The following is a 57,671-nucleotide window of genomic DNA, read 5'->3' as shown; positions in this document are numbered from 1 at the left end:
GATCTCCTCACGCATGCGGCCGGCTGCGGCGGCGTCAATGCAAGGAAGATCGTTCGTTAGGATCGCTTTGCGGTCGGCCTCGCGATAGACCATATCGTCCATCGGCAGGTCGGAGATGCCGCCGATCTGCGCGACGTGCGCCATTACTTTAATGCCGCGGGCCTCGAGTGCCTGCAGCGCAATGCCGCCGGCGATGCACAGGGGTGCCGTTAGGCGGCCGGAGAAGTGCCCGCCACCGGCGACATCGTGCATGTTGTGATACTTCACGCGCGCAGGGAAGTCCGCATGTCCGGGGCGGGGCTTGCGGCGCAGCTCGGAGTAATCCTTGGAGCGCGTGTTGGTGTTCTCGATAATCGCGGCGATGGGCGCGCCGGTGGTATGTCCATCGACCACACCGGCGATGATGTGCGCGGCGTCAGCCTCGCGGCGCTTGGTTGCGGTCTCGTCGCGACCGGGGGCGCGACGGTCAAGGAAGGCCTGCAGCTGCTCCTGGTCCACGGCGATGCCCGCCGGGATGCCATCGAGTGAGCAGCCGATGGCGGGGGAGTGCGACTGGCCGAAGATGCTTAAGTGCAAGACGTTGCCAAAGGTCGAGGACATGTTATTCCTCCTCGAGTGTGACCTTGCCGCCCAGCAGGCGGTAGTGGTCGAAGAAATCGGGATAGGACTTGTTGACGGCCTCGGCGCCGTGGATCACGACCTCGCCGGTGGCGCGGCTCGCGGCGATAGCGGCCATCATGGCGATGCGATGGTCGTTGTGCGAATCGACCTCGCCGCCGGTGAAGGCATCGACACCCTTGATGATGAGGTCATCGCCGGCAATGCGCACCTGCGTGCCCAGCGCGGTGAGCTCGCGGGTGGTGGTGACCAGACGGTCGGATTCCTTGATGCGCAGACGGGCGCAATCGCGGATGAACGTGCGGCCCTGCGCCAGCGATGCCACGGCAGAGATAACGGGCACTAGGTCGGGAATGTCGTGGGCGCTCATCTCGAAGCCGGCGAGCTTGTCGGACTGCACAGTGGCGGCGTTGGTGGAGCGCACGATGCGGGCGCCAAAGCGCGAAAGCGCGGCAAGCACGTTACGGTCGCCCTGTGCGGAGCTCAGCGACACGCCCTCGACAGTGATGGGGTCGGAGCCGATGGCGCCGGCGCACAGCCAAAAGGCGGCGTTGGACCAATCGCCCTCGACGGCCACGCTGCCGGGCGTGCGGTACGAGCCGCTGTTTACGCGGAAGTTTGTGACCTCTGGCTTGCCATTCTTGGCGGGGATGCGCTCGACGTTGACCTCGACGCCAAAGGCCTTCATGGCCTGGATCGTCAGGTTGATGTAGGGGCGGCTCTCGATGAGTCCGGTTACCTGCACGCAGGAGGGCTGGGACAGCAGCGGGGCCGCCAACAGCAGGCCCGAGATATACTGCGAGCTTACATTGCCCGGTAGCATAAAGGTGCCCGGGCGCATGCGGCCGCTCGTCTTGAGCGGAAAGCCGCCCAGACCCTGCAGGTCGCAGCCGGCAGCGATGATCTCGTCCGAGAGCGGGGAGAGGGGGCGTGCGCCCAGACGGCCCTGGCCCACAAAGGTGGCCTCTGCGCCCAGCGCGCAAGCGACGGGCAGCATAAAGCGGAGGGTGGAGCCGCTCTCGCCGCAGTCGAGCGTGCCGCCGGCAAGTGCCTTGAGCAGACCAAACTCAATACTCTTCATGGTGGGGTGGACCTGGAAGCCGTCCTCGACGGTTTCGATGCGGGCACCCAGCGCCGTAAGGCAGCGCACCGTGGCCTCGATATCGGCGCAGGTGGTATTGCAGGTGACGTGCGTCTCGCCGTTGGCGAGTGCGGCGCAGATGATCAGGCGGTGCGCCATCGACTTGGACGCGATGGCGGGAACAGTGCCCTTGAGCGGGGACGGGGTGATGCGGGCTAGCATGCGGAAGCGTCTCCCTTCTGGCCGAGGCCCTCGGCAATTAAATCGTGGAAGGTGGAAAGCGGCGTGCGGTCGATGCTGCAGCGGCCAATACCGTGCGGAATTACCAGGTCGATGGTGTCGCCCGTGCGCTTTTTATCATGGAGCGCCTCGGCAAAGACGGCGTCGGCCGAAAGCTCGCAGCGGGTCTTGAGACCGTGGCGCGCGCAGAGTTCCTCAATACGACCGGGCAGCTCGGCATCGCAAACGCCGTGCAGGGCCGCGGCTCGCGTGATGATGCCCATGCCGATCGACACGCAGTTGCCGTGTCCCAGCTCAAAGTGCTCGCAGGCCTCGACGGCGTGTCCGGCGCTGTGTCCAAAGTTGAGGAGCTTGCGCTGGTTGGTTTCGCGCTCGTCGGCGACGACCACGGCGCGCTTGATGTCGATATTGCGGGCGATGATGAGCGCTACGCGGGCCACATCGCGGTTGAGCAGCTCCAGCGTGAGCGGGGTCTTCTCCAGCTCGGCGAAAAGCTCCGGGTCGGCGATCACGGCGTGCTTGACGACCTCGCCGCAGCCGTCGGCGAACTGCTCGGGCGTGAGGGTGGCCAGGCACCCCACGTCGGCGATAACCACGCTCGGCTGCCAAAAGGCGCCGGCCAAGTTCTTGCCGGCAGCCAGGTCGATGGCGGTCTTGCCGCCCACCGACGAATCCACCATGGCGAGCAGGCTCGTCGGGATCTGCACAAACTTGCAGCCGCGCATGTAGGTGGCGGCCACAAAGCCCGCCACGTCGCCCACGACACCGCCGCCGAGTGCCACGATCACGTCGGAGCGCGAAAGCTCGTGCTCGGCCACAAACTCCAAAATGGCAACATAGGTTTCGGCGCGCTTATGGGCCTCGCCGGCTTCGAAGGTGCAGATGCTCACCTCGTAGCCTGACGCCTCCAGGCTCTGCTTAACGGGCATCTGATAGAGCGGGCCCACGTTGGTGTCCGTCACGATGACGGCGCGGGTGCCGCCGGCGGTGGTGCGGACGAGCGGACCTGCCTGCTCCAGCAAAAACGTGCCCACATGCACCTGGTAGGGGCGTGCGGTGTCGATATCGATAGTAATCGCCATAAGCTTCGGTCCTTTCGACCTGGCGTGATGGGTGGTCTAGTGGGAGGCCTCGTCGTCGAGCGCGCGCTTAATGCGGTCGCCCTCGGCAAGGAGATTCTCCAGATAGCGCTGGTCGCGGTCCTTAAGGGCGCGGCTGTAGGCGCCAAGCGATTCGATCAGATGGTCGATCTCAAAGGCGAGCGCGTCGGCGTCGTCGATCATGAGCTCGGACCACATTTGCGGGTTGAGGTGCGCCACGCGGGTGAGATCGCGGTAGCTGCCGGCCGAAAAGCCGTGGTGGACCTGAGCGGTCGGGCTCTTAACATAGGCGTTGGAGACGACGTGCGCGAGCTGGCTCGTAAAGGCGATGACGCGGTCGTGCTCGGCGGCGCTGGTCACGCTGAACTTGCCAAAGCCCAAGGGGCGTACCATCTCGCGCACCTGGCCCAAAAGCTCCAGTTTGAGCGCATCGTCCACCGCGGGCGGTACGAGCACGAGCGGGGCGCCCTGGAACAGGTCGGCGCGGGAGTGCGCATAGCCCGAGTACTGCGTGCCCGCCATGGGGTGCGCGCCCACAAAGTAAAAGCCGTGCTCGCGGGCTAGCTCAAAGGCGCGCTCGCACACGATGCCCTTGACGCCCACCGTGTCGATCACCACGGGGCCCATGATGGCCTCGGTGTCGGTGGCGTCGGCGAGCGCCTGGGCGTGCGCCTCGAGCCACTCGATGCATGCCTCGGGATAGCAGGCAAGGACGATGATGTCGCATTCGCCGAGCGTCTTGTCGTTAAGCTCTCCGGCGACAGTGCCCATGCTGGCGGCCGTCATGACATCGTCATCGGGGTCCCAGGCCAGCACGCGGACGCCCGCCTGCGCATAGCCGCGGGCAAAGCTGCCGCCGATGAGGCCCAGGCCGACGATGCCGGCGCACTTGGGGCCGCCCTGGTTAACGCGCGCGTTTCTCACTGTACCCATGGGCTACTCCATGGTCTCATGGCAGACAACCTCGCGAATGGCTCGGATGCGGCGCATAGTGTCGTCGAACTGATCGGGGGTGAGGGCCTGAGCGCCGTCGGACCATGCGCGGCTGGGCTCGTCGTGGACCTCGATCTCTAGGCCGTTGGCACCGCAGGCGGTCGCGGCGAGCGCCATGGGCTCAACGTAGCGGGTGTAGCCGGTGGCGTGGCTGGGGTCGGCGACGACGGGCAGGTGCGACAGGTGGTGCAGCACCGGCACGGCATTGAGGTCGAAGGTGTTGCGGGTGCGGGTCTCGAAGGTGCGGATGCCGCGCTCGCACAGGATGACGTTGTCGTTGCCCTCGCTCATGATGTACTCGGCGGCCATGAGCAGCTCATCGATCGTGCCGGACATGCCGCGCTTAAGCAAGATCGGAGTCTTGGTCTTGCCGACCTCTTTGAGCAGAGGGAAGTTCTGGGCGTTGCGGGCGCCGATCTGCATGACGTCGATCTTCTTGTCCAGGAAGACCTGCACGTCGCGCGGGTCCATGATCTCAGTGACGATCGGCATGTCGAGCTCGGCAGATGCCTCGCACAGCAGGTCCAGACCGGCGGGGCCCATGCCCTGGTAGGCGTACGGGGAAGTGCGGGGCTTGTAGGCACCGCCGCGCAGCATCGTGGCACCGGCGGCCTTCACGCGGCGGGCGATGCGGATGAGGTTCTCGCCCTCGACGGAGCACGGGCCGGCGATGACCTGGAACTGATCGCCGCCGATCTTGACGCCGTGGCCGCAGTCGATGACGGAGTCCTCGGGGTGGAACTTGCGGTTGGCGCGCTTGAACGGCTCGGAGACGCGCTGCACGCGCTCGACGACATCCATGGACTCGAGCAGGAACGGGTCAATCTTGGTCGTATCGCCCACCAGGCCGATGATCGTCTCGTTCTCGCCGCGCGAGACATCGGTCTTCAGGCCCTTTTTCTCAATCCAGCTGACGATATGGCTGACGGCCTCGTCGCTGGCGCTCTCTTTTAAAATTGCAATCATGGTGTGCCTCTCACCTCGATGGATAACCCTTGCAAAAACGGCCCGCATTGCGAGCCGTTTTATATGGTGCATGTGAGTTTATACTATTAAGCTCACTTTTGCGTTCTAAAGCGTGCCGTCGCGGCGCGTCTTCCACGTAATTGCAAAGCTTTTTCTATTATTTTGTTAGCCCGTGGCGCACTTGGGTATAATGCCAACCGTTCGCCCTATTAGCTCAGGGGATTAGAGCGTCTGCCTCCGGAGCAGAAGGCCGTTGGTTCGAATCCAACATGGGGCACCATCGAACGTAAGGCCGTCCGAACCTCGCATGGTCCGGGCGGTTTTTCTTATACCGACGCGACGTGATGGGATGTGGTATGGCAGCAACGGATATCGAGCGCGGACTCTCGACCGCCGAGGTCGAGGAGCGCATCGCCGCCGGTAAGATCAACCGCAACATGGAGCTCAAGACCAAGTCGGTCAAAGAGCTCATCATCGAGAACCTCTGCACGCTGTTCAATTTGATCAACGTGATCTTGGCGTTCCTGGTCATTTTGACCGGTTCGTTTAAGAATCTGACGTTCCTGTTCGTGGTGTTCCTCAATACTGCTATTGGCGTCATTCAATCCATGCGTTCCAAGAAGATGGTCGATAAGCTCACACTGCTGACCTCCAAGAAGGCCATCGCGGTGCGCGACGGCGCCGAGGTGGAGCTCGACCTGGACCAGATCGTGCTCGATGACATCATCCGCTTGGGGCGCGGCGACCAGATCCCCGCTGACGCCGTGGTGGTTTCGGGCGAGGCGCTCGTGAATGAGAGCCTGCTGACGGGCGAGAGCGATCTTATTAAGAAACAGCCCGGTTCCGAGCTCATGAGCGGCAGCTTTATCGACTCGGGCCTGCTGCGCGCCCGCGTGATCCATGTCGGCGCCGACAACTACGTAGCCAAAATTAATAACGAGGCCAAGTACGTCAAAAAGGTCAATTCCGAGATCATGAACGCGCTTAACGCCATCGTGCGGTTTGCGAGCATCATCATGATCCCGCTCGGTTTGGCGTTGTTTTCCTCGAGTGTGAGCGAGCTGTGGGATGCCGCGGGAACCCCGGGCGATAGCGCGCTTTCGTGGTGCTTCTCCGAGCTGCTGGCCGGCCGCGTGCCCTCGTCGGCGCTGCTGTCCACGGTGGGCGCCCTGCTGGGCATGATCCCGCAAGGCCTGGTGCTGCTGACCTCGTCGGTGCTCGCCATCGCCACGGTGCGCCTGGCCCGCCGCAAGGTGCTGGCGCAGCAGCTCTACTGCATCGAGACGCTCGCGCGCGTCGACGTGCTGTGCCTGGACAAGACGGGCACCATCACGTCGGGTCGCATGGAGGTCGAGGGCACGTATCCGCTGCCGGTCGAGGGTATGGGTGCGGGGGAGAGCGACGCCGCCGTCCCCGTCGATACCACGGTGCTCGATTTTGCGCTGGCTAACGTGGCGCGTGCGACTTCGGCCGATGCCAACGAGACCTGCCAGGCGCTGCTCAACTATTACGCCGATCGCCCGGTCGAGGTGTCTGAGCCGCTGTCGGTCATTCCGTTCTCGTCCTCCAAAAAGTGGAGTGGCGCTTCGTTTGCGCAGGGCTCCTATGTGATGGGCGCTGCGCAGTTTGTGCTTTCGGAGCGTGCGTTTTCGCAGGTCGAGAACCGTGTCGCCGAGCTTGCCGATACCTGCCGCGTGCTCGTGGTGGCGCGCGTGGACGGCTTTACGCCCGATGGCGATATGGTGGGCGAGGCCGAGCCCGTGGGCTTTGTGACCATACGCGACGAGATCCGTACCTCGGCGGCCGAGACCATCGGCTACTTTAACGAGCAGGGCGTGACCCTCAACGTGATCAGTGGCGACGACCCGCGTACGGTGTCGTCGATCGCGCGCGTGGTGGGCGTGCCGGGGGCGGACGCTTATGTGGACGCCACGACGCTCGATACGCCGGCCAAGCTCGATGCCGCAGTGGACCGCTACCATGTCTTTGGTCGTGTGACCCCGCAGCAGAAGCGCGAGCTCGTGCAGGCGCTCAAGCGCCGCGAGCACACCGTGGCCATGACGGGCGACGGCGTCAACGACGTGCTGGCGCTCAAGGAGGCCGACTGCTCCGTGGCCATGGCGGCCGGCTCCGATGCCGCGCGCAACGTGGCCGAGATCGTGCTCGTCGACAACGACTTTGCCTCGATGCCCGCCGTGGTGGCCGAGGGCCGTCGCTCCATCAACAACCTGCAGCGTTCGGCTTCGCTGTTCTTGACCAAGACGCTGTTCTCGATGGGCCTGGCGGCGCTGTGCATCGCACTGCCGCCGTACCCTTTCGAGCCGATTCAGATGACGCTCATCAACTTCTTCTGCATCGGCGCGCCGGGCTTTGTGTTGGGCCTGGAGCCCAACAATGCTCGCGTGAAGGGGTCGTTCCTGACGAACGTGCTCAAGCGGGCACTGCCGGCGTCGCTTGCGGTCATTTTGGCCGCGGCGCTCGATATCTTTGTGGCGCGCGTGTTCGGCTTTAACCAGCTCACGCTGTCTACGATGTGCCTACTTACGTCGTGCACGGCGAGTGTCAGCCTGATCTGGCGTATCTCGCAGCCCCTCACGCCCTTACGTGTGGCGCTCTTTGTGTTTGTAGTTGCCGGCATCCTGACGGGCGTTATCGGATTCCCGAAGCTGCTGTCTATTGCCAACCTGTTGATGGGCCAGATGGTTATCTTGGCTGTCATCGTGGTCATCACCTGCTCGGTGTTCTTTAAGCTCGCCACGATGATGGATTCGCTCAAGCCGCGTCGTCGTCATGCCGCAACTGGTTTTGGCCGCGGTGTGCGCGTCCGCTTGGGTCGCGGTGGCGGCAAGGTGAGCTCGACGGGTTCGACGGCCGAGCGTTTTGCCAAGCGCGTCGCCGCCGACATGGCGCAGCGCCGCGAAGCTCGCACCGTTCGTGAGGCCGAGGCCCGCGCACTCGAGGGCGTGGTCCAGGCCCAGCCCAAGAAAAAGAAGAGTACCGGAGTCAAGCGCTCCCGCGTGACCAAGTCCGCCCAAGGCATCAAAGTCTCGATGCCAAGCAAAAAGAAGAAATAACTACGCGCCCTGGCGATGTTGAATTGGTGCCTTGCTCCTGTGGGGCCGTGGCGATGTTATGCTCTAACATCGATTGTTTGAATTGCTTCGAAAAGAGGATGCCGTGATCTGCCCGCATTGCCTTAAGACTATCGAGGACGGCGCCTCGTTCTGCCCCTACTGCAACGCCTATGTGGGTCCGGGCGATGGTCCGGAGCACACCGAGTTCGTGTTCTGTGAGGGCTGCGGTGCCCGTCTTTCTCCGCATGATCGCACGTGCCCCAAATGCGGACGCCCCGCTCCGGGTATCCTCTCCGAGGACGCGGCCGCATCCGACCTGGCAGCGGGCCGCACGGCGGGCTTTCCGCGCCTAACGCAAGAGCAGATCGATACCGAGGTGCCGCATGCGCCGGCCTCTGCCGCTGCGGTGCTTTCGGACGCCGCCGACCCCAATGAGACCTGCGTGCTGCCAGCTTTCGATAAGGATTTCGGTATCCCCAAGGTCGATATTCCCATGCCCGTTTCCCTGCATGACGATGCTCAAAAACCCAAGCGCAAGGTGCACCCCGACGAGGACGCCTATCACAAGCACAAGCGTCATATTCCCAAGCCGCTTATCGTAATCGCGGTCCTTGCCGTCGTTTGCGGCGGTGCCTATTGGTTCGTGACGACCGATCCCATGGGTGTTATGCCCGGCTTCTACGACCAGTTTGGCCAAGCTGCACAGACCACCTTCCCCACGCGCCAAAAGGGCGAGGCCACTGAGGACGATACCAAGCAAGACGATTCTGCGGAGGTGGTCCAGGAAGAAACCGTGCTCACCGATGATCAGCTCTATACCAGGCTCGACGGTCTGTATCAGACCATCGTGTCCTACGCTGACGAGGACCAGATCGGCGAGGTCATCGATTCCTTTAACAACGGCTATCTCCGAACGCCGCTGTCCACCCGTCAGGAGCTGTCGCAGAGTGCCTACGCCCTGCGCGACCAGATCAAAAAGACGCAAGATGAGCTTAACAACCTTAAGTACCAGGACGATACGGTCTATGCGGATGACATCGCCCACTTAAAGCAGCTTGCCGAGTGGATGTATGAGCGCGTTGACGTGATCTGCCAGAGCTGGGATATCTCGCTGGCCATTCCCGATGGCGAGTCGATGAGTTCCCACCAAAGCGAGATCCTGGCGCCCATCGCGCAGGGTGGCAACAGCGCGCTGAACCAGTACGACGCCAATGTGGGTTCCTGGAAGCCGCAGCAGCGTTCCTAAAATTAGTTCGCCATAGTCGGCATAACCTACGTGCGCAATTGATGTAAGCCCGTGCTTATTGCTACAATTCGTACAAATATGCTTTAAACGCACGAGGAAGGAACCACATGTTTGGTTTTAAGAAAGAGCTCTACACGCCCGAGTATCAGCTTGTCGGTGACGAGTGCGCCGTAATCGAGACGTCGAAGGGTACCATCAAGGTCAAGTTTGACGGCGAGGGCGCTCCCATTCATGTCGCGAACTTCTGCGAGCTTTCCACGATGGGCTTCTATGATGGCCTTAAGTTCCATCGCTATGTGCCCGGTTTTGTTATCCAGGGCGGCGACCCCAATACCCGCGACATGTCCGGCGCCGACGTCGCTGCCGGTCTTGAGGGCCCCGACGGCATGCCCGGTACCGGTGGCCCCGGCTACTGCATCAAGGGCGAGTTTGCCACCAATCCGCGCAACAGCCATGTCGATGGCGCCCTTGCCATGGCGCGTTCCATGGATCCCGATTCCGCGGGTTCGCAGTTCTACTTCTGCCTGGGTGCCCAGCATAACCTCGATTCCGGTTACACCGTTTTTGGTACCACGGTCGAGGGTCTCGACGTGATTTCGCAGCTGCGTGCCGGCGACGAGATCGTCCATGTCGAGATCGTTCACGAGTAAAGGGGACTTCCTTGAATAGCCAGCTGATCCAACAGGGCCGCGCCGCTTACCGCGCGGGTGATTTTTCCGCTGCAGCCCAGATGCTTGGGGCGGCAAAGACTCCCGATGAGATTATGGGCGAGGCCGACCACCTTCGTGGCAACGCCTTGATGCACCTGGGCATGTATGCCGAGGCCGCCGAGGCCTATGCCGCCGCCCTCAACGACGGCACCTACGGCAAGCGCGGCGCGCTGCTCACCAACCGCGGCAAGGCGCTCGCCGCCGTGGGTGACTACACGACGGCCGCCCAGGCGTTCTCTGCCGCTACGCAGGATGCTTCCTATGCCACGCCGTTTAAGGCCTATCTGGGCCTGGGCAATGCGCTGTTCCAGTCGGGCGACTATGCCAACGCGGGAACCGCCTTCCGTCAGGCTGCCATCGACGGCGCCAATCCGGCTCCTGCCGCCGCACTCGGCGAGCTCGGTCGTTGCTTCATTAAGCTCGGCCGTCCCGCGGATGCCGTGGAGACCTACCGCACGGCTATCGACTTTGCCGGCCCCCGCGATGACACGCGTGCGCTCAACGCCGGCATGGGTCAGGCGCTTTCTGCCGCCGGCCGTCCCTCCGACGCACTCGACGCCTTTAACGCCGCTACTGCCGATGGCATCTATCAGCTCACCTCCGAGCAGGCCGACGAGCTTGCCCGCGTGCACGATTCGCTTGCCGCGTTGTCTGCCCAGACGGCTATGGCCACGGCTCCGGCGCCCGCGATGGACGCTCCCGCCGTCGATCCGCTCGATCCTACGGGCGCGACCGGTCAGTTTATGCCCGATCCCTCGGACACCGGCTTCTTTACGCTGTCCGAGTCCGAGATGGTCCAGCAGGACCGTCAGGATCGTAAACAGGCCAAGGTTCGTCGCCGCCATCGCCACACGGGTCTCAAAGTCTTCATCGTGCTGCTTCTGCTCATTTTGATCGCCGCGGGCGGTCTGGGCTTTGCCTACACGCGCGGCTTTGGCTTCCCGTCTCAGGAGTCTGTCGTTACCGATCTGTTCCAGGCTGCCGGCGACGGTGACACCGCAAAGGCCGAGTCTTGCCTGGCCTCGAACCTGTCCGAGGACGCCAAGTCGATGATCATCTCCTCAATTCCGCAGGGTGCCACCGTGTCCGTCGAGGGCATGGATCAGTCCATGACCGAGACGACCGCCAAGGTGAAGGCATCGCTGTCCAAGGGCGGCGAGCAGGAGTACACCGTCAAATTCGTGCGCTCCGACAACCATATCGGCTGGGCCGTTTCCTCGCTCGATATGGATTTCTCGGCTGCTGACAACCAGTAGTGACCTTATGGGATTTAGCTTTGCCCGGCGCTTCACCGCAAGTGAGGTGCCGGGCTTGCGCTAGTATGATGAGCTAGTAGTTTTCCAGCAATCATCCAACACATCAGGAGTTGCGTTGTTTTCTTTGATGGATATGTTCTTCGGTAGCTATGCGGGCGATCTTGCCATCGACCTCGGCACCGCCAATACGCTTGTCTCCGTGCGCGGCAAGGGCATCGTCATTCGCGAGCCCTCTGTAGTCGCCATCGACAAGAATGACGAGCGCATCCTGGCGGTCGGTATCGAGGCAAAGCGCATGCTCGGCCGTACGCCCGGCAACATCGTGGCCGTTCGTCCCCTGAAGGACGGCGTCATCGCCGACTTCGACGTTACCGAGGCCATGCTTCGCTACTTTATCGACAAGGCGTCCGAGAAGCGCTATCCGTGGACTCCGCGTCCGCGTGTTGTCGTCTGCGTTCCCTCCGGTGTCACGTCGGTCGAGAAGCGCGCTGTCTTTGAGGCCACGATCCAGGCCGGTGCCCGCCAGGCCTATCTGATCGAAGAGCCTATGGCTGCCGCCATCGGCGCCGACTTGCCCGTCGAGGAGCCCACCGGCTCCATGGTCATCGACATCGGTGGCGGTACCACCGAGGTCGCCGTTATCGCTATGGGCGGCATCGTCGTCTCGCAGTCCATCCGTATTGCCGGCGACGAGTTCGACCAGGCCATCCTCACGCACGTTCGCGATGCCTACAACCTGGCCATTGGCGAGCGTACGGCAGAGGACATCAAGATCAAGGTCGGCTCCGCCGTGCCGCTCAAGGATGAGCTCGACGTCGAGGTCAACGGCCGCGACGTGATCACCGGTCTGCCCAAGACCGTGCGCATCGAGAGCGAGGAGATTCGTCGCGCACTCAACAAGCCGCTCGACGAGATGGCCAAGGCCGTCAAGGACGCACTCGACGCTACGCCTCCCGATCTTGCCTCGGACCTTATGTACTATGGCATTTTGCTGACCGGTGGCGGCGCGCTGCTGCGCGGTCTCGATGTGCGCCTGCGCGATGAGACCGGCGTTTCGGTCAACGTCAGCCCCACGGCGCTCGATAACGTTGTTAACGGCTGTGCCCGCGTGCTCGAGGCCAATGCGTTTGATGGCGGCTTCGTCCAGACCAATGCTTAATTTCCAAAAGGTGGATTCCATTTGGCACGATCTTCGGGTTTCTCCACAAATCTGAATACCAAGCGACAATCAACGGGTATGCGCCCGTTGATTGTTTTCAGCCTGATTTCGGTGTTGCTGCTCACGTTTTACATCCGCGAGGGCGAGGCAGGACCGATTCATGCCGTGCGCTCGGGCGTGACGACGATTACCTCGCCGGTGCGCTTTGTGGGCTCGGCTGTGGCGGCTCCCTTCAATGCGATCGGTAACGTGTTCTCTAACCTTACGGCGTCGCAGGACACGCTTGACGAGCTTAAGAAGCAAAACGAGGAACTGACCTCTAAGGTTGCCGAGCTCTCCGAGGCTCAAAAGACCGCCGAGCGACTGGAGGGGCTGGTCGGCCTGCAGTCGACCTACAACCTCAAATCAACCGCAGCTCGTATCGTCGGCGCTTCGGGCGATGCCTGGACCTCGACCGTCACCATCGATAAGGGTTCTGCCGACGGTCTTACCATCAACATGCCTGTGACGAGTTCTGCCGGTGTCATAGGCCAGATTATCGAGGTCTCGGCCAAGACGTCCACCGTGCGCCTGATTGGCGACGAGAACTCGGGCGTGTCCGCCATGGTGCAGGACACGCGCGCCCAGGGCATGCTGCAGGGTCAGGCTGACGGCACGCTGCGTCTTGAGTACGTGAGCGTCGACTCCGATGTTAAGGTTGGCGACATCATCGTGACCTCGGGCATTGGCGGTGTGTTCCCCAAGGGTCTACCGCTCGGCACCGTCTCGTCGGTTGAGAAATCGGCAAACGACGTGTACTACACCATTGTGGTGCGCGCCCAGACGACGGCCGAGAACAACGAGGAAGTGCTGGTCATCACCTCGCTGACCGACGAACAGTCGGCCTCGGATGAGGACGTGAGCACCGCTAATAGCACGCCGCAGGGAACGTCGCGCGATGCTGCGACCAAGACGAAGGACGAGAGCTCGGATGACGGTTCCGACACGTCCGAGACGACCGATTCCGGCTCGAGCGAATAGGGGGCATGTCCATGGATCTACACGAGCAGGGGATGAGCTCCCGTACGTTTGTAATCGCCGCCATCGTGTGCGTGCTGCTGCAGGCAGGCCTGGCACCGCAGATCTCCATTGCGGGCGGTCGCGTCAACTTTATGATTATCCTGGTGTGCATAAGCGTGTTCTCGGGCGACCCGACCCGTGCCGTCGTGTGCGGGTTTTGCAGCGGCTTGTTCTATGACCTTTCCGCTGCCGTGCCGGTGGGCGTTATGTCGCTCCTGCTGACCGTGGGTTCTTTTGCCCTGGTGCATAGCGCCGCCGGTCAGACGGGCGGTACCCCGAGTGCGCGCGGCATCACTGTGGGTGCCTTCGCGCTCGTCATTAATGTGATCTACAGCATCATCTTGCTGTTTATGGGTTTGGAGACGAGCTTTGTCGTGGCGATCTTCGGCCATGCGCTGCCGTCTTCGATCCTGACGGGTTTGGTTGCCATTCCGTTTTTGATGTCCGGCGTCGTGCCGCAGTCCGGTTATGGATTCTCCGCACGTGGCGGACGCCAGACGGGCATGCGCTTTAAGCCCAAGACCCGTAAGCTCAAATAGGGGAGGCTCGTAGATGTCTTCCCAGATGACGGTTATTATCGCCGGTATCGTGCTGGTTGTGGCCATCGTGGTCGCGCTGGTCATCATGCGTCGCGGCGATTCCCGTTTTACCTACGATACGCAGCATGGAACGGCCCCGCGCGCCACCGAGGGCGAGGGCAATACCGCGGCGACCGCCTTTAAGGGCCGCTTCTCCATCCTCACCACGGGTGTGGGCGCGATGTTCGCGGCGCTTGCCGTCAAGCTGTGGGGCATGCAGATGGTCTCGTCGGACTATTACGAAAAGCAGGCTAATAGCAATCAGACGCGCACCGTTACCACACCCGCTGTGCGCGGCCGCATCCTCGACCGCAATGGCGTGGCACTTGTCCAGAACCGTCCCTCACTTGCTGTCGTGGCCTACCGCGACCTTGCCGAGGATGAGGTTCTGGTTCGCCATCTTGCCAACGTGCTCGGTATGCCCTACGTGGCGGTTCTGCGCAATATTCAGGACAATTCCGAGGGCGCCCAGAGCCTGCATACCATCGCGACGGACGTCCGTCGTTCCACGGTTGCCTATATCAAGGAGCACGCAGGCGAGTTCCCGGGCGTCAAGATTGCCGAGCGTACCGAGCGCCAGTACCCGTACGGCGAGACGGCCTGTCACATTTTGGGCTATACCGGCACCATTACCTCCGAGCAGCTCGAGGCCCAGAATAAGAAAACCTCTGGCGATGATGATGCTTCTGCTGGCAAGATTACGTACCAGTCGGGCGATATCGTGGGCCAGGCGGGTGTTGAGAGCTACTACGAAAACCTGCTGCAGGGTATTCGTGGCGAGCAGACCGTCAAGGTCGATGCCTCGGGCAATGTGACCGGTCAGGCCGGCGCCGTGCCCGCCAAGGCCGGCTCCGACATTAAGCTCACGCTCGACCTTAAGATCCAACAGGCCTGTGAGACGGCGCTGGCGAGCGCCATCGAGCTTGCCAAGACCACCGGCTACAGCAATGCCGGCAACGGCGCTGTGGTGTGCCTCGATCCCAACAATGGTGAGATCCTGGGCATGGCGAGCGAGCCCAAGTTCGATCCGTCCGTCTTTATCGGCGGCGTCTCAAATGACGTGTGGACCGAGCTCAATGATGACAAGGGTTCGCACCCGCTGCTCAACCGCGCCATTAGCGGACAGTACATGTCGGCCTCGACCATCAAGCCGCTCTCGGCACTGGCCGGTCTTGAGTTTGGAACCTACACTTCAACGCAGACAACCAACTGCACGGGCTATTGGACGGGCTTGGGCAAGGCTTGGGGCAAGCGCTGCTGGCTGACGTCTGGACACGGCACCATGACGCTGCAGTCGGGTATTGCCAACTCGTGCGACCCCGTCTTCTACGATATGGGCAAGGCGTTCTTTTATGACGAGCAACATTCCGAGGGCCTGCAGGAGGTCTTTCGTCGCTGGGGCCTAGGCAAGACCTGCGGTATCGATTTGCCGAGTGAGGGCGCGGGCCGTATTCCCGATGCCGAGTGGAAAGAGTCGTACTTTACCGACGCCTCTGCCGAGGACCGCAAGTGGAATGCCGGCGATATGACCAACATTGCCATCGGCCAGGGCGACATTTTGGTGACGCCTCTGCAGATGGCATGCGCCTACATGGGCCTTGCCAACGGCGGTAAGCAGTACGTGCCTCACGTGTTTTTGTCTGCCGTGTCGCGCGATGGCGACGGCGATGCCTATAAGTACAACGGCAAAGGCAAGAAGAAGCGCCTGGAGGCCAAGATCAACAGCGATTCGGATTTGGCTCTTGTTCGCAACGGCATGCACGACGTGATTTACACGGCATCGACGTCCCTGGCGGCTCACTTTGGCACCCTGACGCCGCAGGTATACGGCAAGTCGGGCACGGGCGAGAAAAGCGGCGAGGACGAATACGCGTGGTTCTGCGCCTATGCGCCGGCCGATGATCCCAAGTATGTCATCGCTACTGTCCTGGAGCAGGGCGGCGGTGGCTCAGATACCGCGATGCATGTCGTGCGCGACGTGCTCGGCGTGATTTATGACGAGCCCGATACCTCTTCGGCCTCGGGCGATTCTTCGGTTCGATAGGAGGTTGCGATGGATTTTTCTCCGGCGGATCTGTTCCGTTCAACCAAGACCGGCTCTCGCAGCAGCCTGGACCGCGTCAACAAGCAGCTTTCGGCCTCGCGCGGCACGTTTCGCCAAAAGGTGCATATCGGTGTGCTCGTGGCTACAGTGGCGCTCGTCGCCTACGGTGCCATCATTATCTGGTCGGCTTCGCAGTTTAAGGCCGATGCCTCGTTCTCACGCCATCTGCTGGGAATTGGTATCGGGGCGGTGCTGGCGGTGCTGGTCTGGCGTACCGACCTGCGCGGTATTTCCAATTTCTCGATGGCGTTGCTCGTCATCGACCTGATCGTGATCTTTTCGCCCAAGATTCCAGGTCTGTCCTATACGGGCGGTCTGGGCATGACGGGCTGGATCAAGATTCCCGGTATCGGCTTGACATTCCAGCCGGTTGAGCTTGCCAAGCTCATCACCATCTTCTTTATTGCTACGCTTGGCTCGCAGTATAACGGTCGCATCGATACCGCTCGCGACTACGTCAAGCTCTGCGGCATGCTGTCCATTCCGTTTTTGGCCGTCGTTGCCATGGGCGACCTGGGCTCGGGCCTGGTCGTGCTGGTTTCGGGCGCCATCGTCATTTGTATGAGCGGTGCACGCCGCGAATGGGTGCTGTCGACCCTGGCCCTGCTCGTGGGCCTGGTGGCCCTCGTCCTGGCGCTCGATTCGGTCTTTGATTCGTTGCTCGGCCACGATGTGCTCATCAAGCAGTATCAGATGAACCGTCTGACGGTCTTTATCGACCCCGATAATGCCGATTCGGACGATGCCTACAACCTGCAGCAGTCGCTTATCGCCGTTGGCTCGGGCGGCTTCTTTGGTAAGGGTTTGGGCCATGCGACGCAGTCGGTCGGCGGCTTTCTGCCTGAGTTCCACACCGACTTCGTCTTCGCCTTCCTGTCCGAGACCTTTGGCTTTTGCGGTTCCTTTTTGCTCCTATGCCTCTACGTGCTGCTGATCTTTTCGACGATTCGCGTCGCCTTTAAGTGTGAGTCGCTGTTCTTGCGCCTATCGTGTGTGGGCATCGTTGGCATGTGGGCGTTCCAGACCTTCGAAAACATCGGCATGTGCATCGGCATGATGCCGATTACCGGTATTCCGCTACCGTTTATTAGCTTCGGTTCGTCTTCGATGATGATTCAGCTGCTGACGGTGGGTATCGTACAATCCATATGGCGGCATCGTTCGGGCGCCGCGTAACCGCTGGAGGGGTTTGCTATGAAAATTCCCGTAGATAAGCTGACCCGCGCTTTTAAGATGGGCGCGTCCGTTAAGAAGGATTCCGATACGCCGGTGCGCGTCTCGGTCTATCTGGATTCGTCCGCCTCGCGCTTTCTTGCTGAGACGGTGCGTGACGCCTTTGTGCCGCAGGCGACCTCGGGCATTGTGCGCGTCGAGCGTCTGGGGGAGGAGCGAATTGCTCCAAAGACCGATACCGATGTGGTACTGGTGCTCTCGTGTGGTTCCGACCGCCTGGAGAGTGCCGTGCAGGAGCTCGTGATCGCCGGCGCGCCCGTGTGCGTGCTTGCCGAGTCTGCTGTGGAGGTGCCGTTTATCGAGGAGTCCACGCCCATGCTCGGCGTGGTGGCGGCAACCGATAAGACGTATCTGCTCGAGACGCTTGCCCGCTGGATTCTCGATCGCACCGACAAGGAAACGGCTTTTGCGGCGAACTTTGCCTTTATGCGCATCGCGGCAGCTAATCGTATCATCACCTCGTGCGCGCTCACCAATATGGCGACCGGTGCGCTGGTGTTTTTGCCGGGCGCCGATTATCCCGTTATGGCGCTGGCGCAGGTGGGCATGCTCTTTGAGCTCGCTGCCGTCTTTGGACGCGGCATTAAGCCTGAGCGCGGCTACGAGGTCGCGGGCGTGCTTGCCGGCGGTCTTGTGATCCGCGCGGTCACCCGCGCGCTCGTCAAGCAGACGCCGCATATTGGGTTTGCCGTTAAGGCGCTCACTGCTGCCGCGGGCACCTATGGCATGGGCCGTGCGCTTGTTTCGCTCTACGAGCGCGATGTCGACTACAGCCGTGCCAACGAGGTGGTCACTGCCACGTTCTCCCGCGTTCGCGATCTGGTGACCACGGTCGCGGGCGCTACCCGTCCTATGGCGTCCTACCAAGACGCATCCGATCTCGCTGCTTAGGGGTTTTCTGTTGCGCGTTCCGTATCAAGACTGCTTTCATTTAATTGAGCCGCTGCTCGCCAAGGTCGAAAAGCCGAGCCGCTATATCGATCACGAGTGGGGCACGCTTTCCAAGGCCGATGCCGACTACCGTTGCTGCCTGATCTACCCGGATGTGTACGAGGTTGGTTTGCCCAACCAGGGCATCGCCATCCTCTACAACATCCTTAACCAGGCCGAGGGCATCTCCTGCGAGCGTGGCTATGTGCCGTGGCCCGATATGGGTGACGCCATGCGCGAGGCGGGCATTCCGCTGCTGTCGCTCGAAGGTGCTGCCCCCGTTGCTTCGTTTGATATCGTCGGTCTGCATGTGCCGCACGAGATGGCGGTGACGAACTTCCTCGAGGCACTCGATCTCGCTGGCATTCCGCTGTTAGCGGCCGACCGAGGTGAAGACGACCCCATCATCATCGCCGGCGGCCCCTCGGTGTACAACCCCGAGCCGTACGCGGCCTTCTTCGATGCCATCCTCATCGGCGAGGGCGAGGAATCGCTGCTCGAGACCTGCCAGCTGCATCGGCGCCTGCGCGACGAAGGAGTCCCGCGCGCGCAGATTGTTGAGCAGCTTGCATCCATTGCCGGCAACTACGTGCCGTCGCTCTATGAGATTCGTCACGACGAGCTCTGCTCGCCGCATGGCTACACCGTGCCGCGCGAGGGCAAGGATGCTCCGGCCGTGGTCTACAAGCGCGTCGTCGAGGATTTCGGCGCCACGAATCCGCTGTCGCAGTCGTGCGTGCCCTATGCGCAGCTGGTTCACGACCGCCTGTCTATCGAGATTCTGCGCGGCTGCGCTCGCGGCTGTCGTTTTTGCCAGGCCGGCATGACGTATCGCCCGGTGCGCGAGCGTTCGGCCGACCAGATCGTCTCGTCGGTGATTCAGGGTCTGGAAAAGACCGGCTATGACGAGGTGTCGCTGACCTCGCTCTCCACGACCGACCACTCCTGCATTCGTGACGTGCTCGGCAGGCTCAACCGTCGCCTGGAGGATACGGGTATTCGCGTGTCTATTCCGTCGCAGCGCTTGGATTCGTTTGGCCTGGATATGGCCGAGTCGGTCGCCGGCGAAAAGAAGGGCGGCCTGACGTTCGCGCCCGAGGCCGGCAGCCAGCGCATGCGCGACATCATTAACAAGAACGTGACCGAGGAGGACCTGGACCGTGCGGCCAAGGCGGCCTTCGAGGCCGGCTGGAACCGCATGAAGCTCTACTTTATGATGGGCCTTCCCGGCGAGCGCGACGAGGACATCGTGGCCATCGCCAATCTGGCCGATCACGTGCTGGAGCTCGGTCGTTCTGTGGTGCCCAAGGCTCGTCGCGGCTCGATCTCGGTGTCCATCTCGGTTTCGGTGTTTATCCCCAAGGCTGCCACGCCGTTCCAGTGGTGCCCGCAGCTCGACTACGACGACGTCAAGCGTCGCCAGAAGCTGCTTATCACGAGCGTTCGCAACCGTGCCGTCCGCGTGCATTACCACGATGCCGAGACCTCGCTCATCGAGGCCGCGCTCTCCCGCGCCGGTCGTGACATGACGCCCGTCATCATCGATGCTTGGCGCTCGGGGTCTCGCTTTGACGCCTGGGTAGAGCATTTCTCGCTCGATAACTGGAAGGAGGCTGCTGCCAAAAACGGCATCGACCTCAATGAGCTTGTGCACCTGCCCTACGAGTTGGACTGGCGTCTGCCGTGGGAGCATGTGAGCCCCGGCTGCACGCGCGGCTTCCTCGAGCGCGAGTACCGTCGCTCGCTCGAGGGTGTCACGACTCCCGACTGCACTCGCACGTCGTGCACCGGCTGCGGAATCTGCCCCACGCTCCACGCCAAGAATGTATTGATGGGTGATCGCGCATGAGTGAGCGCCTGACCGACAACCCCACGCTCTTTAGACTTCGTGTTCGCTATGGCAAGCGCGATCGCCTTAAGTACCTGGGCCATCTCGAAGTAATCCATACCATTGAGCGCATCGTGCGCCGTGCGGGACTTCCCTATGCCGTCACGCAGGGCTTCTCTCCGCACATGCGAGTGGGCTTCTCTTCGGCGCTACCGGTGGGTACGTCGTCGATCTGCGAGTGGTATGACCTGTTTATGACCGAGTTCGTGGCGCTCGACGAGGCGTTTGGGCGCCTGGCTGCGGCGTCTCCGGCCGATCTGGCGCCCATCGAGGCGGCGTATATCGACGTGCGCACGCCGGCGTTGACGGCGCAACTCACGCGTCTGTCGTATCGCATCGACCTGCACTTGGATCCCGAGGCGCCCGTAAGCGCCGACGAGGTGCGTCGTGCGATCGACACGCTGCGCGCGGACCATGGCATCGACTACGCGCGCGGCAAAAAGAGCAAGCGCTTGGATTTGGATCACACGCTCGTGGGCTATGAGCTCACGGCGGGGGAGCGCCCGGACCATTTGGTGCTCATGCTCGACACCCATGCCGACAACGAGGGCTCCATGCGTCCGGAAATTTTGCTTTCTGCTGCTGATGTTTTGTTGCAGGGCTTGACCCCGGGCGTGGATGCACCTATTGTTTCCACCGGTATGCAAGACCTCGTGACCATCTGCTCCTACGATGTCGAGCGTCAGAATCAAGCATGCGAGGACGACGAGGGCCGACTCGTCAGCCCCATACCTGTGCGAACTTGTGGATTTGCTCCACATACTCGTTGACGGGGGTATTTTCGCCTGCTACTATATTCGACTGTTGCACTAACTGATGCATGAAGGGCAAGTAAACATGTACGCAATCGTTAACACGGGCGGCAAGCAGTACAAGGTCGCCACCGACGATGTCATCACCGTCGAGAAGATCGAGGGCAATGAGGGCGACAAGGTCACCCTGCCGGTCATCTTCCTCAACGATGGTAAGAAGATCGTCACCGATCCCGACAAGCTGGCCAAGGCCAAGGTTACCGCTCAGATCGTTGAGCAGTTCAAGGGCGAGAAGCAGCTGGTCTTCAAGTTCCACAAGCGCAAGCGCTATCGTCGTCTGAAGGGTCACCGTCAGCAGCTCACCAAGCTGAAGATCGTGAAGGTCCAGGCTACGTCCCGCGCCAAGAAGGCTGTCAAGGCAGAGGCCGAGGCTGTTGCCGAGGCTCCCGTCGCCGAGTAGATTACACTCGTAACGAAAGAGTAGGTATACACAATGGCACACAAAAAAGGACTCGGTTCCTCCCGTAATGGCCGTGACTCCCGCGGTCAGCGCCTTGGCACGAAGCGCTATGCCGGCCAGACGGTAACCACGGGCACGATTCTCGTCCGTCAGCACGGCACTCACATCCACCCGGGTGAGAACGTTGGCCGTGGCAAGGACGATACGCTGTTCGCGCTGGTCGACGGTACCGTTGAGTTCCACAAGGGTATCAAGCACAGGGTCAGCGTACGCCCGCTCGCGAACGCGTAATTCACCCTTCATAGAGCACATATGTGGGAGGCACTTGAGTTTTAGGATTCAAGGGTCTCCCTCTTTTTGTAGGAGGCGATTCTGTTGTCACAGTTCACCGATATCAGCCGCATTAACGTGTGCGGCGGCGACGGCGGAGCCGGATGCATGTCGTTTAGGCGCGAGGCATTTGTCCCCAAGGGTGGCCCCGATGGCGGCGACGGCGGTCGTGGCGGCAATGTCGTCATCCAGGCTGATGCTCAGCTGTCTTCGCTGATCGATTACCGCTTTAAGCATCACTTCCGCGCCGAACGCGGCACGCACGGGCAGGGTGCCCGTCGTAACGGCAAGAGCGGCGAGGACCTGATCCTGAAGGTTCCCATGGGCACCGTGGTGCGCGAGCTCGACCCCGAGACGCAGACCCCGATGTTCGAGATTGCTGACCTGGTGCACGATGGCGAGCGCGTTGTCGTGGCGCCCGGCGGTGCCGGTGGCCTGGGCAACACGCACTTTGTGACGTCGGTGCGCCGCGCGCCCGCGTTCGCTCAGCTGGGCGAACCGGCCGAGGAGCACTGGATTGAGCTTGAGATGAAGCTTATGGCCGATGCCGCACTCGTGGGCTTCCCCTCGGTGGGCAAGTCCTCGCTTATCGCGCGCATGAGTGCCGCCCGTCCCAAGATCGCCGACTATCCGTTTACAACGCTCGTGCCGAACCTCGGCATGGTGCGTGCCGGTGAGTATTCTTACGTCGTTGCCGACGTTCCTGGTTTGATCGAGGGCGCGAGCGAGGGCAAGGGCCTAGGCCACCAGTTCCTGCGCCACATTGAGCGTACGGCCCTGATCATGCATGTCGTCGACATGACGGGCGGTTTTGAGGATCGCGACCCGGTTGAGGATTACCGCATCATCAACCGTGAGCTCGAGCAGTATGGCGCAGAGCTCTCGGAGCGCCCGCAAATCGTTGTCGCCAACAAGTGCGATGCGCCGGGCACGGCCGACAAGATTGCCGACCTCAAGCGCGCCGCGCTCGACGATGGACATATGTTCTTTGCCGTGTCCGCCGTGACGGGCGCCGGGCTCAATACGCTGATGCTTGCCGTGGGCGAGCAGGTGGCTAAGCTTCGCGCCGAGCTGGCGGTTTCCGATGAGCCGGTCGATCTTCGCGACGAGGAGTGGGAGCGCCGCCGTCTGCAGCGCGAGAAGCGGTTCCGCATTGTCCAGGAGGAGCCCGGTGCCTTCCGTGTGGTTGGTCGTGCCATCGAGCGCATGGTCATCCAGACCGACTGGGAAAACGAGGAAGCCGTCATTTACCTGCAGCATAAGTTTGCACGTATGGGTGTTGACGACGCGCTCGAGAAGGCCGGTTGCCGTGCGGGCGACGAGGTCCGCATTTGCCAGCGTGCCTTTGACTTTGAGGGCGCTGAGGACTTCTCGGAGTACGAGGAGCTCGAGGACGCTGGCGAGGACGTTGCCGTTGAGGCCATTGACGTGGCCGATGCTGCGGATGAGGGCGTCGAGGTTGTCGATGCGGCGGATGCCGCGGACGATGCCGAGACCTCGGAGGGCGAGTAAGCCATGTCGCTGCGCGGTGGAATCGGTTTGCCCGAGCTGCCCATAAAAGAGGGCAAGGAGTTTCGGCTTGGCATTATGGGCGGCACATTCGACCCGATTCATTACGGGCACCTGGTGACTGCCGAGCAGGCGCGCGAGTCGCTCGACTTGGACGCTGTGCTCTTTATGCCGGCGGGCTCTCCCGCCTTTAAGCTTGACAAGCCGGTTACGCCTGCCGAGGACCGTTATGCCATGACGGTCCTCGCCACCGCCGCGAACCCGGCCTTTTTGGCGAGCCGGTTCGAGATTGACCGTCCGGGTGTAACCTATACGGCCGATACGCTTCATGCCCTTCGCGATTTTTACCCGCCGCAGGTAAAGCTCTACTTTATTACGGGCGCCGATGCGATTATCGATATTGTGACCTGGCATGATGCCGAACGAATCGCTGAGCTTGCTACCTTTATTGCGGCGACGCGACCGGGCTTTGATATCGATACGGCGCGTGCCCGAATCAAAGAGTCGGGGCTGCCGTTCGACGTGCGCTATATTCAGATTCCGGCGCTGGCGATCAGCTCGACGAACATTCGTAAGCGAGTTGCCCGCGGCATGAGCGTGCGCTATCTTACGAGCGAGTCCGTGCTCGGCTACATTCGCAAGCGCAGGCTATATGCCGATTTGGGCCAAGAAGATTTTGAGTGATGGGGGCTACGTTGTCGGTAGAGGATCAGTTTGAGGGCGATGAGCGCGCGCTGCTCAAGCGCATTCAAGAGCTGCTCGATGTTCGCATGAAAGATAAGCGCAAGCGCTATGTGCATTCGCTGGGTGTTGCCGAGACCGCACTTCATCTGGCCGAGGTCTACGGCGTTGACCGCTTTGATGCGGCTGCCGCCGGCTTAATTCACGACTGGGACAAGGTTCTTTCCGATGACGAGCTCGTGGCCCGCGCGCTTCACTATGGCATCAAGGTTGCCGGCTCTCCTTCCGCCGCGACGCCGCTTTTGCATGGCCCTGTTGCCGCCTATGAGCTTCCGCAGCTTTTTCCCGAGCTGTCACCGGCCGTTTTCCAGGCTGTCGACCGTCACACCGTGGGTGCCTGCGACATGACGCCGCTCGATATGGTGGTCTTTGTGGCAGATGCCATCGAGCCCAACCGTCACGGCGACTATGCCCATGCGCTGCGCAAGATGGTGGGGAAGTCCTCGCTCGATGAGTTGTTCTTCTCCTGTTTTGCGCAGGGTCTGGTCTTTGTGATCCAGTCCGGGCGCTATCTTTATCCCACGGCTATTACGATTTACAACCATTACGCCCAGCTGCGCTAGCTCGGGTGTGTCTAGAAAGAGGTATTCCATGGCCGACGAGACCATGACTGACGAGCAGATTCTTGAAGGTGTGGAGCACAAGAGTTTCGTTGCCACGTCCGACCGCACCGCCGCCTCGCTGTCCGCGAGCGGTGTCGCCGCCGAGGATGTCGCCCGCGCCGCCGCGCAGGCCGCCTACGACAAGAAGGGCGAGGACGTGCAGGTGCTCGACCTGACCGAGCTTTCCGACGTGTGCGACTACTTTGTGCTTGCCACCGGTACCAACAACCGCCAGGTCGATTCGATTGTCGACGAGATCGAGGAGAAGGTTGCCGAGGCTTGCGGCGAGCATCCGTTCTCCATCGAGGGCCGCGAGCAGAAGACCTGGATGCTCATGGACTACGGCTCGGTTGTCGTCCACGTCTTCACTCCCGAAGCCCGCGACTTTTACCGCCTAGAAAAGCTCTGGGGTGACGCCCCCCAGCTCCCCCTCGACCTCCTCTAGTGGCTCATTTGATATGGGGCTTTTAGCTAGCCTCGCGCATTTCGCCGGGCAGTTGCGGTTTTCCGCACCTGCCCGGCTTTCTATTTTTACAAAGGCGGTTAATCATTGAAGCGGGATTGGCGGCCGAAAGATAGGGCGGTGTCGCCGAACTTGTCTCGGACGGCATCGATCGCGACTGAGAGGTCGCGACGGTCGCTTGATTGGGCTCCGCGGTCGTCGACTTCGCAGAACAGGTCGGTCTGGATGCCGCCCTGATGGTCAAAGTCGCTCATCCCGATACCCGCCAGACGCACATGCATGCCTTCCTGCCAGATGTTGTCGAGCAGTTCGAGCGCAACCGCCACAAAGATGTTCTCATCGTCGGTGGGGTGGGGAAGCCGCCGCTGCGCCGTGCGTCCGCTGCCATACGAATACTTAAGCTTGAGCGTTACCGTGCCGCCCGTCAGTCCCTGACGGCGCAGGCGGCGTCCAACCGACTCTCCCAACAGCGCAATCGCCGCTTCGATGTCCCCACGCTCAGTCAAATCTTTCGCAAAGGTGCGCTCATTGCTCACGGATTTAACCTCGCGTTCCTCATCGAGGCTTGTTACTTCGGATATTTCGAGTCCCAGCGCACGCTGGCGCATGCGTTCGCCGTTGACGCCAAAAATAGAGGCCAAGGTGGATTCCGGCGCGCGTGACAGCTCGCCGAGCGTGTAGATGCGCATACGGCGCAGTCGCTCCTCGGCCGAGCGCCCGATGCCGCTCATGGCAGATACCGGCAGCGCGGCCAAAAAGCGCTGCTCGGTTCCGGGGCGCACAATCGTCAATCCAAACGGCTTGTCACGCTCGCTTGCGATCTTTGCGACCGTCTTGTTGCAGCCCACGCCAATGGAGCACGTCACTCCCAGCGCTGCCACACGGTCGCTTATACGCCGTGCAACCAGCAGTGGGTCCTCGGGCGCAAAGCGACCCGGTGTGATATCGATAAAGGCTTCGTCGATGGATACGCGCTCAACGCGCGGCGTCTCCTCGGCAAGAATCGCCATGACCTGCGCGCTCACCTCGCGGTAGCGATCAAAGTGCCCGTGCGTCCAAATGGCTTGCGGGCACAAGCGCCGCGCCTCGGCCGAGGCCATGGCAGAGTGCACGCCAAAGCGGCGCGCCTCATACGAACACGTGGACACGACGCCACGCGAATCGGCGTCTCCGCCCACGATGAGTGGCTTTCCGCGCCATTCGGGATGATCGAGCATCTCCACGCTCGCAAAAAACGCATCGAGGTCCATGAGGCCCACCGCCGGACCCGTCCAGGGAGGCGGCGTGACGCTCATGGCATCCTCATAACCGTATGTATGTTCGCGTCTTTCCATGTCATGAGTATACCGCGCAGCTCATGTGGGGTGCGTGTATGTGCTTGCAAATCCCGAATTCTTGTCTAAGATATGGATTTGCCCTCGACTACACCGAAGAAGTTGGTCTCACGGACTTCACCTGCCCGCGTCGATGGCGTATTATGTTCAACTGTTTGTTTGTAGTTGCAGCCTAAAGCTGCTTGGTTGGAGGAGTTTCCTTTGGCAGTCAAGATTCGCCTTGCTCGTCACGGCGCTAAGAAGCGTCCGTACTACCGTGTCGTCGTCGCCGATTCCCGCGCCCCGCGTGACGGTCGTATCATCGAGGAGGTTGGCCGCTACAACCCGATGACCGCCCCCAAGACCATCAACCTCGACCTCGAGAAGATCGCCGACTGGCAGTCCAAGGGCGCTCAGCTCACCGACGCCGTCGCCGCTCTGGTCAAGGCCGCCAACGAGGGCGAGAAGACCGAGACCGTCGTCAAGAAGTCCAAGAAGCAGCTCGCCAAAGAGGCCGAGGCCGCTAAGGCTGCCGCTGAGGCCGCTGAGGGCGCCGAGGAGTAAATCGTGCCTGAGGTTGACGCTGCACAGCTCGAGGGTGAGGCAATGCTCTCAGATCGCATCGCCGATCTCGTCGAATATCTCGTTGTTCAGATCGTCGACGACCCGGATTCCGTGAGCCTTGAGGTCATCGATGGTGACGACGCCTCTACGATTGAGGTTTTGGTCGCCGAGGATGACGTCGCTAAGGTCATCGGCCGTCGTGGCCGTACCATCAAGGCCATTCGCACGCTCGCCCGTGCGCTGGCCGCTCGCCTCGACACTGCTGTCGAGGTAGAGGTTCTGGGCTAGGACCTTGAGGTCCCAGTACAAAAATATCGCCCGTGTGGTCAAGCCGCACGGAAGGAAGGGGGAGGTCCTCGCGCAGCCGCTGCGGGGGCTTCCTTCTGTATTAGAGCCGGGTATGCGCGTCGCCCTGACGCCGCCGGCGCTCAAGCGCGACCGCTTTTGCACGGTTGTGTCCGTCACCGATACGGGCGATGGCGATCTGGTCTCATTTGAGGGCATTGACGACTTGACGGCCGCCGAGGGCATCACGGGATGCTATGTGCTGGCAAATCGTGACGATTTTGAGCTCGATTCACTCGACGCCGCCTATACCGACCTGATGGGTCGCGAGGTGGTTGACGAGCGCTTCGGTTCGCTCGGCACGATCGTCGAGATCATGTCGACGCCCGCTAACGATGTTTGGGTTGTCGAGGGCGATCGGTACGGCGAGGTACTGATTCCCGTGATCGAGCAGGTTGTGCTCGATCTTCCCGACACAGGAACAATTTCCGTCCACGTTATGGACGGCCTGATCGATATGGACAAGTAGGGAGGACAACATGCTGATTGAGACCCTTTCGGTCTTTCCCGAGATGTTTGAGCCCGTCATGTCCACATCGATTTTGGGCCGCGCCCGCAAGGCCGGCCTTTTTGATTTTAAGGCGTATAACCTGCGCGACTGGACGCACGACCGCCATCGCACCGTCGATGACGAGCCGTATGGCGGCGGGCAGGGCATGCTCATGAAGGTCGAGCCCATTGCCGAGGCAATCGAGGCAATCAGCTCCGAGGGCCCCAAGCCGACGGTGGTGTTCTTCACCCCGTGCGGCGAGCCTTTTACGCAGCATGTGGCCGAGCGCCTGCTCAAAAGCGAGCGCCTGCTGTTTGTGTGCAGTCGCTACGAGGGCGTCGACGAGCGCGCATACGCGTATGCCGATGAGCGCCTGTCGATCGGCGATTACGTGCTCACGGGCGGCGAGCTTCCCGCTATGGTCGTTGCCGACGCCGTCGTGCGTCTGATTCCCGGCGCCCTTGGTGACGAGATGAGCAACGTCGATGAGTCATTCTCGACCGCCGAGGACGGTGGCCTGCTCGAGTACGCGCAGTACACCCGTCCCGCCGAGTTCAATGGCGAGGGTGTGCCTCCGGTGCTCGTGAGCGGCGATCACGCCAAGGTCGATGCCTGGCGTCGCAAGAATGCCATCGAGCGCACCTGTCACTGGCGTCCCGATCTGATCGAGACGGCGCGGCTCACGCCTGAGGAGCGCGCGTACGCGCAAGAGATTTTGGACGCGTCGTATTCGCTAAGCGAGGAGTGAGAATGGTTCCATCGCAGCATTCCGTGCTAAAGGGTGCCTTTGAGTGGATCGTGGTCGTCGCGATTGCGCTCGTCGCCACCTTTTTGATTCGCTCATTTGTGGTTGAACCCTTTGTGGTGCCTACCGGCTCCATGGAGTCCACGATCGAGATTGGCGATCAGATCCTGGCGCAAAAGGTGAGCCTCGAGCTCGGTCAGCCCGTTAAACAGGGCGATATTGTGGTATTCCACAACCCCGATGGCACCTCCGAGCACGATGTTCTCGTCAAGCGAGTTATTGCCACGGCCGGTCAGACGGTCGACCTTCAGGACGGCAAGGTCGTCGTCGACGGCCAGGCGCTCGATGAGGACTATACGACCGGCATGAGCTGGCCGCTTTCGGTCCAGGCCCCTGGCGCTCAGGTGAGCTATCCCTACACCGTTCCCGACGGGTGCGTGTGGGTGATGGGCGACAACCGCGAGAACTCTGCTGACTCCCGCTATTTTGGCCCGGTCGACCGCTCCGACTTGATCGCCGTGGCGCTTGTGCGCTACTGGCCGCTCAACCGTATCGGCGCTATCGACTAAAAACCGCTATAGTACAGTACCTAACCGTGTAATCGTTTCGACGAGGGGATATTAGAGGCATGAACGCTTCATCGCTTTCCTTCCAAGACATCATCCTGCGCCTCCAGCAGTACTGGGGCGAGCAGGGCTGCGTCATTATGCAGCCCTATGACTCCGAGGTCGGTGCCGGTACCTTCCACACCGCGACCACGCTGCGCTCGCTCGGTCCCGCCGAGTGGCGTACCTGCTATGCGCAGCCCTGCCGCCGTCCCGCCGACGGCCGCTACGGCGAGAACCCCAACCGCATGCAGCACTACTATCAGTTCCAGGTGCTCATCAAGCCGTCGCCGGTTAATGCCCAGGAGCTCTACCTGGGGTCTCTTGCCGCCATTGGCCTGGACCCCAACGACCATGACGTCCGTTTTGTCGAGGATGACTGGGAGAGCCCGACCCTGGGCGCCTGGGGCCTTGGCTGGGAGGTCTGGCTCAACGGCATGGAGGTCACGCAGTTTACGTACTTCCAGCAGGTGGGCGGTATCGAGGTCGACCCTGTGCCCGTCGAGATTACCTATGGCCTGGAGCGTATCGCCATGTACGCCCAGGGTGTCAACTCCGTCTACGACCTGGTGTGGAGCTATCTGCCCGACGGCACGCCCATGACCTATGGTGACGTGTTCCTCGAGAACGAGCGCGAGTTTAGCGCTTACAACTTTGAGGTCGCCAACGTCGAGATGATGCGTCAGAAGTTTGACGACTACGAGGCCGAGTGCCACTCCTGCCTGGAGCGCAAGCTTCCGCTGCCGGCGTACGACTGCGTCATGAAGTGCAGCCACGCCTTCAACCTGCTCGATGCCCGTGGCGCCCTGTCCGCGGTCGAGCGTGCCAACTACATCCTGCGCGTCCGCGCCGTCGCCAAGGCGTGCTGCGAGGCCTACATGGCCGAGGTCGCCGGAGTCAACGAGAATGCCGATCAGGAAGGCGAGGTGGCGTAAGCCATGGCAGACGCTAAGGATTTCCTGTTTGAGATCGGTACGGAGGAAATGCCCTCTGCACCGCTGAACAATGCCGTCAAGCAGCTTGGCACCATGATCGCCAAGGGTCTCGACGAGGCCGGTCTGGCTCATGGCGAGGTCCGTGTGATCTCGAGCCCGCGTCGCCTGGCTGCGCTCGTTGCCGACGTCGCCACCGCGACCGATGAGGTTCACGAGGTCAAGCGTGGCCCCGCGGCCAACATTGCCTTCGACGCTGACGGTAACGCCACCAAGGCCGCCCAGGGCTTCGCTCGCAAGTGCGGTGTGGCTGCCGAGGATCTGGTCCGTCGCGAGGACACCGACGGTCGCGAGTATGTCTTTGCTGAGAAGAACATTCCCTCCGCACCGGCTACGCCGATTCTGACCGCTCTGTGCGAGAAGACCATCACCGGCCTGCAGTGGCCCAACTACCGCTCCCAGCGCTGGGGTCACGAGCACGCGACCTTTGTTCGTCCGGTCCGCTGGATCTGCTGTCTTTTGGGCGAGGATGTTGTGCCCGTGTCGTTTGCCGACGTGACGAGCGGCAACACCACGCGCGGTCATCGCGTGCTTGGCCCTGGTGATCACGTTGTCGCCAGCCCCGCTGTCTATGAGCAGGTGCTCGAGGATGCCGGCGTGCTTTCTGCCGAGCGTCGTCGCGAGGCCATCCTCGCCGGTATCGCCGAGGTCGAGGCTGCCCGTCCCGGCTGCCATGTCGATACGCCCAAGAAGGTCTTCGAAGAGGTCATCAACCTCTGCGAGTGGCCGACGGTGCTCGTCGGTACCTTCGACGAGGAGTTCCTCAAGGTCCCGCACGAGATTATCTGCGAGTCCATGCTCACCAACCAGCGCTACTTCCCGATCTATGACGGCGAGGGCAAGCTCACGCGTGAGTTCGTGGTTGTTTCGAACAGCAAGCCCGAGAACGCCGAGCGCGTGATCGACGGCAACGAGCGCGTCGTGCGCGCCCGCCTGGACGACGCTAAGTTCTTCTACGAGGAGGACCTGAAGATCTCCCTCGACGAGTTCCGCGAGCGCCTGGCCAAGGTCGCCTTCCAGGAGAAGCTCGGTAGCGTGCTCGCCAAGTCCGAGCGTATTGAGCAGCTCGCGCTCGCTATTGCCCGCGAGGCCCATCTGGGCGCCCATCTGGCTGCCGATGCCGCTCGCGCCGCGCACCTGTGCAAGGCCGACCTGGTGTCCAACGCCGTCGTCGAGTTCACGAGCCAGCAGGGCGTGATGGGCGGTTACTACGCCTGCGCGATGGGGGAGAACGACGAGGTCGCTCATGCCATTCGCGATCACTATCGTCCCCGCTTTGCCGGTGACGAGCTGCCCGAGGGCACCGCTGGCTGCATCGTGGCCTGCGCCGACAAGCTCGATACCATCGCCGGTATCTTTGCCATCGGCGAGCCCCCGACCGGCTCCTCCGACCCCTACGCGCTGCGTCGTGCCGCTATCGGCATCATCAACATCCTGCGCGACCGTCTGCCGATCGATCCCACGTCGCTGATTGACTTTGCTCTGCAGCTTTACAGCGAGCAGGGCATTGAGTTCGACGCCGCCGAGGTCGCCCAGCAGGTTCGTGACTTTTTCCATGGCCGCCTGGTGAGCATGGCCCGCGACGAAAAGATTCCGGCCGATACCGTTGCCGCCGTCTCCGCGGTGCACATCATCGCCCCGTCCGTCTTCTTCGCCCGCTGCGCCGCCCTCGACGAGGCCCGCAAGAATGATGCCGAGACCTTTGACAACCTGGCTACCGCCTATGCCCGTGCCGCGCACATCTCCAAGCCCGAGCTGGGTGCGGAGTATGACCGCAGCCTGATGGGCGAGGTCGAGCTCGCGCTCGCCGACGCCTCCGAGGCTGCTCAGACCGCTGTCGATGCCGCCCTTGCTGCCGAGGACTACCCGGCCGCATTTGCCGCCCTCGCCGCCCTGCGCGCGCCCATCGACCGTTTCTTCGATGAGGTCATGGTCATGGACAAGGACGAGCAGCTTCGCGATAATCGCCTTAAGCTGCTCAACCGCTTCGAGGCCGTTTTCTCCGGCATCGCCAACATCGGTGAGCTTGCCCGCAAAAAGTAAGCCAGCCTGCGCATAAGCGCAAAAGGAGCCCCGCATGGATTGCCCGGTCACCGCTCGTCCCACCGTTATCGTTATCTCCGACTCGCTCGGTGATACCGCTTGTGAGGTGGTGCTTGCGGCGTCCGGGCAATTTGATGAAGGGGCTTTTCGCGTTTTGCGTCTGCCTAAGGTGACCTCTGTGGAGCAGGTCAAGTCATTTGTGGGGCCGCGCGTCGATGCGGACCATCGCGATATTGCCGTGTTCCACACCATTGTCGATCCGGCGCTTCGCGCCCGCGTGCTCGATTACCTGGGTATGCTGCATATCCGTTCGGTCGACCTGATCGGCCCGACGCTTGCCGTGCTGTCGTCGCTCATCGGTGTGCCGCCCAAGGGCGTTGCGGGCGTGATTCACAAGACCGATGACCGCTATTTCCATCGTATCGAGGCCATGGAGTATTTCGTTGATCACGATGACGGTCGTGGTTGCGACGATCTGTCGGGTGCCGATATCGTGCTGCTGGGTGTGTCGCGTACATCCAAGACGCCGCTGTCGATGTATTTAGCCTATCAGGGCTACAAGGTCGCCAATGTCCCACTGGCGCATGGCATGGAGCCGCCCAAGTCGATTTACGAGGTCGACCCGATGCGCCTGTTCGGCCTGATTTCGACCGTCGATGTGATTTCCGAAATTCGCGATAGCCGCTTGGGCGATGACTACGCCCGTGCCGTTGCCGGCTCCTATGCCGAGCCCGAGAGCGTGCGTAGTGAGCTTGCGGAAGCCCGCGCGCTCATGAAACGCCTGGGCTGCTTTGTAGTGCGTACCGACGGCAAGGCGATTGAGGAGAGCGCCTCCGAGATCATTGCCCACCTCGAAGAGATCCGAGAAGCCAGGGCCCGCCGTGCCGCCCGTCGCGCTCAACAGCAGTAGTCCTTTCTGTGATGATTTTTCTGGGACGGGGATTAAAAAATCATTAGGTACTCAATGATTTTTTAATCCCCGTCCCAGAAAAATCATCGGAGTGGCTAAATAGCCTGAATTGATAAAGCGATTTAGCAAAAACATCGCATCTGACCTGCATTCTTCTTGTAGTGGTATCTTCATAAGGTAACCAACTTTACCTACCGTTTACCGCCTGTTTTAGCACGTTTACCAAACCGCGCACCCTCTGCTCAAGCCTGCCCAAAACCCGCCGTATAGTTCCCTCACGGCCTGCATCCGGCGGGTCGATTCGTTACCACGGTCGTGCGCGTAAGCGCATGGAAGGGGAAGTATCGTGAGCGATTGCAAGAGGGTTTACCGTTTTGGAACCGACGCCCAGGGCACCTGTGTCACCGAGGGCGACAAGTCCATGAACTTCGTGCTTGGTGGCAAGGGCGCTAACCTTGCCGAGATGAGCCGTATCGGCCTGCCGGTTCCCGGTGGCTTTACCATTACCTGCCAGACTTGCGTTGAGTACTCCGGCGCCGGCAACGTGTGGCCGGAGGGCGCGCTCGACGAGATCGTTGCCGCCGAGGTCGACCTCGAGGCCCGCTGCGGCAAGAAGCTCGGCGATGCCTCCGATCCGCTGCTCGTGTCGGTCCGCTCGGGCGCTCCGTTCTCCATGCCCGGCATGATGGACACGGTTCTCAACCTGGGCCTCAACGACGATTCCGTCCAGGGCCTTATCGCCCAGACGCAAAACCCGCGCTTTGCCTGGGATAGCTACCGCCGCTTTATCCAGATGTTCTCCAACGTCGTCATGGGTGTCGATGCCGACTTGTTCGAGAATGCCCTGACCCAGGCCCGCCTGGTCGCCGGCGTTCGCGTCGATTCCGAGCTTTCGGCCGAGGACCTGCAGGAACTCGTCGAGACCTTCAAGGGCATCTTCTCCGAGAACGTCGAGGCTGCCCTGTATCCCGAGCTCGAGATCGCTGACGGCAAGCCCGTCTTCCCGCACGACCCGGAGCTTCAGCTGCGCCTTGCCATCCAGGCCGTCTTTGGCAGCTGGATGAACGAGCGCGCCTGCATCTACCGCAAGCAGCACGGCATTTCCGACGAGCTCGGCACCGCCGTCAACGTCCAGGCCATGGCCTTTGGCAACAAGGGCGAGACCTCGGCGACCGGCGTCGCCTTTACGCGCAACCCGGCCGACGGAACCAAGGAGTTCTATGGCGACTTTTTGGTGAATGCCCAGGGCGAGGACGTCGTCGCCGGCATCCGAAACACCGAGCCCATCGACGACCTCAAGACCACCTCGGGCCTCGAGTCCGCAGGCGAGGAGCTCGAGCGCGTGTTCCTGACGCTCGAGGATCATTACCGCGATATGTGCGATATCGAGTTTACCATCGAGCAGGGCAAGCTCTGGATGCTCCAGACCCGCGTGGGCAAGCGCACCGCCACTGCCGCCCTGCGCATTGCTATCGAAATGGTCGAGGAGAGCCTCATCACCCGCGAGGAGGCTGTGAGCCGCATCGATCCCGCGCAGCTCGACCAGCTCCTGCACCCGCAGTTCGACGCCTCCAAGAAGTACGAGGCCCTGGCCAGCGGCCTTAACGCCAGCCCTGGTGCCGCCGTGGGCGAGGTCGTGTTCTCGAGTGATGACGCCGTCGCGCGCGCCAACGAGGGCCACAAGGTCATTCTGGTCCGCTGGGAGACCAACCCCGACGACCTGAAGGGCATGGTCGCCGCCGAGGGCATCCTGACCAGCCACGGTGGCAAGACGAGCCATGCCGCCGTTATCGCCCGCGGCATGGGTACGCCCTGCGTTTGCGGCGTTGAGCGCTTCCACATTGACGCGGCAGAGAAGGTCGTGCGCATCGAGGGCAGCGACCGCGTGCTGCGCGAGGGCGATGTCATCTCCATCGACGGCACCCAGGGTATCGTCGTCGACGGCGCGGTCGACCTGGTCTCTGCAGAGCTCACCGGCGACCTGGACACCATCCTGTCTTGGGCTGATGAGATCCGTTTGGACGAGACCTGCGGCCACGCCAACCACGTGCGCGTTAACGCCGACAACCCCGAGGATGCTGCACTCGCGCTCGAGTTTGGCGCCGAGGCCATCGGTCTGTGCCGCACCGAGCACATGTTCCTGGGCGATCGCAAGAACATCATCCAGAGCTTTATCCTGTCTGACGATGAGGCCGTGAAGCAGCAGGCCCTGGCCGACCTGCTCAAGGTTCAGACCGAGGACTTCCTGGCGATGTTCAAGACCATGTCCGGTCGCGATGTGGTCGTCCGCCTGCTCGATCCGCCGCTTCATGAGTTCCTGGATAATCCTCGCGAGCTCGAGGTCGCCATCACCAAGAAGGAGGCCGCCGGCGCTCCCGAGGAGGAGCTCGCTGCCCTGCGCGCCCGCCTGCGTCGCATTGACGGCATGGTCGAGTCCAACCCCATGCTGGGCTTGCGCGGCGTGCGCCTGTCCGTCGTCTTTGGCGATCTGCCGCTCATGCAGGTTCGCGCCGTCGCCACGGCCGCTGCCCGCCTTATCAAGGAGGGTGTCGACCCGCGCCCCGAGATCATGGTTCCGCTCGTCTCCATCACGGCCGAGCATGTCCAGACCCGCGAGGTCATCGAGCGCGTGATCGCCGAGGTTTCCGCCGAGGAGGGCGTCGAACTCAACATTCCCGTGGGCACGATGCTCGAGCTGCCGCGTGCCTGCATGGTCGCTGACGAGATCGCCCATCATGCCGACTTCTTCTGCTTTGGCACCAACGACCTCACCCAGACGACCTTTGGCTTCTCGCGCGATGACGCCGAGGCCAAGTTCATCCCGCTGTACATGCATAAAAAGATTCTGAAAGACAACCCCTTCGAGACCATCGACGCGGCAGTGCTGGAGCTCGTGCGCTTGGCCGTCGAGAAGGGCCGCGCCACCAATCCCGACATGCACTTTGGCGTGTGCGGCGAGCACGGCGGCGACCCCAAGTCCATCAAGGGCCTGTTTAACGTGGCCGACGTGGACTACGTTTCCTGCTCGCCCTATCGTGTGCCCCTCGCGCGCCTGGCTGCCGCTCAGGCCAAGCTCGAGGCCAAGCGTTCCGCCTAGCGTTTAGCGTTTAGACGCCTAGCGTAGTCCCCCTTCATGCCGCCCGTCTCATTCGTGAGACGGGCGGTTATCATGTGCGGGTTTTGTCTTTTTGTCTGCGTAAAAAATTGTTCTTGCAGCAAAAACCCGCGCGTGTATACTGGAATACGTTTGTTCAACTACGTGCCGGCCAAGGTGGTACGGCACCTCTAGAAGAGTAAGGAATTGCACATGGATTACATCCGCGCAATCGAGCGTCAGCAGATCCGCGAGGACATTCCTCAGGTTCGCGTCGCCGACAACGTCAAGGTTCACTACCGCATTAAGGAAGGCGACCGCGAGCGCATTCAGGTCTTCCAGGGCGACGTCATCCGCATGGCCGGCGCCGGTGCCCGCGAGACCTTCACCGTCCGCAAGATGTCCTTCGGTGTCGGTGTTGAGCGTACCTTCCCGCTTCACAGCCCCAAGATCGCCAAGCTCGAGGTCGTTCGTCATGGTCGCGTCCGTCGCGCCAAGCTGTACTACCTCCGCGACAAGGTGGGCAAGGCTGCTCGCATCCCCGAGAAGCGCTAAGAAGATCGCAGCGTCTGTCCACTCGTTTGGACACAAGGGTCACCTTCGGGTGGCCCTTCTTTTTATCTGATTTGCATGCAAGGAGGGCCTGGTATGGCCAACATGACGAGCTCGGTTTCGGCATCGCAGGTTGCCGGTGAGTTGGCGAGCGCTACGTTTGAGGAGATTCCTGCCCTCGTGGAGCATTATCGCGAGGATCCGCGCCAGCAGGTGATCAAGGCTTGCGAGCGTGCCCTCAAACGCCATGCCAAAGAGCTTGCCGAGCGCGAGCGCGTCAACGGCATGTATCAGCTTATGCATGAGCTCGGCGGTGATGGGGTGGTCGTGGGCGTCGACGAGGTGGGCCGTGGCTCGGTAGCGGGTCCCTTGACCGTGTGTGCCGTGTGTCTTCCGATGGAGCCGCGCATCTGGGGCATCAACGATTCCAAAAAACTCACGCCCGCGCGCCGCGAGCTGCTCTCGGTGAAGATAGCCGAGGTGGCGACTGCCATCGGCTTTTGCCATATCGCTCCTGCGGATATCGATGAGATGGGCATGGCCCGTGCTATCCGTACTGCCGTTGCGGGCGCCGTGGCCGATACGGGACTTGAACCCGACTGCGTCCTCATGGATGGCAACCCCTTGGGCGCCGTTCCTAACGAGCGCGATGTGGTGAAGGGTGATGCCAAAATCGCCTGTATCGCCGCGGCGTCCATCATGGCCAAGGTCACGCGTGACGAGATGATGGTCGAGTACGACGCCGAGTATCCCGAGTACCATCTGGCCGAGTCGAAGGGCTATGCAAGCCCCGAGCATATCGAGGCCATTCGCAAACATGGACTTTGTCCACTGCACCGCGTGAGCTTTTGCGGAAACTTTCTGCAGACTGAGCGCCTTTTCTAGGTCAATTGTGGAGACAGGGACCTCAGGGGTTTTATAAACCTGCTGGTAGCGGGCCGTATGCAACACCATTGCTGCGTACGGCCCGTTTTTTGACGGCATTTGGTCAGCTTTTGGTTTGCTTCCGGTACTTACCCGCATGAAAGGTGCCCTCATCATCGGGGCAATGCAGCGTGCGGGAAAGGAGACCCCATGAGTGCCGCAAGCAAAAAGAGCAAGACGCAGCAGCTCAAGGAGCGTTGGGAAAACGGCGAGCTCGACTGCGGGGCGATGACGCCCGAGTTTATCAAGGGGCTCAGTCCCCGCGAGCTGGGCATGCTGGGCGAGCTGATCACCATCGACTACTTTAACGAGCGCGGCTACACCTTGCTGGAGCAGGGTTATCGTTGCACCGAGGGCGAGGCCGATCTGGTGCTGCTCGATGAGCTCGACGATGTCGTGGTGATGGCCGAGGTCAAGACCAGACGCGTCGCACTGGATTGCAGCACGCGGGTCTTTCCCGAGGAGGCCGTGGACGCCCAAAAGCAACGCCGCTACCGCCGCATCGCAAGTTGCTATCTCATGGAACATTATCCGCTCAAGGCGATTCGCTTCGATGCCGTGGGTGTCACCATTCGCGGCGGGCATATCGCTGAGATCGAGCATCAGTACAACGCGTTCGATTGGCAGGTGTCGTGATGGCGTTCGAGACGTTTGCCGTACACGCGGCCTGTATCCGCGGCGTCGAGGCGATTCCCGTCACGGTCGAGGTCTCGCTTGCCGGCGGCGTTCCGGGCATTCAGATGCTCGGCATTCCGAGTATGGAGGTGATGGAGTCACGCGGTCGTATTCGCTGCGCGATGCGCTCCGCCGGGTTCGAGATCCCACGCTCGGGCATTACGGTCAATCTGGCGCCCGGCGATATTCGCAAGACCGGTAGCGGCTTTGATCTGCCCATCGCCATCGCGGTTCTAGCGGCCGATGGTCAGATTCCCCGCGACAACCTCGATCGTTGTCTTATCGCTGGTGAGCTTGGCTTGGACGGTACGGTCCTTCCTGTCAAGGGCGAGGTGGCGTTTCAGCTATTGGCTCGCGACATGGGGCTGTCTTTCATCGCCGGCAGGTCCGACCAGCATGTGCCACTCGCGGGCGTGGATTGCGGCTTTATCGATCATTTGTCTCAGCTTGCCCATGGCATGGGCGAGGCGGCTCGGCACTATCTGGATTCCGAGGTCGTCGAGGCGACCTTTGAGCCCGAGCTCGACTATGCCGACGTGCTGGGGCAGGAGGTTGCCAAACGTGGCATGGCACTTGCGGCGTCAGGAGAACTCGGCCTGCTCATGATTGGGTCCCCGGGATCGGGCAAGACGATGCTTGCGCGCCGTATGACCGGCATCCTGCCCGAGCTTTCCGTTGAGGATCAGCAGGAGGCGCTGTGCATCCATTCGGTTTTGGGTGAGAACATTGATGGCTTGTTGGCGGGGCACCGGCCCTTCCGCAGTCCCCATCACAGTATTTCAACGGCGGGCCTTATCGGCGGCGGGCGCCCGGTGCACCCGGGTGAGATCAGCCTTGCTCATGGCGGCGTGCTCTTTTTGGACGAGCTTGCCGAGTTTCCCACGGGTGTGCTGCAGACGCTGCGTCAGCCTATCGAACGCGGCTATGTGAGGATCGTGCGTGTCGACGGGGCCTTTACCTTCCCGTCGCGCTTTCAGTTGCTGGCCGCGAGCAATCCCTGCCCCTGTGGCTTTTTGGGCGATCGCGAGGTGCCATGCCGCTGCTCGGCATCGATGGTGGAGCGCTATCGGGCAAAGCTGCGCGGTCCTTTGGCCGACCGTATCGACGTGATGATCGATGTGATCCGTCCCGACCCCCAAGTGATTATCGAGGGTGCGGAGGGTATGTCGTCGGCCGAGTTGCGTGACTACGTTGTGCGCGGTCGCGCCTTTCGCGCCTGGCGCGAGTCCCGTATGGACGATGTGGATGCCGAGGCCGAGGATGACGAGACGCGGTCCATTGACGGCGTCGTTTCGACCTTTGAGCTCGATGCTGCGGCGGAGAAGTGTGTGCTCGGCCTGTCGAAGCGCACGCATCTCACGGGCCGCGGCATCGTGCGCCTGGTGCGTATCGCGCGTACCATCGCCGACGTCGCCGAGAGCGAGCAGGTGACGCAGGACCACGTGCTCGAGGCGGCGATGTACCAGGGAAGGAGGGACCAGTGATGGCCGAGGGGACCTTCGAGCTGCATCCGGGTGACGCGTTGTATCCCGAGACTGTTTTGGAGCTTTCTGATGTTCCCCAGACGCTCTATGTGCGCGGCAACCCCGAGGTGCTTTCGACGCCTGCGCTCTCCATCATCGGCGCGCGCAAGGCCTCGCCGTATGGTCTTGCCGTGGCAGAGCTTGCGGCAAAGGTGGCGGTCGAGGCGGGAGTGACGGTTGTTTCGGGCGGCGCGGTCGGTTGTGACCAGGCCTCGGGTTGGGCTGCGGTCAACGCCGGCGGCAAACACGTCGTGGTGCTGGGGACGGGCGCCGACGTGGTCTACCCGCGTTCGAGCGCGGGGCTTATTACGCGCACGCTCGATACGGGTGGCGCGGTCGTGTCGATCTCTCCGTGGGGCATGGGTCCGCGCAAGTTTGCCTTTCCGCGCCGCAATCGCGTAATCGCGGCCCTGTCGCAAGCCCTCTTTGTATCCGAGGCGGGTATGCCTTCCGGGACGTTTTCTACAGCCGAGGCTGCTATGGATTTGGGGCGAGATCTTCTTGCCGTGCCAGGGTCGATCCTATCGCCCGAGTCGCGTGGCACGAATTACCTCATTGCGAACGGTGCCTGCTGCATCATCGACGAGGAATCTATCGAGATGGCTATTTCACGCATCTACGGCACCCTGCGCTACTCGCGCCCCGATGCTCCCGGCATTGCCGACCTGGATCAAACACAGCAGACCGTGATGCATGCGCTCATCGCCTCTCCGCTCAAGGTCGACGACATCGCGGCGCTCGTCTCGCTCGATGCCGTCGGCGTACTCAAACTCCTGGGTTCGCTTGAGCTCGAGGGTCTTATCGAGCGCATGATGGATGGAAGGTATGCGCCCTCCAAGTTTGCCCTTCACGCTCAGACACCCTTCGGTCACAATGGAAAACATGTCAATTAGAAAGGTGTTTGCAGATGCTGTTTGATCAGGTGACGGTTATCGGTGGCGGTCTGGCGGGTTCGGAGTGCGCGATTCAGCTGGCAGATCGCGGGTTCGCCGTAAGGCTGTGCGAGATGCGCCCCCAGGTTAGCTCCCCGGCCCACCATACCGATCACCTGGCAGAGCTCGTCTGTTCCAATTCGTTTAAGTCGACCCGTCCGGATTCCGCGGCTGGATTGCTGAAGGCCGAGCTTGAGCGCATGGGTTCAGTCCTGCTCGATTGCGCCCATCGCGCGGCTGTTCCCGCCGGTGGCGCCTTGGCGGTCGACCGCGTCAAGTTTTCCGAGTTTGTCGAGGCCGAGGTTGCCGCCCGTCCCAATATCGAGATCATTCACGGCGAGGTCACGCAGATTCCCGAAGGTCACGTGGTCATTGCCGCCGGCCCCTTGTGCTCGCCGGCGCTGAGCGAAGAGGTCATGAAGCTCGTCGGTGGCGACGCCCTTGCGTTCTTCGATGCCGCGGCGCCGATCGTCGATGCCTCCACGCTCGATATGGACGTGCTGTTCTCGCAGTCGCGCTACGAGGAGCAGGGGAGCGGCGACTATCTCAACGCTCCGCTCAATAAGGAGGAGTACGAGGCCTTTATCGAGGCGCTTACCACGGCCGACCGCGTGGTGCTCAAGGACTTTGAGGGCGGCGATCTGTTCCAGGCCTGCCAGCCTGCCGAGGAAGTTGCGCGCACCGGCAAGGACGCCATTCGCTTTGGCGCCATGAAGCCTGTCGGCCTCACCGATCCGCGAACCGGTCGTCGTCCCTGGGCGGCGATTCAGCTGCGTGCCGAGAATAAGGAGAAGACCGCCTATAACCTGGTGGGCTTCCAGACCAACTTGACCTTTGGCGAGCAGAAGCGCGTCTTCCATATGGTGCCGGGCCTGGAGAACGCTGAGTTCTTCCGCTACGGTGTCATGCACCGTAATACCTTTGTCGACGCCCCGCACGTGCTCGATGGCACCTTTGCCGTGCCCGGCACCGGCGTGCGCCTGGCCGGTCAGATCACCGGCACCGAGGGGTACATGGAAGCCGTGGCGACGGGTCTGCTCGCGGCGCTCAACACCTATGCCGAGGCTATCGGGGCCGCGGGCGTCGAGCTGCCGCGTGTGGGCGCCCTGGGTGCGCTCGTGGGCTATGCGACCGATCCTGCCACCGTGGGCTATCAGCCTATGCATGTCAACTTTGGCCTGGTGCCGCCACTCGAGGATGGTAAGCGCCGCAGCAAGCGCGACCGCTACCAGGCCTATGCGGACCGTGCGCTCGAGGCCCTTGATGCCTATCTGGCCACTCGCCCCGATTTGTTTGGAGGCGACCGGTCATAGCCTTTGACCTGTACGACACCGTCGACTCGTTTATCGCCTATATCTCACGTGTCGAGGGGCTTTCTCCCAATACGGTGACGGCCTATGGCTCGAGGCTGGAGCGCTTTGCTGCCTGGTGCGAGCGCGAGGATATCGATGCTTTCGCTGCCGACGTGCGCACCATTCGTCGCTATCTTGCCGAGCTTTCGCGTGAGCAGGTTACTCCCCGAACGCTTGCGGCGCATCTGTCGGCTATCCGATCGCTCTATCGATGGATGGCTGCCGAGGGGGTCGTGGAGGGCGATGCAGTCTCGGCAATTTCCTCGCCCAAGCTCCCGCGCGATCTGCCCGGTGTGCTGACGAACCAACAGGTGGAGGCGCTCCTCAAAGCCCCCGATACCTCAACTCCCGCGGGACTGCGCGATGCGGCGATGCTCGAGCTGCTCTATGCCTCGGGTGCTCGTATCTCTGAGCTCGCAGCACTCAATGTGGAGTCCATCGCGTGGTCCGAACGCACGCTGCGCCTGTGGGGCAAGGGGAGCAAGGAACGTATCGTCCCTCTGTATCGTCGTGCGCTCGAGGCGACGCGTCTCTATATTGAGGAGGGGAGGCCGGAGTTGCTCGCTCGGGCAAAGCGCCGTGACCCCGCTACCGGGCCGCTTCCGCTGCTTATATCGGCGCGCGGCAATCGCATGAGCGCCGCCATGCTCAGGCGGCGGTTCCATACGCTGGCGACGCTCGCCGGCATTCCGGCCGACATCGCCCCGCATGCGATGCGCCATACCTTTGCGACCGATTTGCTCGAGGGCGGTGCGGACCTGCGCTCGGTTCAAGAGCTGCTGGGTCATGCGAGCCTGTCCACGACGCAGATCTACACGCATCTCACGCCCGATCGGCTTAAGCGGGCCGTGGCTCAAGCCCATCCCCGCGGCGAATAGTGGCTGGGACGTCCTGCGCCGCACTCAGGTGTGTGGTTTTGATTGCGGGTTGGCAGGAAGATGCATTCCTGCTATCATTCATCGGGTTGCTTCACGGCAACAGGTTTTTATCACGCACGCGCGGCTACTTCATACCGTGGTGCCCGGGCTTTGGTAGCACATGTCCGGGTTGGTTTTGGAGGATGACCCCGCGCGGAGGCAAACCACAGGAGGTTTAACATGGCTACCAAGATTAATATCCGCACCCTGCTCGAGGCCGGCTGCCACTTCGGTCACCAGACCCGTCGCTGGAACCCCAAGATGAAGCCGTTCATCTTCGGTGAGCGCAACGGCATCTACATCCTCGACCTCAAGCAGACCATCCTCGACGCCGACCAGGCCTACACCTTCGTCAAGAACGTCGCCAAGGGTGGCAACGTGCTGTTCGTCGGCACAAAGAAGCAGGCTCAGGAGGCCGTCAAGAACGCTGCTGAGCGCGCTAATATGCCCTACATCAACCAGCGTTGGCTCGGCGGTATGCTGACCAACTTCGTCACCATCCGCTCCCGCATCAACCGCATGGAGGAGCTCGAGGCCATGGTCGAGGACGGCCGCATGGCAGTGCTCCCCAAGAAGGAGCAGGCTGTGCTCGGCAAGGAGCTCACCAAGCTCCAGACCAACCTCGGTGGTGCCCGTGACATGAAGGGTCTGCCCCAGGCTCTCTTCGTCATCGACACTAAGCGCGAGGAGAACGCCATCAAGGAGGCTCAGCGCCTGAACATCCCCGTCGTCGCTCTGATCGACACCAACTCCGATCCCGACGAGGTCGAGTACGGCATCCCCTGCAACGATGACGCTATCTCTGCTGTCACCCTTATGTGCGAGCTCATGGCTGACGCCTGCCTCGCTGGCTCCGGCAAGGAGCAGGTCTCCGAGGCCGAGATGGCCGCTGAGCCCAAGGCCGAGTAAATCAGTCTTAGTTAATTCTTTTTCATCTCTTTGAAAGGAACCACAATGGCCCAGATTACCGCCGCTATGGTCAAGCAGCTCCGCGAGATGACCGACTCCCCGATGATGGAGTGCAAGAAGGCTCTCGTCGAGGCTGACGGCGACATGGACGCCGCTGTCGACGTTCTGCGTAAGAACGGTCTTGCCAAGGCTGCCAAGAAGGCTGGCCGTGAGACCAACGAGGGCGCTGTCGCCGCGTTCGTCTCCGAGGATGGCAAGACCGGTGCTCTGCTCGAGCTCTCCTGCGAGACCGACTTCGTTGGCTCCAACGCCAAGTTCACCGGCTTTGCTTCCAAGGTCGCTGAGGTTGTCGCTACCACCGAGCCTGCTGACGTCGACGCTCTGCTCGAGAAGCCGATGGGCGAGGAGACCGTTTCCTCCGAGCTCACCGAGATGATTCACATCATGGGCGAGAACATGAAGATCTCCCGCTTCGCTGCCCGCAAGGCCGAGAACGGCGCGCTCGCTTCTTACATCCACATGGGTGGTAAGATCGGCGTCCTCGTCGAGTTCGCCTTCGAGAAGGCCGAGACCGCTCAGGCTGAGTCCTTCAAGACCTTCGCTCACGACGTTGCCCTTCAGGTTGCCGCCGTCGCCCCGATCTGCGCTACCCGCGATCAGGTTCCGGCCGAGACCGTCGAGCACGAGAAGCAGATCTACATGGCCCAGGCTGCCGAGTCCGGCAAGCCCGAGGCTATCCAGGAGAAGATGGCTGTTGGCCGTCTGGAGAAGTTCTACAAGCAGTCCGTGCTCACCGAGCAGGAGTTCATCAAGGACAGCTCCCTCACCATCAAGAAGTACGCTGAGCAGGTCTCCAAGGAGCTCGGCGACACCATTACCGTCGTTGCCTTTGACCGTCTGGTCCGTGGCGAGTAAATAAGCTCTTGTAGCTGGTAATGAGCAGGCTGTGGGTTTTACTCACAGCCTGCTTTTTCATGGCTCTTATCAGAGCCTTTGATATCATATTGAGAGTCTAATTAAAGGAGGATCGCTTTGTCCGACATCCGATATAAACGAGTGCTTCTTAAGCTTTCCGGCGAAGCGCTGATGGGCGACGGCCAATATGGCATCGACCCCAAGGTTACCGATCATCTTGCCAAGCAGGTCAAGGAGCTGCTCGCCGTTGGCCATGAGGTCGGCGTCGTTGTCGGCGGCGGCAATATTTTCCGCGGCATGGCAGGCGCTGCCGGTGGCATGGAGCGTGCTCAGGCCGACTACATGGGCATGCTCGCGACCGTTATGAACGCGCTCGCCCTGCAGGATGCTTTCGAGCATAACGATGTTCCCTGCCGTGTGATGAGCGCTATCCAGATGAACGAGATCTGCGAGCCCTATATTCGCCGTCGCGCCATCAACCACCTTTCCAAGGGCAACGTCGTTATTTTTGCCGCCGGTTCGGGCAATCCGTACTTTACGACCGACACCGCCGCCGCTCTTCGTGCGTGCGAGATCGGCGCCGAGATTCTGATTAAAGCCACCAAGGTTGACGGCATCTACGACAAGGATCCCGTCAAGTGCGCCGATGCCGTCCGTTTTGACAAGATTACCTATCACGAGGTTCTCGTTCGCGGTCTGCAGGTTATGGATTCCACAGCTACGGCCCTGTGCCAGGATAACCGTATGCCTATTTTGGTCCTCAACATCGATGGCGAGGACACCGTCAAGCGCGCGCTCGCGGGTGAGCCCGTCGGCACGCTCGTCTATCAGGAGGATTAAGCATGGCAGAGAACATCACCGCCCATATGGACAAGTCGCTCGAGTCCCTCAAGCATAACTTCTCCAAGGTCCGTACCGGTCGTGCCAACGCCAACATTCTGTCCGACATCACCGTCGATTATTACGGTGTCCCCACGCCGGTCACGCAGGTTGCCGCCGTCAAGACCCCCGAGGCTCACATGCTGCTCATCGAGCCGTGGGATAAGGCGCTCATCAATGCTATCGTCAAGGCCATCGGCGCTTCCGATCTGGGTATTACCCCCAACTCCGATGGCACCGTCGTTCGTCTTCCGTTCCCGGCTCCCACTGAGGAGCGCCGTCGCGAGCTCGTCAAGGAGTGCCGCGAGTACGCCGAGCAGGCCAAGGTGTCTATCCGTAACATCCGTCGCGACTTCAACAACAAGCTCGAGCGCGATGAGGAGCTCACCGAGGACGATGTCCGTCGCGAGCAGGCCAAGGTCCAGAAGCACACCGATGAGTATGTCGCCAAGGTCGAGGAGCTTCTGAAGGAAAAAGAAGCCGAGGTCATGGAGATCTAAGGTGCAATACGACGAGCATAAACTGGTCGAGTACTTTGCCGACGCCCCTGCGGGCGTCGGTTTTTCCGACCTTGACCTCAATAACATTCCGCACCATATCTCGTGCATCATGGACGGCAACGGTCGTTGGGCCACGTCGCGCGGTCTTGCACGCACCGAGGGCCACAAGGCGGGTATCGTCTCGCTGCGCGAGATCATTACCGCCTGCGTGCGCCTGGGCGTCGACGTGCTTTCGGCCTATGCATTTTCGACCGAAAACTGGAATCGACCGCAGCACGAAGTCAACGTTCTGATGCACCTGTTTGCCAAGACGTTTATCGACGAGCTGCCGCTTCTGAAGCGCGAAAATGTGCGCGTAGTCTTTTTGGGTGACATTTCCGCGCTGCCCAAGAAGACTCGCGATGTCTTTGAGCGCGGTCTTGCCGAGTGCGCCGATCACACCGGTATGACGCTGGCGCTTGCCGTCAACTACGGCGCGCGTGCCGAGATTACCCGCGCTGTCCGTCAGATCGCATCCGACGCTGCCGCCGGTAAGATCGATCCTGCCGCAATTGATGACGACATGGTGGCTTCCCACCTCTATACCGCCGGTCTTCCCGATCCCGAACTTGTGATTCGCACCTCTGGTGAGCTGCGCCTTTCGAACTATCTGCTGTGGCAGGTGGCTTATTCCGAATTCTACGTCACCGATACCTATTGGCCCGACTTTGATCGTTGGGGCCTTGTCGACGCCATTTTGGCCTATCAGGGCCGTGACCGTAGGTTTGGTGGACTGAGCAAGACCGAGGAGGCTTAATCGTGTCCGATCGTCCCAAGGCATCTGCTCCCAAGACGCCTGCGCGCAAAGCTGCCACTGCGGGAGCGCCTGCAGCGAAGAGCGGCACCGGTTCGTGGCTGGCGGGCTTTATTACCCGTGCCGCCGCCGGTATCGTCTACGCCGTTGTCTTTATCCTGTGCCTGGTTTTGGGTATCGTGCCCACGGCCATCTTTGTTTCTGTCATGAGCGGTCTGTGCTGCTATGAGTTTTTCCGTATGACAAGGCTCGATGGCAAGATGGCTAACGAGCGCATGGGTATCGCTGCCGCCGTACTCTTTCCGCTGTCGACGTTGGGCGATTCGATGTTGCTGAATGACCTGCTTTTTGCCCTGATGCTCGCTGTGGGCATTTGGTATGTCTGGTCGCCGCGTACCCGCATCTCTGATGTGGCAGTGACGCTCATGGGTCCCATCTACACTGGCTTTATGCTGTCGGCTATCGTGCTGCTGCGCGATGCCGTGCCCGGTTTTGCCGGTGCCCTGCTTTCAGTGGGCGTTTGCGCGTCCCTTTGGGTCTCCGATTCGTTTGCCTACATCGTGGGCAGCCGTATCGGCAAGCACAAGATGGTTCCCAAGATTTCTCCCAAAAAGAGCTGGGAGGGGTTTGTCGGCGGCATCCTGGGCTCGGTTTTGATTTGGCTCATCCTGTGGGCGACGCACTTCTACAAGCTCAGCCTGCCCTATGCGCTGCTGTGCGGCGTGGTTGTGTCCATTCTGGGCGTTATCGGCGACCTTATCGAGTCGCGCATCAAGCGCGGTGTGGGCGTCAAGGATTCCGGCAACCTTATCCCGGGCCACGGCGGAATGCTCGATCGTAGCGATTCGCTTATCTTCGGCTGCATCACCGCGCAGCTGTTGCTGATGATCGGAGGCGTGCTGTAATGTCCTTCCAGACGACGTATGGCCCCGATGGACGCCTTCGCGTTGCCATCCTGGGTTGTACGGGCTCTATCGGCACCCAGGCGCTCGATGTGTGCCGCCAGCATGCCGATCGCCTGCAGGTGACGGCGCTGTCCGTTAACTCCAGTACCTCCGAGCTCGTTGCCGCTGCCCGCGAGTTCTCGGTTCCGGCGGTTGCCGTGGCCGATGTCGATCATGGCGATGACGCCGTGCTGCAGGAGTTGCCCGAGGGAACGAAGCTCGGCGTTGGCGCGCAGGCGGTTTGCGAGCTCGCGCGTCGCGACGATGTCGACTGCGTGCTCGTCGCTATTGTGGGCGCCGCCGGTCTCGAGGCGAGCCATGCGGCCTTGACCTCGAATAAGCGCCTTGCCCTTGCCAACAAGGAGTCCCTCGTCGTCGGTGGCGACTTGCTTATGCCGTTGGCACAACCGGGCCAGCTTATTCCGGTCGACTCTGAGCATTCCGCCATCTACCAGTGCTATCTGGGGGAGAACCCGCGCGAGGCCCACTGCATTTGGCTCACCTGCTCGGGCGGTCCGTTCTTTGGCCGCACGCGCGACGAGCTCGATCGCGTGACGCGTGCCGATGCCCTCGCGCATCCCACGTGGGCCATGGGTGCCAAGATCACCATTGACTCCGCCACCCTCATGAACAAGGGCCTGGAGCGCATTGAGGCCATGCATCTGTTTAACTGCGACCTCGATTTCATTAACGTGGTCGTGCAGCGTCAGTCCAAGATTCACTCTATGGTCGAGTTCGCCGACGGCTCCGTGATGGCGCATCTCGGTGCATCCGACATGCGTATTCCCATCCAGTTCGCGTTCTCGTATCCCGAGCGTTGGGATACCCCGGCGCCTCGTATCGATTTCCGCGAGCTGGGGCAGCTCACGTTTGATGCTGCCGACATGGATACCTTCCGCTGTCTGGCGCTGGCCGAGCGTGCCGGCAAGACGGGTGGCACCATGCCGTGCGTGCTCAATGCCGCCAACGAGGTTGCCGTCGATGCCTTCCTGCACGATGGCTGCAGCTTTACCGATATCGATCGCATTGTGGAATCCTGCATGGACGCCCACGATATGCAGGCGGTCGATTCGTTTGAGCAGCTTCGCGACATCGATGCGTGGGCGCGTGAAAAGGCTGCGCAGGTGCTCGCCGCAACCCGTTCCTAACCCATAAGGATTGCTTTTCGTTTTATGGATACTGTTCTGAGCGTTCTCTCATCGGTCTTTTGGGGCCTGCTGATGCTTTCCGTCCTCGTGTTTTTGCACGAGGGCGGCCACTTTTTGGCGGCGCGTGCCTGCGGCGTCCGTGTGACCGAGTTCTTTTTGGGTCTGCCGTGCCGCTTTGACATCCATTACACGTCGCGTCGCATTGGAACCAAGTTTGGCGTGACCCCGCTGCTGCTGGGTGGCTACGCTGCCATCTGCGGTATGGATCCGACCGATGTTTCGTGCGCCGATCGCGTGCTCGCGGCTATCTATCGTCATGGTCGCGTGACCGTGGCCGACCTTGCTGTCGAGCTCGAACTTTCCGAGGAGGATGTGCTCGAGGCATGCGCCCTTTTGCTGGGCTGGGGCTCCATCGCGCCCTGGTATGAGGAAGGGGAGAAGCCCTCGCCGAGCTACTATCCCACCAAATATCAGACGTTGCCACGAGACACGGCAGGCTATACCACCTTTGATGGTCGCCGTTTCGATCGCGAACATGCGACTGCCGAGGGCGATGTGTGGGAGCTGCCGTGCGGCGAGGCCGAGTTCCTTGCGCAAGAGCGCTCGCACACCTATTTGGGCCAGGGCTTTGTCAAGCGTGCCTTTATGCTGCTTGCGGGCATTATCGTCAATATCCTGACGGGTTTTTTGCTCCTTATGAGCATCTATTCCATCGCAGGTGTCACCGTGCCGGTGGATACCAATGTGATTGGCCAGGTTGACGAAGGCTCGATTGCCGCCTCGGCGGGAATCGAGGGCGGCGACGCGATTCTTTCGGTCGACGGAGTATCGTGCTCTACCTGGATGGACGTTTACGATGCCATCGGCAAGGCTGCCGGTAAGGACGATATCGCCATTGAGTACGAGCGTGACGGCAAGCAGCATTCGACCACGGTTGCGCTCAAAGAGGACGATCGCCTAGGTGTGTATGCATCTACGCAGGTGGTCCGTTTAGACCCCATCACGTCGGCTCGCCTGTCGTTCTCCTATGTTGTGCAGACAGCGGAGGGCGTGATGCGCCTGCTCCAGCCGCAGCATACGATGGAGATTCTCGATCAGTCCTCTTCGATCGTGGGTATTAGCGTTATGTCCTCACAGGCTGCTGCTGCCGGCCCTGCCACGTTCCTTTCGTTTGCCGCCCTCATTTCATTCTCGCTTGGCTTTATGAACCTGCTGCCCATCCCGCCACTCGATGGCGGCAAGCTAGTCATCGAGATCATTCAAAAGATTGCGGGCCGCGAGCTTCCGCTCAAGGTCCAGACGATTGTGAGCTATGTGGGCATCGCGCTCTTTGCGCTGCTGTTTGTCTATATGCTTCGTTCCGACATCCTTCGATTTATTCTGTAGGGGAGTGTTTGGATTGTCTTTATCCCATCCTTTGCCTCGCGAGCTGACGCGCCCCGTGCATGTGGGCGGCGTGCAGATCGGTGGCGGCGCGCCGGTGGTGGTCCAATCTATGACCTGCACCGATACCGCTGATGCCCAGGCAACGCTTGCGCAAGTGTGCGCGTTGGCGCAGGCTGGCTGCGATATCGTGCGCGTGAGCGTGCCCTCCGAGGCCGCGCTTGAGGGCTTCCGCACCATCTGTGTCGAGTCTCCGGTGCCGATTGTCGCCGATATCCACTTTAACCATAAGCTCGCCATTGGTGCCGTTGAGGCCGGTGCCGCCAAGCTGCGCATCAATCCCGGCAATATCGGCGATTGGGCCAAGGTTGACGCGGTGATCGATGCTGCGGGTGCCTCGGGCTGTGCGATTCGCATTGGCGTGAACGCGGGCTCGCTTGAGCAAGATATTGCCGAGCGCGACGACCTCACGCAGCCCGAAAAGCTCGTGATGTCGAGCGAACGCTTTGTGCGGCACTTTGAGGACCGTGGGTTTACCAACATCGTGCTATCCGCCAAGGCCCATAGCGTACAGACGACACTTGATACCTATCGCGCCCTGTCGCGCGAGATACCGCATGTTCCGCTCCACCTGGGCGTGACGGAGGCGGGGACCAAGCTTCAGGGCACCATCAAGAGCTCTGTAGGCTTGGGTATCTTGCTTTCCGAAGGCATCGGTGACACCATGCGTGTGTCGCTCACGGCCGATCCGGTTGAGGAGCCGCCGGTCGCCTGGGGAATTCTACAGTCGCTGGGCCTGCGTCGCCGTGGTCCCGAGATTGTCTCGTGCCCCACGTGCGCCCGCTGCCAGGTTAACCTGATTCCCATCGCCGAGGAGGTCACCGAGCGGCTTAAGAACTATTCCGCGCCGCTTTCGATCGCCGTGATGGGATGTGCGGTCAACGGCCCCGGAGAGGCATCTGACGCCGACCTGGGTGTTGCCTGCGGACGTGGTCAGGGCCTGCTCTTTTCGCATGGCCAGATCATTGGTAAAGTAGCTGAGGATCAAATTGTCGACGCGCTTATGGCCGAGGTCGACAAACTTATTGAGGAGAAATAAATGACCCGAGCAATGTATATGTCTAAGCTCTATGCGCCGACGCTCAAAGAGGATCCGGCGGATGCCGAGCTAGCGAGCCACCGTCTGCTGCTTCGCGCTGGCATGATCCGCAAGGAGGCCGCCGGCCTGTATTCCTATCTGCCGCTCGCTTGGCGCTCGATCCGCAAGATCGAGAACATCGTGCGCGACGAGATGGATGCTGCCGGTGCTCAGGAGCTCATGATGCCCATCATGGTCGATGCCGAGCTGTGGCGTGAGTCCGGCCGTATCGATGCCTATGGCAAGGAGCTTGTGCGCTTTGATGACCGCCACGGCCGCGAGTTTGTGCTCGGACCCACGCACGAGGAGACCGTGACTGCCCTGGTGCGCAATGAGTTGCGTTCCTACAAGCAGCTGCCAGTGAACCTTTATCACATCCAGGATAAGTTCCGCGACGAGTTCCGTCCCCGTTTTGGCCTGATGCGCGGTCGCGAGTTCATCATGAAGGACGCCTACAGCTTCTCTGCTACGCAGGAGAGCCTGCAGGAGGAGTACGACAAGATGAAGCAGGCCTATGCCAACATTTGCGAGCGCTGCTACATCAAGGCTCTGCCCGTTGTCGCCGACTCCGGCGAGATCGGTGGCGATACCTCCGTCGAGTACATGGCTTTGGCCGACGCTGGCGAGGCTTCGCTCGTCTACTGCGACGATTGCGGCTTCGCTGCCGACGATGAGGCCGCAAGCACCAAGGTCGTTGTGACCGAGGGTCCTGGCGACGGTACGCTTACCAAGGTCGAGACTCCGGGCATGGGCACCATCGAGGCCGTTGCAAAGTTCTTCGGCTTCCCCGAGAACGGCACGCGCAAGTCTCTGGCACTCCTCGACGCCGAGGGCAAGCCCGTCGTGGCCATTGTTCCGGGCGACCACGAGCTCAACGATTGCAAGGCCGAGCATGTCTTTGGCAAGGCCTATCGCATGATGACTGATGAGGAGCTCCAGACCTACGGTCTGCATAAGGGCTTTATCGGACCGGTTAACCTGCCCGAGGGCATTCGCCTGGTGTGCGACGAGAGCCTGCGCGAGTCCAAGCAGTGGGCCTGCGGTGCCAACGAGGTCGATTATCACTTTACCGGTGCCTGCCCCGAGCGCGACTTTACCGTCGACGAGTGGGCCGACCTGGTAACCGTCGTTGCCGGCGATCCCTGCCCGCACTGCGGCAAGCCGCTCTCTGCTGCTCGCGGCATCGAGGTCTCGCAGGTCTTCCAGCTGGGTACCAAGTATTCCGAGGCCATGGGCGCCACCTTTATGGACGAGGACGGCAAGGAGAAGCCGCTTATCATGGGTTGCTACGGCGTTGGTGTGTCCCGCTCGCTTGCTGCCGTCGTGGAGCAGCACAACGACGAACACGGCATCGTCTGGCCGGTCTCCGTTGCCCCGTACGAGGTCGCGGTGATTCCGCTCGATCCCAAGAAGGAGGAGTGCGCTAACGTTTGCGACCAAATCGTCGAGGGCCTGTGCGCCGAGGGTATCGAGGTTGTCGTCGATGACCGTGACGAGCGTCCTGGCTTTAAGTTTGCCGATAACGACCTCATGGGCTTCCCGTATCAGGTCGTGCTTGGCAAGCGTGGCCTCAAGAATGGTACTGTGGAGCTCAAGGACCGTGCCACGGGCGAGCGTGAGGACGTGGCGATCGACGAGGTCGTCGCCAAGATTGCCGAGCTTGTTAAGGCGGCCCGCCGTTAATCGACGTTTCTGCTATTAGATGTAATTGCGGGGCTGCTCCGTATCTCTCTTAGGATGAGATGCGGAGCAGTCTATTTTGTTGGAATAAACTCGATGGGTAAAGAAAACCCCACAGCCCATATGAGCTGCGGGGTTTTCTTGTGCCTCCGATGCGAAATAAATCGCTCAGATATTACTGATAATCGACGACGTCGATCCAGTTCTTCAGGAACTCATCGTTCACGTTGCGCTTACGAGCGAGCTCGGAAGCGGCGACGATGCTCGTCCATTGACGCACGACCTGCATGGGCATGTCGGCGCGGTCGCAGTAGAGCTCCAGGTAGGCCTCAGCCTGGTCCTTGCTGTTGAGGGCGAAGAGCAGGTAGGTGGTGGCAACGTCGGCAGCAGGGGAGCCCTGGGTGGCGTGTGCCCAGTCGCACACATAGAGCTGGCCGTCGTCGCCGACGATGACGTTGGAGGGGTTGAAGTCGCCGTGGCAGACCTTGAACTCCCTGGTCATGCCGTCCAGACGCTCCTGAAGGTTGTAGCGCGTGGTGGCATTGAGCTGATCAAGGCTGTCGATCATGCGGGCGAACTTGTCGCGCTGACGGTTGAGCAGCGGGGAGGTATAGCCGTGGATCTCGATCTGGAGGTCGACGAACATCTCGAGATACTCACCAAAGCGCTGGGGCTCAGCAGTCATCTTCTCGGCAAGGGTGGTGCCCGGAACCTTCTCGGTCACGAGCGCCCAGCCGTTGGCGTTCTCGAGCTGGGAAACCTCGAGAGCCTTGGGGCTGCGGATGCCGCACTCATTGATGCGGGCAAGATTCAAAGCCTCGTTGAACACGTCGGAGACAGGCTTGGTCTCGTTAAAGACCTTGACGATCTTGTCGCCCAGGTCGTAAACGACCTTGTTGCCACGGCGGACGAGCTCGGTCTTGGAATCGGGTAGCAGCATGGTTGCATCCTTTCAACGATGCGATAGAAGCGACGGCGGGGGTGTGTGAAACACCCGTGCACCCCCGCCGTTAAAAACCGTGCTAAAACTAGCAGACGGCGTAGTCCTGAGGCTCGCGGCCGTAGTAGGCGTCCAGGTAGAGCTCCTTGATCTCGCTCATGAGCGGGTAGCGCGGGTTTGCGCCGGTGCACTGGTCGTTGAATGCCTGCTCGGTCATCTCGTCGAGGGTGTCGAGGAAGTACTGCTCGTCAACACCGTAGTCGGCGATGGTCTTCTTGACGCCGATGAAGTCCTTGAGTTCCTCGAGCTTCGTGATGAAGTTCTCGAAGACCTCCTTGTCGTCCTTGCCCTCGATGCCGCAGTACTTGGCCATCTCGGCGTAGTTGTGCAGCGCGTTGGGGTAAGGATACTGGGAGAAGGTACCCATCTTGACGGGAGCCTCGGCGGCGTTGTAGCGCATAACGCGGGTCAGGATGACGGCGTTGGCGAGGCCGTGAGGCAGGTGATGGAAGGCGCCGAGCTTGTGAGCCATGGAGTGGTTGAGGCCCAGGAAGGCGTTGGCGAAGGCCATACCGGCCATGCAAGAGGCGTTGTGCATCTCCTCGCGGGCATGCGGGTCCTTGGCGCCGTTCGTGAAGCTGGAGGGCAGGTTCTCGAAGACGAGCTTAGCAGCGCGCTCGGAGAGGCCCTTGGTGTAGTCGGAAGCCATGATGGAGACGTAGGACTCGATGGCGTGGGTCATGACGTCGATGCCGGAGGCAGCGGTCAGGCCGCGCGGGGCGGTCATGCAGTTGTCGGCGTCGACGATAGCCATGTTGGGGAGCAGCGCGTAGTCGGCGAGCGGCCACTTGATGCCGGTCTCCTTGTCGGTGATGATGGCGAACGGCGTGCACTCGGAGCCGGTACCCGAAGAGGTCGGGACGGCGACGAAGTAGGCCTTCTTGCCCATCTCGGGGAAAGTGAAGATACGCTTGCGGATGTCCATGAAGTCCATGGCCATGTCCTCAAACTTGCACTCGGGGTGCTCGTACATCATCCACATGATCTTGCCGGCGTCCATAGCGGAGCCACCGCCGACGGCGATGATGACGTCCGGCTCAAAGAGAGCCATCTGCTTGGCGCCGCGACGTGCGCACTGCAGCGACGGATCGGGCTCGACGTCGTAGAAGCAGTCGTGGGCGATGCCCATCTCGTCGAGCTTGGCCTCGATGGCGCGGGTGTTGCCATTCTTGAAGAGGAACTGGTCGGTGACGATGAAGGCGCGCTTCTTGCCCATGACGGTACCGAGCTCGTCGAGAGCGACGGGCGTGGAACCCTTCTTGAAGTAGACCTTCTCGGGAGCGCGGAACCACAGCATGTTCTCACGGCGCTCGGCCACAGTCTTAACGTTGATCAAGTGCTTCACCCCAACGTTCTCGGAGACGGAGTTGCCGCCCCAGGAGCCGCAGCCCAGGGTCAGAGACGGCTTCATGCCAAAGTTGTACAGGTCACCGATGCCGCCGTGCGAGGACGGGGTGTTGATGACGATACGGCAGGCCTTCATGACGTGCTCGAACAGGCTGATCTTCTCGGCCTGGGCGGGGTGCACGTACAGAGAGGCGGTGTGGCCCGGGCCACCGGCGAGCACCAGGTGCTCGGCCTTGTCGACGGCCTCCTGGAAGTCCTTGGCGTGATACATGGCCAGGACCGGGGAGAGCTTCTCGTGGGAGAACTCCTCCTTGGCGGGGTCGGTGGAGGTGACCTCGGCGATCAGGATCTTGGTCTTGGCGGGAACCTCGATGCCGGCGAGCTCAGCGATCTTGGCAGCAGCCATGCCGGGGATGCGGTGATCGAGGGCGCCATTCTTGAACATGGCGGCACGCAGTGCCTCCATCTCGGCACCCTGCTTGACGAAGTAGCAGCCGCGCTTCTGGAACTCGGCCTTAACCTGGTCATAGATGGTGTCGATGACGGTCACGGACTGCTCGGAAGCGCAGATCATGCCGTTGTCGAAGGTCTTGGAGTGGATGATGGAGTTGACGGCGAGCAGCACGTCGGCGGTGTCGTCGATGACGACCGGGGTGTTACCGGCGCCAACGCCCAGGGCGGGCTTGCCCGAGGAGTAGGCGGCCTTGACCATGCCCGGGCCACCGGTGGCGAGGATGATGTCGACGTCGCGCATGACCATGTTGGTCAGCTCGATGGAGGGGACATCGACCCAGCCGATGATGCCCTCGGGGGCGCCGGCCTTGACGGCGGCGTCAAGCACGAGCTTAGCGGCGGCGATGGTGCACTTGGCGGCAGCCGGGTGCGGGGAGATGATGATGGCGTTGCGGGTCTTCAGGCTGATCAGCGTCTTGAAGATCGCAGTGGAGGTGGGGTTGGTCGTCGGGATGACGGCGCCCACGATACCGATGGGCTCGGCGATCTTGGTGATGCCGTAGGCCTCGTCGCGCTCCAGGACACCACAGGTCTTGGTGTTCTTGTAAGCGTTGTAGATGTACTCTGCGGCGTAGTGGTTCTTGATGACCTTGTCCTCAAGAACGCCGCGGCCGGTCTCCTCGATGGCCATCTTCGCCAACGGGATACGAGCCTTGTTGGCGGCCATGGCGGCCTCATAGAAGATCTTGTCGACCTGCTCCTGCGTGTACGTAGCAAAAAGCGCCTGGGCCTCTCGCATCTGAGCGAGCTTAGCCTCAAGCGCCTCTACGTTGTCCACGATTGCGGGAGTAGTGTTTTCCGGTGACTTTTTCACCATTTGTGTCTCCTTGCGATCGGAGATTTACCCTACGCCTTGCATGATAGCAAGAAATTATTCGGCGAACGGTCAGATTCCTCTAAAAGGCACACTAAAACGCTTCAATAAACTGAAGCGTTTTAACTATTTAACTAAAAGCTCAACGTCTTCTCCGGGCGAATTCCTAGTTTCCCCATGGCTATGGTGTGGAGTTTGTTCATTGTTTGTTCATTAGGTCTTAGGAAATTAATGCACATCGATCAATTCTGGCTGGTCGTGACACTAATTTTTGGTCGTTTCTATTTCATGGCAATAAACGCGTTCTCTTGTCAGACAAAACACTGGTATTAAACTAAAACCAATGTGCCAGACAGTACATTCAGTAAGAGTGAAATATATGCCTTTGCCTCTGGGTATTTTGTCGCCCTTTACCGGTTCATGTCAGTTGAGTAGAAAGGGCGGTTTGTGAGATTGCCACGTTGCAGGCGAGCTCTCGTTTGGCTCGTCTCTTTTTTGTTCGTGTTTAATACGATTCCTACGAGCGTATTTGCTGACGTAATAGTGAATAATGACCCTCAGCAAAACACGACTTCGGAGAATCTGTCTAATGAATCTGCTGATAGTGATTCTGGGTCAAGGGGGGGGGGGGGGGGGGGGG

General features: G+C 61.2%; 52 protein-coding genes and 1 tRNA gene (1 of these 53 running past the window's edge). 45 read left to right on the top strand and 8 right to left on the bottom strand.

Annotated features, from left to right (window positions below):
* The 5 genes in view from aroC to aroF are tightly spaced (at most 36 nt apart) and all read right to left on the bottom strand, a layout consistent with a single transcriptional unit that may run on beyond the window.
* On the bottom strand, window positions 1–600 hold the 5' portion of the coding sequence (gene aroC, locus DW024_RS03435) for a chorismate synthase (protein ID WP_118376976.1). The gene continues 498 nt to the left of window position 1, outside the view; only the first 600 of its 1,098 coding nucleotides appear in the window; its start codon is at window positions 598–600; the stop codon falls past the left edge of the window.
* Window position 601: 1 nt separating this feature from the next.
* Window positions 602–1,921 (bottom strand): 3-phosphoshikimate 1-carboxyvinyltransferase, encoded by a 1,320-nt coding sequence (gene aroA, locus DW024_RS03430; RefSeq protein WP_118376975.1) that lies wholly within the window; start codon window positions 1,919–1,921, stop codon window positions 602–604.
* Window positions 1,915–3,021 (bottom strand): 3-dehydroquinate synthase, encoded by a 1,107-nt coding sequence (aroB, locus tag DW024_RS03425; protein WP_118376974.1) that lies wholly within the window; start codon window positions 3,019–3,021, stop codon window positions 1,915–1,917. The genes aroA and aroB overlap by 7 nt, the downstream gene beginning before the upstream one ends.
* A 36-nt stretch (window positions 3,022–3,057) precedes the next feature.
* Window positions 3,058–3,972, bottom strand: a complete 915-nt coding sequence (locus DW024_RS03420; protein WP_117564237.1) for a prephenate dehydrogenase/arogenate dehydrogenase family protein — start codon at window positions 3,970–3,972, stop codon at window positions 3,058–3,060.
* A gap of 3 nt (window positions 3,973–3,975) precedes the next feature.
* Window positions 3,976–4,998 (bottom strand): 3-deoxy-7-phosphoheptulonate synthase, encoded by a 1,023-nt coding sequence (aroF, locus tag DW024_RS03415; protein WP_117840306.1) that lies wholly within the window; start codon window positions 4,996–4,998, stop codon window positions 3,976–3,978.
* Window positions 4,999–5,201: 203 nt separating this feature from the next.
* Between aroF and DW024_RS03410 the strand changes: the two genes are divergently transcribed.
* The 19 genes from DW024_RS03410 (at window position 5,202) to rsfS (ending at window position 25,074) form a co-directional block, all read left to right on the top strand.
* Window positions 5,202–5,278 (top strand) — tRNA-Arg (locus DW024_RS03410).
* A 76-nt stretch (window positions 5,279–5,354) separates the two neighbouring features.
* Window positions 5,355–8,072 carry an HAD-IC family P-type ATPase gene (locus DW024_RS03405; RefSeq protein WP_118376973.1) on the top strand — a complete coding sequence of 906 codons (2,718 nt, stop codon included), beginning with the start codon at window positions 5,355–5,357 and terminating at the stop codon, window positions 8,070–8,072.
* Between the two features lie 103 nt (window positions 8,073–8,175).
* The gene (locus tag DW024_RS03400; RefSeq protein ID WP_158564348.1) at window positions 8,176–9,318 is read left to right on the top strand and encodes a zinc ribbon domain-containing protein; all 1,143 of its coding nucleotides are present in this window, start codon (window positions 8,176–8,178) and stop codon (window positions 9,316–9,318) included.
* 107 nt (window positions 9,319–9,425) lie between these two features.
* Complete coding sequence (locus DW024_RS03395; protein ID WP_055249980.1) at window positions 9,426–9,968, top strand: peptidylprolyl isomerase; 543 nt, start codon at window positions 9,426–9,428, stop codon at window positions 9,966–9,968.
* An 11-nt stretch (window positions 9,969–9,979) separates the two neighbouring features.
* Window positions 9,980–11,284 (top strand): tetratricopeptide repeat protein, encoded by a 1,305-nt coding sequence (locus DW024_RS03390; RefSeq protein WP_233541322.1) that lies wholly within the window; start codon window positions 9,980–9,982, stop codon window positions 11,282–11,284.
* 127 nt (window positions 11,285–11,411) lie between these two features.
* Window positions 11,412–12,443 (top strand): rod shape-determining protein, encoded by a 1,032-nt coding sequence (locus DW024_RS03385; RefSeq protein WP_006236061.1) that lies wholly within the window; start codon window positions 11,412–11,414, stop codon window positions 12,441–12,443.
* A gap of 78 nt (window positions 12,444–12,521) precedes the next feature.
* A complete protein-coding gene (gene mreC, locus DW024_RS03380; protein WP_117635285.1) occupies window positions 12,522–13,463 on the top strand; it encodes a rod shape-determining protein MreC in 942 nt (313 codons plus the stop codon).
* Window positions 13,464–13,474: 11 nt separating this feature from the next.
* Window positions 13,475–14,041 carry a hypothetical protein gene (locus DW024_RS03375; RefSeq protein WP_117635284.1) on the top strand — a complete coding sequence of 189 codons (567 nt, stop codon included), beginning with the start codon at window positions 13,475–13,477 and terminating at the stop codon, window positions 14,039–14,041.
* Window positions 14,042–14,054: 13 nt separating this feature from the next.
* The gene (gene mrdA / locus DW024_RS03370; RefSeq protein WP_117861951.1) at window positions 14,055–16,124 is read left to right on the top strand and encodes a penicillin-binding protein 2; all 2,070 of its coding nucleotides are present in this window, start codon (window positions 14,055–14,057) and stop codon (window positions 16,122–16,124) included.
* Window positions 16,125–16,133: 9 nt separating this feature from the next.
* A complete protein-coding gene (locus DW024_RS03365; RefSeq protein ID WP_118376971.1) occupies window positions 16,134–17,360 on the top strand; it encodes an FtsW/RodA/SpoVE family cell cycle protein in 1,227 nt (408 codons plus the stop codon).
* Window positions 17,361–17,378: 18 nt separating this feature from the next.
* A complete protein-coding gene (locus tag DW024_RS03360) occupies window positions 17,379–18,308 on the top strand; it encodes a YcjF family protein (RefSeq protein WP_117876970.1) in 930 nt (309 codons plus the stop codon).
* 10 nt (window positions 18,309–18,318) lie between these two features.
* Window positions 18,319–20,196 (top strand): TIGR03960 family B12-binding radical SAM protein, encoded by a 1,878-nt coding sequence (locus tag DW024_RS03355; RefSeq protein WP_118376970.1) that lies wholly within the window; start codon window positions 18,319–18,321, stop codon window positions 20,194–20,196.
* A complete protein-coding gene (locus DW024_RS03350) occupies window positions 20,193–21,005 on the top strand; it encodes a TIGR03936 family radical SAM-associated protein (RefSeq protein ID WP_117757141.1) in 813 nt (270 codons plus the stop codon). Before DW024_RS03355 ends, DW024_RS03350 begins: the two co-directional genes overlap by 4 nt.
* A gap of 67 nt (window positions 21,006–21,072) precedes the next feature.
* Complete coding sequence (rplU, locus tag DW024_RS03345; RefSeq protein WP_035138585.1) at window positions 21,073–21,447, top strand: 50S ribosomal protein L21; 375 nt, start codon at window positions 21,073–21,075, stop codon at window positions 21,445–21,447.
* A 33-nt stretch (window positions 21,448–21,480) separates the two neighbouring features.
* Window positions 21,481–21,738 carry a 50S ribosomal protein L27 gene (gene rpmA, locus DW024_RS03340; protein ID WP_006236075.1) on the top strand — a complete coding sequence of 86 codons (258 nt, stop codon included), beginning with the start codon at window positions 21,481–21,483 and terminating at the stop codon, window positions 21,736–21,738.
* 84 nt (window positions 21,739–21,822) lie between these two features.
* The gene (obgE, locus tag DW024_RS03335; RefSeq protein WP_199410562.1) at window positions 21,823–23,289 is read left to right on the top strand and encodes a GTPase ObgE; all 1,467 of its coding nucleotides are present in this window, start codon (window positions 21,823–21,825) and stop codon (window positions 23,287–23,289) included.
* Window positions 23,290–23,292: 3 nt separating this feature from the next.
* A complete protein-coding gene (nadD, locus tag DW024_RS03330) occupies window positions 23,293–23,970 on the top strand; it encodes a nicotinate-nucleotide adenylyltransferase (protein ID WP_117637231.1) in 678 nt (225 codons plus the stop codon).
* Window positions 23,971–24,056: 86 nt separating this feature from the next.
* A complete protein-coding gene (gene yqeK, locus DW024_RS03325; RefSeq protein ID WP_199410567.1) occupies window positions 24,057–24,590 on the top strand; it encodes a bis(5'-nucleosyl)-tetraphosphatase (symmetrical) YqeK in 534 nt (177 codons plus the stop codon).
* 28 nt (window positions 24,591–24,618) lie between these two features.
* The gene (rsfS, locus tag DW024_RS03320; RefSeq protein ID WP_006236081.1) at window positions 24,619–25,074 is read left to right on the top strand and encodes a ribosome silencing factor; all 456 of its coding nucleotides are present in this window, start codon (window positions 24,619–24,621) and stop codon (window positions 25,072–25,074) included.
* Between the two features lie 98 nt (window positions 25,075–25,172).
* Here rsfS and dinB read toward each other — a convergent pair whose 3' ends face one another.
* Complete coding sequence (gene dinB, locus DW024_RS03315) at window positions 25,173–26,426, bottom strand: DNA polymerase IV (RefSeq protein WP_199412400.1); 1,254 nt, start codon at window positions 26,424–26,426, stop codon at window positions 25,173–25,175.
* Window positions 26,427–26,627: 201 nt separating this feature from the next.
* Here dinB and rpsP point away from each other — a divergent pair, with 201 nt between their 5' ends.
* The 26 genes from rpsP (at window position 26,628) to DW024_RS03185 (ending at window position 53,360) form a co-directional block, all read left to right on the top strand.
* On the top strand, window positions 26,628–26,969 hold the full coding sequence (gene rpsP / locus DW024_RS03310) for a 30S ribosomal protein S16 (RefSeq protein ID WP_022094749.1): 342 nt from the start codon (window positions 26,628–26,630) through the stop codon (window positions 26,967–26,969).
* 42 nt (window positions 26,970–27,011) lie between these two features.
* A complete protein-coding gene (locus DW024_RS03305) occupies window positions 27,012–27,257 on the top strand; it encodes a KH domain-containing protein (RefSeq protein ID WP_369834735.1) in 246 nt (81 codons plus the stop codon).
* Between the two features lie 4 nt (window positions 27,258–27,261).
* On the top strand, window positions 27,262–27,783 hold the full coding sequence (gene rimM / locus DW024_RS03300) for a ribosome maturation factor RimM (RefSeq protein WP_055309865.1): 522 nt from the start codon (window positions 27,262–27,264) through the stop codon (window positions 27,781–27,783).
* Window positions 27,784–27,793: 10 nt separating this feature from the next.
* On the top strand, window positions 27,794–28,552 hold the full coding sequence (gene trmD / locus DW024_RS03295) for a tRNA (guanosine(37)-N1)-methyltransferase TrmD (protein WP_118376968.1): 759 nt from the start codon (window positions 27,794–27,796) through the stop codon (window positions 28,550–28,552).
* Between the two features lie 2 nt (window positions 28,553–28,554).
* A complete protein-coding gene (gene lepB / locus DW024_RS03290; RefSeq protein ID WP_118376967.1) occupies window positions 28,555–29,118 on the top strand; it encodes a signal peptidase I in 564 nt (187 codons plus the stop codon).
* A gap of 59 nt (window positions 29,119–29,177) precedes the next feature.
* Window positions 29,178–30,089: a glycine--tRNA ligase subunit alpha gene (locus DW024_RS03285; RefSeq protein ID WP_006236091.1), complete on the top strand. Its 912-nt coding sequence runs from the start codon at window positions 29,178–29,180 to the stop codon at window positions 30,087–30,089.
* Between the two features lie 3 nt (window positions 30,090–30,092).
* Window positions 30,093–32,189, top strand: coding sequence for a glycine--tRNA ligase subunit beta (gene glyS / locus DW024_RS03280; RefSeq protein ID WP_118376966.1), 2,097 nt, complete (start codon window positions 30,093–30,095; stop codon window positions 32,187–32,189).
* A gap of 34 nt (window positions 32,190–32,223) precedes the next feature.
* Entirely contained in the window at window positions 32,224–33,099 is an 876-nt protein-coding gene (locus DW024_RS03275; protein ID WP_118376965.1) for a pyruvate, water dikinase regulatory protein, read from the top strand.
* A 346-nt stretch (window positions 33,100–33,445) separates the two neighbouring features.
* Window positions 33,446–36,196 carry a pyruvate, phosphate dikinase gene (gene ppdK, locus DW024_RS03270; protein WP_118376964.1) on the top strand — a complete coding sequence of 917 codons (2,751 nt, stop codon included), beginning with the start codon at window positions 33,446–33,448 and terminating at the stop codon, window positions 36,194–36,196.
* A 210-nt stretch (window positions 36,197–36,406) separates the two neighbouring features.
* Entirely contained in the window at window positions 36,407–36,748 is a 342-nt protein-coding gene (rplS, locus tag DW024_RS03265) for a 50S ribosomal protein L19 (RefSeq protein WP_006236098.1), read from the top strand.
* Window positions 36,749–36,841: 93 nt separating this feature from the next.
* The gene (locus tag DW024_RS03260; RefSeq protein ID WP_118238098.1) at window positions 36,842–37,630 is read left to right on the top strand and encodes a ribonuclease HII; all 789 of its coding nucleotides are present in this window, start codon (window positions 36,842–36,844) and stop codon (window positions 37,628–37,630) included.
* A 189-nt stretch (window positions 37,631–37,819) separates the two neighbouring features.
* Window positions 37,820–38,305, top strand: coding sequence for a YraN family protein (locus DW024_RS03255; protein WP_035138570.1), 486 nt, complete (start codon window positions 37,820–37,822; stop codon window positions 38,303–38,305).
* The gene (locus DW024_RS03250) at window positions 38,305–39,828 is read left to right on the top strand and encodes a YifB family Mg chelatase-like AAA ATPase (protein ID WP_118376963.1); all 1,524 of its coding nucleotides are present in this window, start codon (window positions 38,305–38,307) and stop codon (window positions 39,826–39,828) included. Before DW024_RS03255 ends, DW024_RS03250 begins: the two co-directional genes overlap by 1 nt.
* Entirely contained in the window at window positions 39,828–40,760 is a 933-nt protein-coding gene (locus DW024_RS03245) for a DNA-processing protein DprA (RefSeq protein ID WP_118376962.1), read from the top strand. Before DW024_RS03250 ends, DW024_RS03245 begins: the two co-directional genes overlap by 1 nt.
* A gap of 14 nt (window positions 40,761–40,774) precedes the next feature.
* A complete protein-coding gene (trmFO, locus tag DW024_RS03240; protein WP_117766657.1) occupies window positions 40,775–42,112 on the top strand; it encodes a methylenetetrahydrofolate--tRNA-(uracil(54)-C(5))-methyltransferase (FADH(2)-oxidizing) TrmFO in 1,338 nt (445 codons plus the stop codon).
* On the top strand, window positions 42,109–43,029 hold the full coding sequence (locus DW024_RS03235) for a tyrosine recombinase (protein ID WP_118376961.1): 921 nt from the start codon (window positions 42,109–42,111) through the stop codon (window positions 43,027–43,029). Before trmFO ends, DW024_RS03235 begins: the two co-directional genes overlap by 4 nt.
* A 219-nt stretch (window positions 43,030–43,248) precedes the next feature.
* Complete coding sequence (gene rpsB, locus DW024_RS03230; protein ID WP_006236109.1) at window positions 43,249–43,977, top strand: 30S ribosomal protein S2; 729 nt, start codon at window positions 43,249–43,251, stop codon at window positions 43,975–43,977.
* Window positions 43,978–44,022: 45 nt separating this feature from the next.
* Window positions 44,023–44,892 (top strand): translation elongation factor Ts, encoded by an 870-nt coding sequence (tsf, locus tag DW024_RS03225; protein WP_022094736.1) that lies wholly within the window; start codon window positions 44,023–44,025, stop codon window positions 44,890–44,892.
* Between the two features lie 117 nt (window positions 44,893–45,009).
* Complete coding sequence (gene pyrH, locus DW024_RS03220; protein WP_040359955.1) at window positions 45,010–45,732, top strand: UMP kinase; 723 nt, start codon at window positions 45,010–45,012, stop codon at window positions 45,730–45,732.
* Between the two features lie 2 nt (window positions 45,733–45,734).
* Entirely contained in the window at window positions 45,735–46,271 is a 537-nt protein-coding gene (gene frr, locus DW024_RS03215) for a ribosome recycling factor (protein WP_006236112.1), read from the top strand.
* Between the two features lies 1 nt (window position 46,272).
* Window positions 46,273–47,067: an isoprenyl transferase gene (locus DW024_RS03210; RefSeq protein WP_117637242.1), complete on the top strand. Its 795-nt coding sequence runs from the start codon at window positions 46,273–46,275 to the stop codon at window positions 47,065–47,067.
* Between the two features lie 2 nt (window positions 47,068–47,069).
* Window positions 47,070–47,969, top strand: a complete 900-nt coding sequence (locus DW024_RS03205; RefSeq protein WP_233541320.1) for a phosphatidate cytidylyltransferase — start codon at window positions 47,070–47,072, stop codon at window positions 47,967–47,969.
* Window positions 47,969–49,156, top strand: a complete 1,188-nt coding sequence (gene dxr / locus DW024_RS03200) for a 1-deoxy-D-xylulose-5-phosphate reductoisomerase (RefSeq protein WP_117766649.1) — start codon at window positions 47,969–47,971, stop codon at window positions 49,154–49,156. The genes DW024_RS03205 and dxr overlap by 1 nt, the downstream gene beginning before the upstream one ends.
* Before the next feature lie 24 nt (window positions 49,157–49,180).
* Window positions 49,181–50,542 carry an RIP metalloprotease gene (locus DW024_RS03195; RefSeq protein WP_118376960.1) on the top strand — a complete coding sequence of 454 codons (1,362 nt, stop codon included), beginning with the start codon at window positions 49,181–49,183 and terminating at the stop codon, window positions 50,540–50,542.
* A gap of 13 nt (window positions 50,543–50,555) precedes the next feature.
* A complete protein-coding gene (gene ispG, locus DW024_RS03190) occupies window positions 50,556–51,638 on the top strand; it encodes a flavodoxin-dependent (E)-4-hydroxy-3-methylbut-2-enyl-diphosphate synthase (RefSeq protein ID WP_118270390.1) in 1,083 nt (360 codons plus the stop codon).
* A complete protein-coding gene (locus DW024_RS03185; RefSeq protein WP_233540732.1) occupies window positions 51,639–53,360 on the top strand; it encodes a proline--tRNA ligase in 1,722 nt (573 codons plus the stop codon).
* A 172-nt stretch (window positions 53,361–53,532) separates the two neighbouring features.
* Here DW024_RS03185 and DW024_RS03180 read toward each other — a convergent pair whose 3' ends face one another.
* Both DW024_RS03180 and adhE read right to left on the bottom strand, forming a co-directional pair.
* Window positions 53,533–54,297, bottom strand: a complete 765-nt coding sequence (locus DW024_RS03180) for an aminoglycoside phosphotransferase family protein (RefSeq protein ID WP_118376959.1) — start codon at window positions 54,295–54,297, stop codon at window positions 53,533–53,535.
* A gap of 88 nt (window positions 54,298–54,385) precedes the next feature.
* On the bottom strand, window positions 54,386–57,034 hold the full coding sequence (adhE, locus tag DW024_RS03175; RefSeq protein ID WP_055250041.1) for a bifunctional acetaldehyde-CoA/alcohol dehydrogenase: 2,649 nt from the start codon (window positions 57,032–57,034) through the stop codon (window positions 54,386–54,388).
* Window positions 57,035–57,671 lie beyond the last annotated feature (637 nt).

This window comes from Collinsella sp. AF37-9, assembly GCF_003475115.1.
Lineage (GTDB): Bacteria > Actinomycetota > Coriobacteriia > Coriobacteriales > Coriobacteriaceae > Collinsella.
The sequence above is the reverse complement of the archived record's forward strand: the minus strand, read 5'-3'. Positions and strand labels throughout refer to the sequence as shown.

Excerpts from the sequence above, each read along its gene's own strand:
- DW024_RS03275 (WP_118376965.1), top strand. The coding sequence starts at position 32,224 with ATGGATTGCCCGGTCACCGCTCGTCCCACCGTTATCGTTATCTCCGAC.
- rsfS (WP_006236081.1), top strand. The coding sequence starts at position 24,619 with ATGGCCGACGAGACCATGACTGACGAGCAGATTCTTGAAGGTGTGGAG.
- trmD (WP_118376968.1), top strand. The coding sequence starts at position 27,794 with ATGCTGATTGAGACCCTTTCGGTCTTTCCCGAGATGTTTGAGCCCGTC.
- trmFO (WP_117766657.1), top strand. The coding sequence starts at position 40,775 with ATGCTGTTTGATCAGGTGACGGTTATCGGTGGCGGTCTGGCGGGTTCG.
- DW024_RS03195 (WP_118376960.1), top strand. The coding sequence starts at position 49,181 with ATGGATACTGTTCTGAGCGTTCTCTCATCGGTCTTTTGGGGCCTGCTG.
- DW024_RS03180 (WP_118376959.1), bottom strand. The coding sequence starts at position 54,297 with ATGCTGCTACCCGATTCCAAGACCGAGCTCGTCCGCCGTGGCAACAAG.
- aroF (WP_117840306.1), bottom strand. The coding sequence starts at position 4,998 with ATGATTGCAATTTTAAAAGAGAGCGCCAGCGACGAGGCCGTCAGCCAT.
- DW024_RS03250 (WP_118376963.1), top strand. The coding sequence starts at position 38,305 with ATGGCGTTCGAGACGTTTGCCGTACACGCGGCCTGTATCCGCGGCGTC.
- rpsB (WP_006236109.1), top strand. The coding sequence starts at position 43,249 with ATGGCTACCAAGATTAATATCCGCACCCTGCTCGAGGCCGGCTGCCAC.
- DW024_RS03395 (WP_055249980.1), top strand. The coding sequence starts at position 9,426 with ATGTTTGGTTTTAAGAAAGAGCTCTACACGCCCGAGTATCAGCTTGTC.
- aroA (WP_118376975.1), bottom strand. The coding sequence starts at position 1,921 with ATGCTAGCCCGCATCACCCCGTCCCCGCTCAAGGGCACTGTTCCCGCC.
- glyS (WP_118376966.1), top strand. The coding sequence starts at position 30,093 with ATGGCAGACGCTAAGGATTTCCTGTTTGAGATCGGTACGGAGGAAATG.
- DW024_RS03405 (WP_118376973.1), top strand. The coding sequence starts at position 5,355 with ATGGCAGCAACGGATATCGAGCGCGGACTCTCGACCGCCGAGGTCGAG.
- DW024_RS03420 (WP_117564237.1), bottom strand. The coding sequence starts at position 3,972 with ATGGGTACAGTGAGAAACGCGCGCGTTAACCAGGGCGGCCCCAAGTGC.
- yqeK (WP_199410567.1), top strand. The coding sequence starts at position 24,057 with ATGAAAGATAAGCGCAAGCGCTATGTGCATTCGCTGGGTGTTGCCGAG.
- DW024_RS03260 (WP_118238098.1), top strand. The coding sequence starts at position 36,842 with ATGGCCAACATGACGAGCTCGGTTTCGGCATCGCAGGTTGCCGGTGAG.
- DW024_RS03365 (WP_118376971.1), top strand. The coding sequence starts at position 16,134 with ATGGATTTTTCTCCGGCGGATCTGTTCCGTTCAACCAAGACCGGCTCT.
- aroB (WP_118376974.1), bottom strand. The coding sequence starts at position 3,021 with ATGGCGATTACTATCGATATCGACACCGCACGCCCCTACCAGGTGCAT.
- dxr (WP_117766649.1), top strand. The coding sequence starts at position 47,969 with ATGTCCTTCCAGACGACGTATGGCCCCGATGGACGCCTTCGCGTTGCC.
- DW024_RS03185 (WP_233540732.1), top strand. The coding sequence starts at position 51,639 with ATGACCCGAGCAATGTATATGTCTAAGCTCTATGCGCCGACGCTCAAA.
- tsf (WP_022094736.1), top strand. The coding sequence starts at position 44,023 with ATGGCCCAGATTACCGCCGCTATGGTCAAGCAGCTCCGCGAGATGACC.
- rplS (WP_006236098.1), top strand. The coding sequence starts at position 36,407 with ATGGATTACATCCGCGCAATCGAGCGTCAGCAGATCCGCGAGGACATT.
- rpmA (WP_006236075.1), top strand. The coding sequence starts at position 21,481 with ATGGCACACAAAAAAGGACTCGGTTCCTCCCGTAATGGCCGTGACTCC.
- DW024_RS03285 (WP_006236091.1), top strand. The coding sequence starts at position 29,178 with ATGAACGCTTCATCGCTTTCCTTCCAAGACATCATCCTGCGCCTCCAG.
- DW024_RS03375 (WP_117635284.1), top strand. The coding sequence starts at position 13,475 with ATGGATCTACACGAGCAGGGGATGAGCTCCCGTACGTTTGTAATCGCC.
- adhE (WP_055250041.1), bottom strand. The coding sequence starts at position 57,034 with ATGGTGAAAAAGTCACCGGAAAACACTACTCCCGCAATCGTGGACAAC.
- DW024_RS03305 (WP_369834735.1), top strand. The coding sequence starts at position 27,012 with ATGCTCTCAGATCGCATCGCCGATCTCGTCGAATATCTCGTTGTTCAG.
- DW024_RS03350 (WP_117757141.1), top strand. The coding sequence starts at position 20,193 with ATGAGTGAGCGCCTGACCGACAACCCCACGCTCTTTAGACTTCGTGTT.
- dinB (WP_199412400.1), bottom strand. The coding sequence starts at position 26,426 with ATGGAAAGACGCGAACATACATACGGTTATGAGGATGCCATGAGCGTC.
- DW024_RS03385 (WP_006236061.1), top strand. The coding sequence starts at position 11,412 with ATGGATATGTTCTTCGGTAGCTATGCGGGCGATCTTGCCATCGACCTC.
- frr (WP_006236112.1), top strand. The coding sequence starts at position 45,735 with ATGGCAGAGAACATCACCGCCCATATGGACAAGTCGCTCGAGTCCCTC.
- DW024_RS03255 (WP_035138570.1), top strand. The coding sequence starts at position 37,820 with ATGAGTGCCGCAAGCAAAAAGAGCAAGACGCAGCAGCTCAAGGAGCGT.
- mreC (WP_117635285.1), top strand. The coding sequence starts at position 12,522 with ATGCGCCCGTTGATTGTTTTCAGCCTGATTTCGGTGTTGCTGCTCACG.
- mrdA (WP_117861951.1), top strand. The coding sequence starts at position 14,055 with ATGTCTTCCCAGATGACGGTTATTATCGCCGGTATCGTGCTGGTTGTG.
- DW024_RS03245 (WP_118376962.1), top strand. The coding sequence starts at position 39,828 with ATGGCCGAGGGGACCTTCGAGCTGCATCCGGGTGACGCGTTGTATCCC.
- nadD (WP_117637231.1), top strand. The coding sequence starts at position 23,293 with ATGTCGCTGCGCGGTGGAATCGGTTTGCCCGAGCTGCCCATAAAAGAG.
- lepB (WP_118376967.1), top strand. The coding sequence starts at position 28,555 with ATGGTTCCATCGCAGCATTCCGTGCTAAAGGGTGCCTTTGAGTGGATC.
- DW024_RS03360 (WP_117876970.1), top strand. The coding sequence starts at position 17,379 with ATGAAAATTCCCGTAGATAAGCTGACCCGCGCTTTTAAGATGGGCGCG.
- rplU (WP_035138585.1), top strand. The coding sequence starts at position 21,073 with ATGTACGCAATCGTTAACACGGGCGGCAAGCAGTACAAGGTCGCCACC.